The 46,718-nt window shown below is 72.5% G+C and carries 41 protein-coding genes; 22 read left to right on the forward strand and 19 right to left on the reverse strand.

Annotated features, from left to right (window positions below; all coding sequences use genetic code 11):
- Positions 1–329 precede the first annotated feature (329 nt).
- Positions 330–752, reverse strand: a complete 423-nt coding sequence (locus AAW13_RS24965) for an ATP-binding protein (RefSeq protein ID WP_046727480.1) — start codon at positions 750–752, stop codon at positions 330–332.
- A 396-nt stretch (positions 753–1,148) separates the two neighbouring features.
- Between AAW13_RS24965 and AAW13_RS24970 the strand changes: the two genes are divergently transcribed.
- Positions 1,149–1,598 (forward strand): cyclic nucleotide-binding domain-containing protein, encoded by a 450-nt coding sequence (locus tag AAW13_RS24970; protein WP_046727479.1) that lies wholly within the window; start codon positions 1,149–1,151, stop codon positions 1,596–1,598.
- Between the two features lie 4 nt (positions 1,599–1,602).
- On the opposite strand, the gene AAW13_RS24975 is transcribed toward AAW13_RS24970, so the two are convergent.
- Together AAW13_RS24975 and AAW13_RS24980 are read right to left on the reverse strand one after the other, a co-directional pair.
- Positions 1,603–2,910 (reverse strand): MFS transporter, encoded by a 1,308-nt coding sequence (locus tag AAW13_RS24975; protein WP_046727478.1) that lies wholly within the window; start codon positions 2,908–2,910, stop codon positions 1,603–1,605.
- 121 nt (positions 2,911–3,031) lie between these two features.
- Positions 3,032–3,649: a LysE/ArgO family amino acid transporter gene (locus AAW13_RS24980; RefSeq protein WP_046727477.1), complete on the reverse strand. Its 618-nt coding sequence runs from the start codon at positions 3,647–3,649 to the stop codon at positions 3,032–3,034.
- 85 nt (positions 3,650–3,734) lie between these two features.
- Here AAW13_RS24980 and AAW13_RS24985 point away from each other — a divergent pair, with 85 nt between their 5' ends.
- A complete protein-coding gene (locus AAW13_RS24985; protein WP_046727476.1) occupies positions 3,735–4,619 on the forward strand; it encodes a LysR family transcriptional regulator ArgP in 885 nt (294 codons plus the stop codon).
- 119 nt (positions 4,620–4,738) lie between these two features.
- Here AAW13_RS24985 and AAW13_RS24990 read toward each other — a convergent pair whose 3' ends face one another.
- Positions 4,739–5,431, reverse strand: a complete 693-nt coding sequence (locus AAW13_RS24990; protein WP_046727475.1) for a TetR/AcrR family transcriptional regulator — start codon at positions 5,429–5,431, stop codon at positions 4,739–4,741.
- Between the two features lie 122 nt (positions 5,432–5,553).
- On the opposite strand from AAW13_RS24990, the gene AAW13_RS24995 reads away from it, so the two are divergent.
- Positions 5,554–6,768, forward strand: a complete 1,215-nt coding sequence (locus tag AAW13_RS24995) for a saccharopine dehydrogenase family protein (RefSeq protein WP_046727474.1) — start codon at positions 5,554–5,556, stop codon at positions 6,766–6,768.
- Positions 6,769–6,882: 114 nt separating this feature from the next.
- Complete coding sequence (locus AAW13_RS25000; RefSeq protein WP_046727473.1) at positions 6,883–7,137, forward strand: WhiB family transcriptional regulator; 255 nt, start codon at positions 6,883–6,885, stop codon at positions 7,135–7,137.
- Here the strand turns inward: AAW13_RS25000 and AAW13_RS25005 are convergent.
- From AAW13_RS25005 to AAW13_RS25020, 4 genes are all read right to left on the reverse strand, one after another.
- Positions 7,130–8,989 (reverse strand): HAMP domain-containing sensor histidine kinase, encoded by a 1,860-nt coding sequence (locus tag AAW13_RS25005; RefSeq protein WP_046727472.1) that lies wholly within the window; start codon positions 8,987–8,989, stop codon positions 7,130–7,132. The two genes, AAW13_RS25000 and AAW13_RS25005, sit on opposite strands and share 8 nt — an antisense overlap.
- The gene (locus AAW13_RS25010; RefSeq protein ID WP_046727471.1) at positions 8,986–9,684 is read right to left on the reverse strand and encodes a response regulator transcription factor; all 699 of its coding nucleotides are present in this window, start codon (positions 9,682–9,684) and stop codon (positions 8,986–8,988) included. Before AAW13_RS25010 ends, AAW13_RS25005 begins: the two co-directional genes overlap by 4 nt.
- A gap of 19 nt (positions 9,685–9,703) precedes the next feature.
- Positions 9,704–10,441 carry a lipoprotein gene (locus tag AAW13_RS25015; RefSeq protein WP_046727470.1) on the reverse strand — a complete coding sequence of 246 codons (738 nt, stop codon included), beginning with the start codon at positions 10,439–10,441 and terminating at the stop codon, positions 9,704–9,706.
- 104 nt (positions 10,442–10,545) lie between these two features.
- Positions 10,546–11,949, reverse strand: coding sequence for a M1 family metallopeptidase (locus AAW13_RS25020; RefSeq protein ID WP_046727469.1), 1,404 nt, complete (start codon positions 11,947–11,949; stop codon positions 10,546–10,548).
- A gap of 168 nt (positions 11,950–12,117) precedes the next feature.
- On the opposite strand from AAW13_RS25020, the gene AAW13_RS25025 reads away from it, so the two are divergent.
- A complete protein-coding gene (locus tag AAW13_RS25025; RefSeq protein ID WP_046727468.1) occupies positions 12,118–12,465 on the forward strand; it encodes a DUF488 domain-containing protein in 348 nt (115 codons plus the stop codon).
- A gap of 59 nt (positions 12,466–12,524) precedes the next feature.
- Here the strand turns inward: AAW13_RS25025 and AAW13_RS25030 are convergent, their stop codons facing one another.
- Together AAW13_RS25030 and AAW13_RS25035 are read right to left on the reverse strand one after the other, a co-directional pair.
- Complete coding sequence (locus AAW13_RS25030; protein ID WP_046727467.1) at positions 12,525–14,198, reverse strand: FAD-binding dehydrogenase; 1,674 nt, start codon at positions 14,196–14,198, stop codon at positions 12,525–12,527.
- A gap of 17 nt (positions 14,199–14,215) precedes the next feature.
- The gene (locus tag AAW13_RS25035) at positions 14,216–14,920 is read right to left on the reverse strand and encodes a TetR/AcrR family transcriptional regulator (protein ID WP_240528728.1); all 705 of its coding nucleotides are present in this window, start codon (positions 14,918–14,920) and stop codon (positions 14,216–14,218) included.
- Between the two features lie 144 nt (positions 14,921–15,064).
- Between AAW13_RS25035 and AAW13_RS25040 the strand changes: the two genes are divergently transcribed.
- From AAW13_RS25040 to AAW13_RS25050, 3 genes are all read left to right on the forward strand, one after another.
- Complete coding sequence (locus AAW13_RS25040; protein WP_046727466.1) at positions 15,065–15,691, forward strand: alpha-ketoglutarate-dependent dioxygenase AlkB; 627 nt, start codon at positions 15,065–15,067, stop codon at positions 15,689–15,691.
- 87 nt (positions 15,692–15,778) lie between these two features.
- Positions 15,779–16,531 carry an MBL fold metallo-hydrolase gene (locus tag AAW13_RS25045; RefSeq protein ID WP_046727465.1) on the forward strand — a complete coding sequence of 251 codons (753 nt, stop codon included), beginning with the start codon at positions 15,779–15,781 and terminating at the stop codon, positions 16,529–16,531.
- Positions 16,532–16,541: 10 nt separating this feature from the next.
- Positions 16,542–17,777: a DUF4032 domain-containing protein gene (locus tag AAW13_RS25050; RefSeq protein WP_046727464.1), complete on the forward strand. Its 1,236-nt coding sequence runs from the start codon at positions 16,542–16,544 to the stop codon at positions 17,775–17,777.
- A gap of 36 nt (positions 17,778–17,813) precedes the next feature.
- On the opposite strand, the gene AAW13_RS25055 is transcribed toward AAW13_RS25050, so the two are convergent.
- The gene (locus tag AAW13_RS25055; protein WP_046727463.1) at positions 17,814–18,683 is read right to left on the reverse strand and encodes a universal stress protein; all 870 of its coding nucleotides are present in this window, start codon (positions 18,681–18,683) and stop codon (positions 17,814–17,816) included.
- A gap of 190 nt (positions 18,684–18,873) precedes the next feature.
- Between AAW13_RS25055 and AAW13_RS25060 the strand changes: the two genes are divergently transcribed.
- Genes AAW13_RS25060 through AAW13_RS25070 form a run of 3 tightly spaced genes read left to right on the forward strand, consistent with a single transcriptional unit; the run spans position 18,874 to position 22,360 of the window.
- Positions 18,874–20,550 carry an NAD(P)/FAD-dependent oxidoreductase gene (locus AAW13_RS25060; RefSeq protein WP_046727462.1) on the forward strand — a complete coding sequence of 559 codons (1,677 nt, stop codon included), beginning with the start codon at positions 18,874–18,876 and terminating at the stop codon, positions 20,548–20,550.
- On the forward strand, positions 20,547–22,010 hold the full coding sequence (locus AAW13_RS25065; protein WP_046727461.1) for an ATP-binding protein: 1,464 nt from the start codon (positions 20,547–20,549) through the stop codon (positions 22,008–22,010). The genes AAW13_RS25060 and AAW13_RS25065 overlap by 4 nt, the downstream gene beginning before the upstream one ends.
- On the forward strand, positions 22,007–22,360 hold the full coding sequence (locus AAW13_RS25070) for a UBP-type zinc finger domain-containing protein (RefSeq protein WP_046727460.1): 354 nt from the start codon (positions 22,007–22,009) through the stop codon (positions 22,358–22,360). Before AAW13_RS25065 ends, AAW13_RS25070 begins: the two co-directional genes overlap by 4 nt.
- 89 nt (positions 22,361–22,449) lie before the next feature.
- Here AAW13_RS25070 and AAW13_RS25075 read toward each other — a convergent pair whose 3' ends face one another.
- The 5 genes from AAW13_RS25075 to AAW13_RS25095 form a co-directional block, all read right to left on the reverse strand.
- A complete protein-coding gene (locus AAW13_RS25075) occupies positions 22,450–23,679 on the reverse strand; it encodes an SGNH/GDSL hydrolase family protein (protein WP_046727459.1) in 1,230 nt (409 codons plus the stop codon).
- The gene (locus tag AAW13_RS25080) at positions 23,676–26,021 is read right to left on the reverse strand and encodes a glycosyl hydrolase family 95 catalytic domain-containing protein (RefSeq protein WP_046727458.1); all 2,346 of its coding nucleotides are present in this window, start codon (positions 26,019–26,021) and stop codon (positions 23,676–23,678) included. The genes AAW13_RS25075 and AAW13_RS25080 overlap by 4 nt, the downstream gene beginning before the upstream one ends.
- A gap of 135 nt (positions 26,022–26,156) precedes the next feature.
- On the reverse strand, positions 26,157–27,977 hold the full coding sequence (locus AAW13_RS25085) for an alpha-galactosidase D (protein WP_046727457.1): 1,821 nt from the start codon (positions 27,975–27,977) through the stop codon (positions 26,157–26,159).
- A 30-nt stretch (positions 27,978–28,007) separates the two neighbouring features.
- Positions 28,008–29,192, reverse strand: coding sequence for an ROK family transcriptional regulator (locus AAW13_RS25090; protein WP_046727456.1), 1,185 nt, complete (start codon positions 29,190–29,192; stop codon positions 28,008–28,010).
- A 220-nt stretch (positions 29,193–29,412) separates the two neighbouring features.
- Complete coding sequence (locus tag AAW13_RS25095) at positions 29,413–31,164, reverse strand: M4 family metallopeptidase (protein WP_240528729.1); 1,752 nt, start codon at positions 31,162–31,164, stop codon at positions 29,413–29,415.
- A gap of 333 nt (positions 31,165–31,497) precedes the next feature.
- Between AAW13_RS25095 and AAW13_RS25100 the strand changes: the two genes are divergently transcribed.
- From AAW13_RS25100 to AAW13_RS25145, 10 genes are all read left to right on the forward strand, one after another.
- Positions 31,498–32,724, forward strand: coding sequence for a serine hydrolase domain-containing protein (locus AAW13_RS25100; RefSeq protein ID WP_046727454.1), 1,227 nt, complete (start codon positions 31,498–31,500; stop codon positions 32,722–32,724).
- A gap of 102 nt (positions 32,725–32,826) precedes the next feature.
- Complete coding sequence (locus tag AAW13_RS25105; protein WP_046727453.1) at positions 32,827–34,176, forward strand: CAP domain-containing protein; 1,350 nt, start codon at positions 32,827–32,829, stop codon at positions 34,174–34,176.
- Positions 34,177–34,232: 56 nt separating this feature from the next.
- Positions 34,233–34,910, forward strand: coding sequence for an AIM24 family protein (locus tag AAW13_RS25110; RefSeq protein WP_046727452.1), 678 nt, complete (start codon positions 34,233–34,235; stop codon positions 34,908–34,910).
- Positions 34,911–35,100: 190 nt separating this feature from the next.
- Positions 35,101–36,285 carry a tetratricopeptide repeat protein gene (locus tag AAW13_RS25115; protein WP_079178958.1) on the forward strand — a complete coding sequence of 395 codons (1,185 nt, stop codon included), beginning with the start codon at positions 35,101–35,103 and terminating at the stop codon, positions 36,283–36,285.
- Positions 36,282–37,274 (forward strand): polyprenyl synthetase family protein, encoded by a 993-nt coding sequence (locus tag AAW13_RS25120; protein ID WP_071659680.1) that lies wholly within the window; start codon positions 36,282–36,284, stop codon positions 37,272–37,274. The genes AAW13_RS25115 and AAW13_RS25120 overlap by 4 nt, the downstream gene beginning before the upstream one ends.
- A gap of 83 nt (positions 37,275–37,357) precedes the next feature.
- Positions 37,358–38,317, forward strand: coding sequence for a threonine ammonia-lyase (locus tag AAW13_RS25125; RefSeq protein WP_046727450.1), 960 nt, complete (start codon positions 37,358–37,360; stop codon positions 38,315–38,317).
- A 199-nt stretch (positions 38,318–38,516) separates the two neighbouring features.
- On the forward strand, positions 38,517–40,136 hold the full coding sequence (locus AAW13_RS25130; protein ID WP_046727449.1) for a serine/threonine protein kinase: 1,620 nt from the start codon (positions 38,517–38,519) through the stop codon (positions 40,134–40,136).
- Between the two features lie 297 nt (positions 40,137–40,433).
- Entirely contained in the window at positions 40,434–41,474 is a 1,041-nt protein-coding gene (locus AAW13_RS25135; RefSeq protein WP_046727448.1) for a hypothetical protein, read from the forward strand.
- A gap of 63 nt (positions 41,475–41,537) precedes the next feature.
- Positions 41,538–41,963, forward strand: coding sequence for an SsgA family sporulation/cell division regulator (locus AAW13_RS25140; protein ID WP_046727447.1), 426 nt, complete (start codon positions 41,538–41,540; stop codon positions 41,961–41,963).
- A gap of 67 nt (positions 41,964–42,030) precedes the next feature.
- Positions 42,031–42,699, forward strand: a complete 669-nt coding sequence (locus tag AAW13_RS25145) for a DUF2238 domain-containing protein (RefSeq protein ID WP_206306277.1) — start codon at positions 42,031–42,033, stop codon at positions 42,697–42,699.
- Here the strand turns inward: AAW13_RS25145 and AAW13_RS25150 are convergent.
- On the reverse strand, positions 42,684–43,169 hold the full coding sequence (locus tag AAW13_RS25150; protein WP_046727446.1) for a DUF6328 family protein: 486 nt from the start codon (positions 43,167–43,169) through the stop codon (positions 42,684–42,686). The two genes, AAW13_RS25145 and AAW13_RS25150, sit on opposite strands and share 16 nt — an antisense overlap.
- A gap of 82 nt (positions 43,170–43,251) precedes the next feature.
- A complete protein-coding gene (locus AAW13_RS25155) occupies positions 43,252–44,235 on the reverse strand; it encodes an aldo/keto reductase (protein ID WP_046727445.1) in 984 nt (327 codons plus the stop codon).
- Positions 44,236–44,373: 138 nt separating this feature from the next.
- Between AAW13_RS25155 and AAW13_RS25160 the strand changes: the two genes are divergently transcribed.
- On the forward strand, positions 44,374–46,098 hold the full coding sequence (locus tag AAW13_RS25160; RefSeq protein ID WP_107483402.1) for a cholesterol oxidase substrate-binding domain-containing protein: 1,725 nt from the start codon (positions 44,374–44,376) through the stop codon (positions 46,096–46,098).
- Here AAW13_RS25160 and AAW13_RS25165 read toward each other — a convergent pair.
- The gene (locus AAW13_RS25165) at positions 46,095–46,682 is read right to left on the reverse strand and encodes a TetR/AcrR family transcriptional regulator (protein ID WP_046727443.1); all 588 of its coding nucleotides are present in this window, start codon (positions 46,680–46,682) and stop codon (positions 46,095–46,097) included. The genes AAW13_RS25160 and AAW13_RS25165 overlap by 4 nt on opposite strands.
- Positions 46,683–46,718 lie beyond the last annotated feature (36 nt).

The following is a 46,718-nucleotide window of genomic DNA, read 5'->3' on the forward strand; positions in this document are numbered from 1 at the left end:
TCCGGGGCGTCGTCGTGGGTGCGACGGGACGCGCCCGGGGCGGTGCGGGCTGTGGCGGGCGTGCCGGGACGGCTGGTCGACAAGTCGGTGAGCATGCGGAATCGCTCCTGAACTGTTGATTTCAGGCATCCCCGGAACGTGGTTCCGGGATTCGACCCGAACTGAGGTGTCAGGGTCGCCGCGGGAGCACCGTCCGGACCGCTTGTCGGGCCCGGGGGCTGTGAAGCCACTGCTCCCACCGGCGCGCGCCTCCGGTCCGAAGCACGACACTCCGCCTGCCCCGTCGCACCCGGCGCAAACACCGCCGGGAGAAGTTCACGTCCGTCCGGTCACGCGAGCGGCACGACCGCGGTGATCCGCTTGCCCCCGCAGGGCAGTCCGGCGACCTCCACGTCGCGTGCCAGGCGGCACACGATGGGCCAGCCCCGGCCGCCCGCCCGCCAGCGGTGCCGGTCGTCCACGGGCCGCTCGGCCACCGGCACCTCGTCGCTGCGGTCGCTGATCGACACCCGCACCGCGCCTCCCTCGACGTCGACGTCGAAGCCGGTGATGCCGCCGCCGTGCAGGATCGCGTTGGTGGCCAGCTCGGAGGTGACGAGCAACGCGTCGTCGAGGCCCGCGGCGGCGTACACCGCGGCCCGCCTCGCGACCGCGCCCCGTACGGCGCTGCGGGCGTCGGCCGGCTGGAGGGGCGGTGGCCCGTGCGTCTCGGGTGCTGCCACCGCCACATCGGTCCGGTACTGTTCGCGCATCCTTTCGCTCCCTGGGTGGTGGACCGTCAGGTCTGCTGGGCCCGGTCCGTACGGGCCTCTTCCTTTCGGCTCACCGGTCGTGGCGCGGGCAAACCCTTCCGATGCCGCCAGGGGCTCCCCAAAGTGAAACGGGTCACGTAGCCTGTTCCCGAGTACGCGAAACCGCCCCGGATGGTTTACCGTTCACTCATAAGTGGTCGTGGAGTAGACATCGGGTCCTCCCCGCACCACCACTGACGGCCCTGGCTGGCCTCCCCCGTCCAGCCAGGGCTTTTTCATGCCCGGACGCCGTCCCGACGGCGATCGACCCGTCCTTCGAGGTGCCCGGCGCGCCGGCAGCGGCTGAAATGGGCGTAGGGAAAGCCCCCGTACCCTCGCCGGCGAGGAGCCCCGCCCATGACCAAAGCCATCAAGCTGCTGACCGCCCTCCCACAGACGCAGCGCGAGCGCCTCATGGAACTGGCCCACGAGGTCTCCTTCGCGGAGGACAGCAGGATCTTCGAGGCCGGCGGCACCGCGGACCGCTTCTGGGTGATCCGGTCCGGAGCGGTCAACCTGGACCAGGAGGTGACACCCCGCAAGCGGGTCACCGTCGCCAGCCTGGGCGCCGGCGACCTGCTCGGCTGGTCGTGGCTGTTCCCGCCGTACACCTGGGACTTCGGCGCGGTGGCGTTCAGCCGGGTGCGGGCCTACGAGTACGACGCGGCGGCCGTGCTCGCGCTGTGCGTGGAGGACCCGCTGCTGGGTCTGTCGCTGGTGCGGACCGTCGCCGAGATCCTGGCCAGCCGGCTGGAGATCACCCGGGGCAAGCTCCTCGACGCCTATGTCGGGCGGCGGCCGGTGTAGGCGGTCAGACGCGGTAGCGGCGCAGGGCGGGGACGGCGGCGGCCAGGGCCAGCATCACGACCACCACCAGCAGTCCGCCGCCCGCGACGGCCGCGCGCGGCCCGAAGACCGAGCCGGCGGTGCCGTGCAGCACGTCGGCCAGCCGCGGTCCGCCCGCGACCACCACGGTGAACACGCCCTGCATCCGGCCGCGCATCTCGTCGGTCGCGGCGGACAGCAGGATCGCGCCCCGGAAGACCATCGAGACCATGTCGGCGACCCCGGCGGCGGCCAGGAAGGCGACGGCCACCCAGAGGTTCGCGCTCAGCCCGAACCCGGCGACGGCCGCGCCCCAGCCGACGACCGCTCCGATCACCATCAGGCCGTGCCGGCGCGCCCGCGAGAACGTGCCCGAGAAGAGGCCGCCGAGGACCGCGCCGACGGGGATCGCCGCGAACAGCACACCGAGCGCGAGGCCTTCGCCGTACGAGCCGTAGGTCTGGGCCGCCAGCTGCGGGAACAGGGCGCGGGGCATGCCGAGGACCATCGCGATGATGTCCGCCAGGAACGACAGCAGCAGCACCTTGTGCATGGAGATGTAGCGGAACCCCTCAACGATCTCGCGCACCCCGGCCCGCCGGGCCGCCCCGCCGGCGAGCGGCGGCAGCGCGGGCAGCCGGTAGACCGCCCACACCGTCACGCACAGCGCCAGCGCGTCGATCAGGTACAGCTCGGGCAGCCCGATGACGGGGATGAGGGCACCGGCGAGCAGCGGCCCCACCACCTGCCCGGTCTGCATGACCGTGGAGCCCAGGGCGTTCGCGGCGGGCAGCTGGGCCTCGGGCACCAGCCGGGCTATGGAGGCGGTACGGGCGGGCGCGTTCAGCCCCCAGAAGGCCTGCTGCATCGCGAGCAGCACCATCAGCGCGGCCACCGACTCCATGCCGGTGGCCGCCTGGAGCCAGAACAGCAGCGAGGTGACGCCGATCCCGATGTTGGTGATCAGCAGCAGCTTGCGGCGGTCCATGCTGTCGGCCACCGCGCCGCCCCACAGTGCGAACACGATCAGCGGCAGCAGCCCGGCGAGGCTCGCGGCGCCGACCCAGGCCGAGGAGCCGGTGATGTCGAAGATCTGCTTGGGCACGGCCACCGCGGTGAGCTGGCTGCCGACCGAGGTGACGATGGTCGACGACCACAGCCTGCGGTAGGCCGGGATGCGCAGCGGGCGGGTGTCCATCGCCCAGCGGCGCCAGCCGCGCCGGGGCGGGGGTGCCGCCAACTCGGTGGACTCGTCAGAGGGATCGGATCGGGTGCTGCTCTCGCTGGTGTCCACGGACGTCCTGGTCTTCTTGAATGCTCGCTACATCTTTCGATTCGGGGTTCACTATCCCAGCAACTTCCGCAGCCGCCGAACCGGTTGTCTCAGGATGCGGCTCGGCGAGGATCCGCGCGGCTCAGGCTCCGGTCACGAGCATCAGGCCGAGACCGATCATGGTCAGCGCCACCAGTCCGTCCAGCACCCGCCAGGCGGCCGGTCTTCCGAGGTACCGGCCGAGCAGCCGGGCGCCGAATCCCAGGGCGGTGAACCAGCAGAGGCTGGCCAGGGCGGCGCCGAGACCGAAGGTCCAGCGCAGGTCGCCCCGGTCGGCGGCGAGCGAGCCCAGCAGGAACACGGTGTCCAGGTAGACGTGCGGGTTCAGCCAGGTCAGGGCCAGGCAGGTGAGGACCGCCCGGCGCCGGGAACCGGCCGCCTCGCCCTCGGTGCGCAGTCCGGCGGTGCCGGGGCGCAGGACCCGGCGGGCGGCCAGGGCGCCGTAGCAGAGCAGGAAGGCGCCGCCGATCAGTCCGACCGCCCGCACCGCGCCGGGCCACGCCACCACGACCGCGCCCACCCCGCCCACGCCGAGCGAGATGAGGACGGCGTCGGAGAGGGCGCAGATGCCGACGACGGCGAGGACCGCGTCCCGGCGGACGCCCTGGCGCAGGACGAAGGCGTTCTGGGCGCCGATCGCGACGATCAGTGAGAGGCCGCTGCCGAAGCCCGCGGCAGCGGCGGCGAGAGAACTGGACATGGGCTCGACGCTACGGAAGCGATCACCGTACGTACAGCTAAAGATTTTTACGTACCCTTAGCGAATCTGATGACAGGAGCGGGCGATGGAGCTTCCTCTCGACCAGGTCCGGACCCTGCTGGCGGTGGTGGACGAGGGCACGTTCGACGCGGCGGCCGCGGCCCTGCACGTGACGCCGTCCGCGGTCAGCCAGCGGGTGAAGGCGCTGGAGCAGCGCACGGGCCGGGTGCTGCTCCGGCGCACCAAGCCGGTGCGGCCGACGGAGTCGGGCGAGGTGCTGGTCCGGTTCGCCCGGCAGCTGGCGCGGCTGGAACGGGACGCGCGCGGCGAGCTGGGCATGAGCGGCGCCGGGGAGCCGACCCGGGTGACGGTCGCGGTCAACGCGGACTCGCTGGCGACCTGGTTCCTGGGGGCGCTCACCGGTCTGCCGGAGGTCTTCGTGGAACTGCGGCGGGAGGACGAGGACCACACGGCGGCACTGCTGCGGGAGGGGCTGGTGATGGCTGCGGTGACCTCGGCGCCGGATCCGGTGCCGGGATGCTCGGTGCGGGCGCTCGGGCGGATGCGGTACCTGCCGGTGGCGGCGCCGGTGTTCGCGGCGGCGCACGTGACCGGGCCGCTGGTGGAGGCGCTCGCCCGGGCGCCGGTGATGGTGTTCGACCGGGTGGACGACTTCCAGGACGGGTTCGTGCGGCGGCTGGGGGGAGCGGGTGCGAGTGCGCTGCGGCACTACGTGCCGACGTCCGAGGGGTTCGTGGACGCGGTGACGGCCGGGCTGGGGTGGGGGATGGTGCCGGAGGCGCAGGCGGAGCCGCGGTTGCGGGAGGGCAGGCTGGTGCGGCTCGGGGGACGGGAGTCGTGGGTGGACGTGCCCTTGTACTGGCAGCAGTGGAAGCTGGATTCGCCGGCTCTGGGGGCGGTCGCGGAGGCGGTGGCGAGTACGGCGGGGAGCGCGTTGCGCCGGCCGTAGGGGGTCCTGCTGTCATCGGGCGGGTGCGGGTCCGTCCGGGCTGGTCGCGCGGTTCCTCCCCCAGCTTCCGGCCGGGGGTACCCGCAGCGCCCCTGAAGGGGCGCTTCGGCCGGAGGTGTTCACAAGGAGCGTTCCGCGCTGTCCAGGAGCATGTCCAGGGCCGTGGGGTAGGCGCTGGTCACCATGCGTTTCGCCAGGAGCGGGGCCGCTTCCGCGATGCGGGGGTGGGTGGTGGGGGGCAGGGCGGCGTAGGTCTCGCTCCACTTGGCCTCGTCCGCCCGCTGGGAGTCCTTCGGCAGGGCCAGGGACGCCGCGTCCAGGGCCGCGAAGGCCAGGGTCTGGTCGATGAAGGCGTGGTAGACGCGGACGGTCTCGGCCAGGGGGAAGCCCGCCGTGCGCAGGACGTCCAGGATCGCCTCGTCGGCGGCCAGTTCCTGGGATCGGCCGGTCACCCGGTTCGCCGTCAGCAGGGCCGCCTGCGGGTGGGACACGTACTGCGCGTGGATGCGCAGGCCGATCGCGCGCAGGTCCGCGCGCCACTCACCGGTCGGCGCCCAGCCGGCCAGCGCCCGCCCGATGAGGGCGTCGCCGATCGCCAGGGTCAGGTCGTCCATGCCCCGGAAGTAGCGGTACAGGGTGCTGGGGTCGCAGTCGAGGGCGAGCCCCAGCCGGCGGGCGGTGAGACCGGTGCTGCCGTGCTCGCGCAGCAGCCGCAGGGCCGTGTCGACGATCAGCCGCTCCGACAGCACGGTGCCGCCGCGTGTCGGGCGGCGCCGGCGCCTCCGGTCCTCGGGGACGACCTGCTTGGGCATGACGCGCTCCCCTGCCGTTCTTATGCCAACGCCATTGACCTTATGCGACGGCCCGGCGTTTCATTCCGGCCAAGGCGCCCCTGTACTCGACCTCGCACTCTGTCCGAGAAGGAGACTTCGCCATGCGTGTACTGCTCGTGGGAGCCGGTGGTGTGGGCACCGCCGTCACCCGGATCGCGGCCCGCCGTCCGTTCTTCGACGCGATGGTGGTCGCGGACCACGACCCGGCCCGCGCCGAGGCGGCCGTCGCGGCGGTCGGCGACGACCGGTTCCGGGCCGAGCACGTCGACGCGGGCGACGAGTCGGCCGTGGCCGCGCTGCTGGCCCGGCACGGCTGCGACGTGCTGCTCAACGCCACCGATCCGCGCTTCGTCATGCCCTTGTTCCGGGCCGCCCGCGCGGCCGGCGCGAACTATGTCGACATGGCGATGTCACTGTCCCGGCCGCATGCCGAACGGCCCTACGAGGAGTGCGGGGTGAAGCTCGGCGACGAGCAGTTCGCGCTGGCCGAGGAGTGGCGGCGGGCGGGTGCGCTGGCGCTGGTCGGCATGGGCGTGGAACCGGGTCTCTCGGACGTGTTCGCACGGTACGCGGCCGATGAGCTCTTCGACGAGATCGACGAGATCGGCATCCGCGACGGCGCGAACCTGACGGTGGACGGCTACGCCTTCGCGCCCTCCTTCAACATCTGGACCACGATCGAGGAGTGCCTCAACCCGCCCGTGGTGTACGAGAAGGAGCGTGGCTGGTTCACGACCGCCCCCTTCAGCGAACCGGAGGTGTTCGACTTCCCGGACGGCATCGGGCCGGTCGAGTGCGTCAACGTCGAACACGAGGAGGTGCTGCTCGTGCCCCGTTGGGTGGACGCGCGGCGGGTCACCTTCAAGTACGGGCTGGGCGGCGAGTTCATAGAGACGCTGAAGACGCTGCATGTGTTGGGCCTGGACAGCACCGTCCCGGTGACCGTGCCCGGCGCCGGCGGCCCGGTCGCGGTCTCGCCCAGGGACGTGGTCGCCGCGGCGCTGCCCGACCCGGCGACGCTGGGCGAGCGCATGCACGGCAAGACCTGCGCGGGCACCTGGGTGCGCGGCACCAGGGACGGACGGCCGCGCGAGGTGTATCTCCACCACGTCGTCGACAACCAGTGGTCGATGGCGGAGTACGGTTGTCAGGCCGTGGTGTGGCAGACGGCCCTCAACCCGGTCGTCGCCCTCGAACTCCTGGCCACTGGTGCGTGGTCGGGCTCGGGCGTCCTCGGTCCGGAGGCGTTCCCGGCCCGCCCGTTCCTCGACCTGCTGACCGAGTACGGCTCGCCCTGGGGTCTGCGGGAGCAGTGACCGTCCCCGAATCCCAGGCGACTTGCCCGTTTCAGCGGTGCCCGCTCCGGTGACCCGGTGCTGAGCAACCTACACAGGAAACGGCAGAGTCGACTTGGATCGCAGGTGACATCGATGGACGACTGGCGAGATCACGCCGAGTGCCGCGACGAGGATCCCGACCTCTTCTTCCCGATCGGCACCACCGGACCCTCACTGCACCAGACACGGCAGGCCAAGGCCGTCTGCGAGCGCTGTCCCGTTCAGGAACAGTGTCTGCGCTGGGCCATGGACACGGGACAGGCCGTGGGCATCTGGGGCGGTACGACCGAGGCGGAGCGCCGGCTGCTGACCCGGCGCAGGAAGGCCGCCGCGCGCCGGTTCAGCTGACGTCGGCCGGTGCCGCCGCCGCCGGCAGCCGCAGCGTGAACCGGGCTCCCTCGCCCGGTTCGCTCTCCGCCTCGGCGGTGCCGTCGTGGGCGGCGACCAGGTGCCGGACGATCGGCAGGCCGAGGCCGCTGCCCCCGGTACGGCGGCTGCGGGACTTCTCGGCGCGCCAGAACCGTTCGAAGACGTGCGGCAGGTCCTCCGCCGCGATGCCCTGCCCGGTGTCGGTGACGGTGAGGACGATGTCCCCACCGTCGTGACGGGCGGTCAGTGTGACCGTCCCGTCGGCGGGAGTGTGCCGGATCGCGTTGGAGACCAGGTTGCCGAGCGCCTGCCGCATCCGCACCGGGTCGGCGAAGAGCCAGGCGGTGCCGTCGGCGTCGGTCAGCAGGGCGACCCCGGCCGCGTCGGCGGCGACCCGGTGCGCGGCGGCGACCTGGTCGATCAGGTCGGCGGCGCGGACCGGTTCGCGGTGCACCCGCAGGGTGCCGGCGTCGGCGGCGGCCAGGTCCTGGAGGTCGTCGATGATCCGCTGGAGGACCAGGGCCTCCTCGTGCAGGGAACCCAGCAGGGCCGGGTCGGGGTCGACGACACCGTCCCGGGTGACCTCCAGCCAGCCGCGGATGTTGGTGAGCGGGCTGCGCAGTTCGTGGGCGATGTCGCTGACCATCGCCCGGCGCTGCTCCTCCAGGCGTTCCCGGCGCTCGGTCAGGTCGTTGAACGCCTCCGCGAGCAGCCCGGTCTCGTCCCGGGTGCGTACCGGTGCCCGGACGTGCAGTTCGGGCGGCTGCTGGGCGGCGAGGGTCAGCGCGCGCAGCGGCCTTACCAGACGGGTGGCGACCACGGCGGTGACGGCGACCGTGACGGCGAGGACCAGGCCGGCCGCGCCCACGATCCTGGCCTTGTTGGCCGGGGACATGTCGAAGCGGGGCGCGGCCTGGTCGCCGATGCCGAGGAACAGTTCGGCGGCGGGGGCGACATAGGGTTCGAGCTGGGTGCGGCGGGCCGCGGTGACGCAGTTCTTGGCGGTCTGGTCCGACCGCGACCTGACGTCCTTCCTGGTGACGAGGAATCCGCCGGAGACCGGGTTGCGTCCCGTCGTGTCGTAGGTCAGGGAGAGTTCGCTGCCCAGGTCCATGTCCTTGGCCCGCAGGCAGGGGCGGACCAGGTCCGTCAGCCCGGCGAGGGCCTTGTCCTCGGTCCGGGTCGGATGGGCGAGCACGTTGTTCATCTCGGCGGCCGGATCGCCGAAGACCGCGCCGCAGTCGGACTTGCGGTACAGGAAGCTGTCCGTGCCGTCGTCGACGACGAGATAGGGGCGCCCGGCCGGGGTGTGCCGGACGGTGGTCGGGGCGCCGACGCGGTCGAAGCAGCTCTGCACCTTTTTCGCGACCGCGTCCAGTCCGTCGCGCTCGGTCGTGGTCAGCCGGTACGGCCCGACCGCACGCGGGTCGATGCCGCTGAGCTGGGCGCCGAACTCGGTGTAGGTGTCGGTGTGCAGGGGGTCGACGGCGGCGGCCGGCCGGGGCGGCAGCGGGGTGTCGTGCGGGGCGGAGTCGGCGATCAGGGTGCGGTCGGCGGTGGTCAGCGCGATCCGCCGGCCGGTCTTCGCGGCCAGCGTCCGCACGGTGCGCCCGACCCCGGCCCAGTCGGGGTGGTCCGCCGCGTAGCCGCTGAGCTCGGCGAGGATCTTGTTGTCGGCGGCGAGGTCCTGGCCCTGTTCCTCCTCCAGCGCGCTGGTGGTGGTCGTCACGGCGAGCCAGGCGGTGGCGGCCACGGAGCAGACGGCGATCAGCACCGAGGCGAACAGCAGCCGGACCAGCAGCCGTTTGCGCCACGGTATCCGCGGCGTCACGGCCGGCCGCCGCTCAGCTTGTAGCCGACGCCGAACACCGTGACCAGCCGTACCGGCCGGCGCGGGTCGGCCTCGATCTTCCGGCGCAGGTTCATCACGTGGACGTCGACGGCGCGTTCGGTGGAGGACCGGTCGAAGCCGCGGGTGCACTGGAGCAACTGCCGCCGGCTGAAGACCCGGTCGGGTTCCCCGGCCATGGCGAGCAGGATCTGGAACTCGGCGGGGGTCACCTCCACCGGCTCGCCGTCGCAGCGCACCTCGTGCCGCACCGGGTCGACGCTGATCCCGGCGGCGGTCACGGCGGGCTCCTCCCGGACGGCGGCGGTCCGCCCGCTGCGCCGCAGGATCGTCCGGATCCGGGCCATCAGCTCGCGGGGACTGTACGGCTTGGTCATGTAGTCGTCGGCGCCCAGCTCCAGGCCGAGCAGCACGTCGTCCTCGTCGGACCGGGCCGTGAGCATCAGCACCGGGATCTCCGGGTCGCCGCCGCGCAGCACCCGGCACACGCCGAAGCCGTCGATCACCGGGAGCATCAGGTCGAGGACGACCAGGTCGGGGCCGAGCCGCCGGGCCGCGTCCAGCGCCGCGGCCCCGTCGTGGACCACGGTCGCGGTATGGCCCTCGGCGAGCAGGGACCGCCGGATCAGTTCGGCCTGCATCTCGTCGTCCTCGGCGACCAGCACATGTGCGCACACAGGTTCGGATCCTAGGTGCCTACCGCGCCAGCCAGTCGGCGTACCCCATCACGACCACCGGGTGCCGGTGCGGGTCGAGGGTGCGCAGCAGTTCCCTCATGTGTGCCTTGGCGACACTGACGCAGGCGTGCGTGGGCCCGCCGTGGTCGACGTGCAGCCAGACGCCACCGCCGCGCGCGGCACCCAGCGGCCGGGTCCAGTCGAGCGGCGAGGTGCCCGCCTCGCGGTTGTAGTTGATGGCGACGACGTAGTCGAAGGACCCCTCCAGCGGCTCGCCCTCGAAGCCGGTCCCGGGCGAGTAGAAGCCGTTCGAGTGGTGGTACGGCAGCCTGCTCCCGGGATCGGCCAGCAGGCCGCCCGCGTCGGTCAGGCCGTACACCCCGACGGGCGAGCGCAGGTCCCCGGCCATGTGGTGCTCGCTCCAGCCGTCCCTGCCGTTGTGCGCGGGCCAACTGGCGCCTGGCTGCCAGGTGGTGTCGTCGCGTTCGTAGAGGACGACGGAGGACACCGGGGAGTCCTTGCCCCGCCCGCGGGCGACGACGACCTGCTCGGCCCGCTCGGGTACAGCGGCCCGCGTCTTCGGCCCGAGCCCTGGTATGCCCTGGTCCTGCGGACTGTTCTCGGGTGTGGGGGAAGCCGTCGCCGGCGCCGCCCGGCCGTCGTCGGCCCGGCTCTGCGCGGCCTCGGCGCCTCCCCCGCAACCGGACAGCAGAAGGGGGGAGGCGAGCAGGGCGACAGCGGTTCTGCGTTGGATCATGAGATCGACTCTGGCCGAGAAATGTAAGGAACTGGTCAGTTTCAGAACCCCGTTGGGGGAGGCACTGCACGACAAGCCCTCACCGGCCCGTACCCGAACCGTCGCTACGGCTTGCCCTTCTTGTACAACCACGTCCGGAACAAGGAACCGAGGTCGACCCCCGACTGCCCTTCGGCCAGCTTCACAAACTCCGCGGTCGTCCCGTGCCCGTACCGGTGTTCACCCGCCCACGCCCGCAGGATCCGGAAGAACACCGCGTCGCCCACGGCCTTGCGCAGCTCGTGCAGCGTCATCGCACCGCGCGCGTAGACCGGTTCGCCGAAGATGTTCTTCCCGCTTCCCGGGTCCCCCGGCGGGTACTCCCACAACGCGTCGCCCGCCGGCTTGGCGTACAGCGCGTCGAAGGTCTTCTGCGCGCTGTCGCCCCCGTGCTGCTCGCTGTAGAGCCACTCGGCGTACGTGGCGAAGCCCTCGTTGAGCCAGATGTCCTTCCAGGCGGTCAGGGAGACGGAGTCGCCGAACCACTGGTGGGCGTTCTCGTGGACGAGGGTGCCGAGGTCGGGCGCGGAGTCGTAGATCGGCCGGCCCTGCGTCTCCAGCGCGTAGCCGACGCTCGGCGCGTGGTCGACGATCGACCCGGCGGCGCGGAACGGGTACGGCCCGAACAGCTTGCTCTCCCACTCCAGGACCGACGGCAGCTTCTTCAGCACGGCCGCCGAGCCGCTCGCCTCGCGCGGGTCGACCGCGTTGTACACCTTGACGCCGTCCCGGGTGGTGTACTGCTCGACCTTGAACTTGCCGACCGTGGCGGTGGCGAGGTACGCGGCCATCGGCTCGCGCTGCCGCCACCGGAAGGTGGTACGGCCCCCGGACGTGTGCTGTCCGAGCAGGACGCCGTTGGCGACGGCGGTGCGCCCCTCGGGCACGGTGATCGTGAAGTCGTACGACGACTTGTCCTTGGGGTGGCTGTTCGCCGGGAACCAGGTCATCGCGCCCTGCGGCTCGCCCGCGACGAACGCGCCGTCGTCGGTGCGGATCCAGCCGTCGGCCGAACCGTCGGGGTCGGTGACCTGCTTGGGGACGCCGTTGTAGCTGACGGCGACCCGGAACTCCCGGCCCTTGGCCAGCGCCCGCGCCGGTGTGACGACGAGTTCCTGTCCGCTGCGGCCGAAGCGGGCCGTGCGCCCGTCGACCGTCACCCGGGTGACGGTCAGTCCCTTGAGGTCGAGGTCGAAGCGGGTGAGCCGCTGGGTGGCCCGGGCGGTCAGCACGGCCCTGCCGTCGAGGTGGTGGGAGGAGGTGTCGTAGCGGAGTGTCAGGTCGTAGTGACCCACGTGGTAGCCGCCGTTGCCGCTGAGCGGGAAGTAGGGGTCGCCCGCTCCCGAGGCGCCGAGCGTGCTCGCCGAGGCCGGTCCGGCGGCGGCGAGCAGGGCCGCCACGGCGACCGGGACGGTGGCGAGGACGGCCTCGCGGCCAAGGACTGCGGTACGTCTGCGTGCACCCTGCACAGGCGCTCCTCTGTAGGGGGGTGGCCGATGATCAGTGGCCCACCCTAGGCGCGGCGGTGTCCGCGCTTCCCCCTCATTCAGGTCAAGTCGTGCCGCGTCGAAGGCCGGTGGGACCCGGTTCGCCGCGTACGCTCGCGGAACCGTCACCGAGCCGAGAGGTGCCCGATCGTGAGCGTGCGTGTCCGCAGGATCTACGAACCGCCCGAACCGGAGGACGGGGTGCGGGTCCTGGTGGACCGGCTGTGGCCGCGCGGGGTGTCCAAGGAGGACGCGCACGTGGACGAGTGGCCGAAGGGGCTGACGCCGTCCACCGAACTGCGCCACTGGTTCCACGAGGGCGGTTCGTACGAGGAGTTCACCCGCCGTTACGAGGCGGAGCTGGACGCGCCCGAGGCCGCCGGGCTCCTGGACGGCCTGCGGAAGACCGCCCGGAGCCGGAAGGTCACGCTGCTCACCGCGTCGAAGACGCCGGAGGAGAGCCACGCCACCGTGCTGGCGCGGCTCATCTCCGACTGATCGCAGGCCGCCGGCCGCTGATCAGGCCGGCGGCCGCTGATCAGGCCGGCGGCCGTTGCTCAGGCCGTCTGCTGGGCCGCCGCGCGCCCCGCCGCCCGCCCCGAGAACAGGCAGCCGCCGAGGAAGGTGCCCTCCAGCGCGTTGTAGCCGTGCACACCGCCGCCGCCGAACCCCGCCACCTCGCCGGCCGCGTACAGACCGCCGATCGGCTCGCCGTCCGCGCCGAGGGCACGGGAGTCCAGGTCGGTCTGGATGCCTCCGAGCGTCTTGCGGGTGAGCACGTGCAGCTTGACGCCGATCAGCGGGCCCGCGGCCGGGTCGAGGATGCGGTGCGGGGTGGCGACCCGGCCCAGCCGGTCGCCGATGTAGCGGCGGGCGTTGTGGATGCCCTGGACCTGGGAGTCCTTGCTGTAGGAGTTGTGGATCTGGAGGTCGCGGGCGACGATCTGGCGGCGCACCGCGGCCGCGTCGAGCAGCGCCTTGTCGGTGAGCGCGTTCATCTTCTCGACCAGCTGGTCGAGGGAGTTCGCGGTCACGAAGTCCGCGCCGTGGTCGAGGAAGGCCTGGACCGGACCGGGCGCGCCCTTGCCGAGCAGCCGGTCGCGGAGCACGGCCTTGCGGTCCTTGGCGGTGATGTCGGGGTTCTGCTCTGAGCCGGAGAGCGCGAACTCCTTCTCCACGATCTTCCGGGTGAGGACGAACCAGGAGTGGTCGTACCCGGCGATGTCCTCGGTGGTGCGCAGGTACTTGAGGGTGCTGAGGGTGTCGTAGCCGGGCAGGCAGGGGTCGGGCAGCCGGCGGCCGAGGGCGTCGAGCCAGATCGAGGACGGGCCGGGCAGGATGCGGATGCCGTGGCCGGGCCAGACGGAGTTCCAGTTCTGGATGCCCTCGGTGTAGTGCCACATGCGGTCGCGGTTGACCAGGCGGACCCCGGCCCCGGCGCTGATGTCGAGCATCCTGCCGTCCACGTAGGCGGGGACGCCGGTGACCATCTCGGCCGGGGGTGTCCCGAGCCGTTCGGGCCAGTAGCGGCGCACGATGTCGTGGTCGGCGCCGATGCCCCCGGTGGTGACGACGACGGCCTGGGCGGTGAGTTCGAAGTCACCGGCGCGGTCGCGGTTGGAGGCGGCTCCGCGCGGTGCGTCGTCGGCGGCGAGGACCGTGCCGCGCACGCCGCGTGCCTCGCCGTCCTCGATGACGAGCTGGTCCACCTGGTGGCGGTGGTAGAAGGTGAGCAGTCCGTCGCGGGCGGCCTGCTTGGCGTACCGGACGAAGGGTTCGACCACGCCGGTGCCGGTGCCCCAGGCGACATGGAAGCGGGGTACGGAGTTGCCGTGCCCGTCGGCGCGCAGGTCGCCGCGTTCGGCCCAGCCGACGGTCGGCAGCAGGCTGATGCCGTGGCTCAGCAGCCAGGGCCGCTTCTCCCCGGCCGCGAACTCGACGTAGGCGCGGGCCCAGCGCACCGCCCAGGAGTCCTCGTCGTCCTCGCGGTCGAACTGCGCGCTGCCCCGCCAGTCGCTCCAGGCCAGGTCGAGGCTGTCCTTGATGCCGAGGCGGCGTTGCTCCGGCGAGTCGACGAGGAAGAGCCCGCCGAAGGACCAGAACGCCTGGCCGCCCAGGTTGGCGGCGTTCTCCTGGTCGACGAGGGCGACGCGCCTGCCCCTGCTGGTGAGTTCGTGCGCCGCGACCAGGCCGGCGAGGCCCGCTCCGACGACGATGACGTCCGCGTCCATGGCGTCCGTTGCCTTTCTCATTGGGAGGCCGATCCGAGGGTCGATCCGGTGGACCACCGGGTCGATCCGGTGGACCCGGTCGATCCGGTCGATCCGGTCGATCCGGTCGATCCGGTCGGGGCGCCGCCGTCGGTCAGCAGCGCGGTGAGCAGTTGCTTGAGCCAGGCGCGGGCCCCGGCCACGTCCCTGTCGAGCAGCAGCTGGGTGGTGACGCCGTCGTAGGCGGCGACCACGGCGTGGGCGGCGGAGTCCGCGTCGCCCAGCACGGCGGGGAGCGGGGCCCGGGAGAGCCGGTCGGCGATGGCGCGGCGCAGCCGGGCGCGGTGGTCGAGAAGGGCCTCTGCGACGGCCGCGTCCCGGGCCGCGTGCACCAGGAAGTCGGTCTTCACCAGCAGCCAGTCGACGTCGAGGAGCAGGACCTCGGTCACCCGGTCGACGGAGGCGGGCACGTCCAGGCCGGGTCCGTCGAGGGCGAGGGCGTCCGCGACCTGCTGGGCGATGAGGTCGGCGCGGTCCCGGTAGAGGGCGAAGAACAGTTCGTCGAGGGTGGCGAAGTTGGAGTAGAAGGCGCCCCGGCTGAACCCGGCGGCCTCGCAGACCTCCTCGATGGAGACCCGTCCGAATCCCTTGGCGGCGAACACGGTGAAGGCGGCGTCGAGCAGCCGGGCCCGGGTCCGCACCCGTCGCCTGGTCACCCGCTGGGGCGTGCCGTCCACAGCCATGTCCGGACCTCCGTTCGATACGCGAATGTATCGGATACACGAATGTATCGAAAGGGCCTCGCGCCCGGCCTCCTCGCGCGCCGGCCTCGCGGTCCCGGCCCGAGGAATCAGAACATATTTTCGATTAAGGAGTACGCTGGCTCTATGGCCACGCACCTCCAGGGCTCCCTGTTCGACCAGACCGACGAGCTACGGCTCGGCCCCCTCGACGGCGTCCGCCGGACCGAGCTGGGTTCCGGCGCCTGGATCGACGTGCTGCCCGGCTGGCTGAGCGGCGCCGACGAGCTGTTCGAACGGCTCGCGGCGGAGGTCCCCTGGCACGCCGAGCGCCGGAAGATGTACGACAGCGTGGTGGACGTACCGCGGCTGCTCGCCTTCTACGGCGAGGGCGACCCGCTCCCCCACCCGGTCCTCGCCGAGGCCCGCGACGCGCTCAGCCGGCACTACGCCGACGAGCTGGGCGAACCGTTCACCACGGCCGGGCTCTGCCACTACCGCGACGGCCGGGACAGCGTCGCCTGGCACGGCGACCGGATCGGGCGGGGCGCGCGGGCGGACACCATGGTCGCGATCCTCTCCGTCGGCGCCCCCAGGGACCTGCTGCTGCGGCCGCTGCGCGGCGGCCCCTCGGTGCGGCGCCCGCTGGGCCACGGCGACCTGATCGTGATGGGCGGCTCCTGCCAGCGGACCTGGGAGCACTGCGTACCGAAGACGGCACGGGCCGCCGGACCGCGGATCAGCGTGCAGTTCCGGCCGCACGGGGTGCGCTGAGACCGCTCCCCGTCAACCGCTGGACACCGGCATGTGGTTGGCTGTCCTCCGTTTCGATCTGCACGTACGGGCAAGGCCGGGGAGATCATGCGGGCTGAGGTACACGAAGTCGCCGGAGGCACTTACCTGGTGCACGGCAGCCACACCAACTGGGTGATCCTCAAGGACGGGGACGCCGTCACACTGGTGGACACCGGCTACCCCGGGGACCGGGAGGGGCTGCTCGGTTCCCTCGCCGAGGTGGGCGGTTCACCGGAGGCGGTGACGGCCGTACTGATCACCCACGCGCACAACGACCACCTCGGCTCGGCCGAGTACCTGCGCGACACCCACGGCGTGCCGGTCTACCTGCACGAGGCCGAAGTGCCGCACGCGCGGCGGGACTACCTCCAGCAGGTCGCCGTCGGTGACGTGCTGAGGAACGCCTGGCGCCCGGGTGTGGTGCCCTGGCTGGTACACGTGCTGCGGGTCGGCGGCACCGAGCAGCACCCGGTCACCGCGCCCGAGGCGTTCCCGGCCGCCGTGGGCGCCCCGCTCGACCTGCCGGGCCGGCCGGTCCCGGTGCACACACCGGGCCACACCGACGGGCACACCGTCTACCACCTGCCCGAGGCCGGGATCGTGATCTCCGGGGACGCCCTGGTCAGCGGCCACCGCACCTCGCGCGTCCAGGGCCCGCAACTGCTGCCCGACATGTTCCACCACGAGCGCGCCCGCGCGGTGGCCTCCCTCGACCTCATCGCCGCGCTCGACGCCGACGCGCTGCTGCCCGGCCACGGCCCGCTGCACCGGGGGTCCGTGAAGGCGGCCGCCCAGCAGGCCCGCGACCGCGCCGTCTAAGGTTTCGGCCATGGCATTGCAGATCAGCGCCACCAACCCGGAGCACCCCGCACTCCTGCTGGAACTCCCCTGGGACGTCCCGTTGGAGGAGTGGCCCGAGGAGTACCTCGTGCCGCTCCCCCGAGGCATCTCCCGGCACGTGGTGCGCTACGCCCGCGCGGGCGACGAGGTCATCGCGGTGAAGGAGCTGGCGGAGCGCCCGGCGCTGCGCGAGTACGAGCTGCTGCGTGACCTGGACCGGCTCACGATCCCCGCGGTCGACCCGCTGGCGGTGATCACGGGCCGCACCGACCCGGCGGGCGAACCGCTGGAGTCGGTGCTGGTCACCCGGCACCTCGGCGGATCGATGCCGTACCGCTCGATGTTCGAGACGACCATGCGGCCGGCCACCATGCACCGTCTCATGGACGCCCTCGCCGTGCTGCTGGTCCGCCTGCACCTGGCCGGGTTCGCCTGGGGCGACTGCTCACTGTCCAACACCCTGTTCCGGCGGGACGCGGGGGCTTACGCGGCGTACCTGGTGGACGCCGAGACCGGCGACCTGCACCCGCAGCTCAGCAACGGGCAGCGCGAGTACGACCTCGACCTGGCCCGGGTCAACATCAGCGGGGAACTGCTCGATCTGGAGGCGTCGGGGGCGCTGCACCCGTCGCTGGACCCGATCGAGTTCGGCTTCGAGATCTGCACCCGGTACGGCGAGCTGTGGGAGGAGCTGACCCGGACCTCGGTGTACCCGGCGGGCAAGTACCAGTACATCGAGCGCCGGATCAGGCGGCTCAACGATCTCGGGTTCGACGTCGCCGAGATGCAGATCGAGCACTCCTCCAACGGCGACAGCGTCACCTTCGTGCCGAAGGTCGTCGACGCCGGGCACCACCAGCGCCAGCTGCTGCGGCTGACCGGCCTGGACGCCGAGGAGAACCAGGCGCGGCGGCTGCTCAACGACCTGGAGAGCTGGATGGCCACCCAGGACGACTACGCCCCGGGCGACCCCCTGGCCGCCCGTCCCGAGGTACTGGCCCACCGGTGGGTGCGGGACGTCTTCCGCCCCACCGTGCGGGCGGTGCCGCTGGAGCTGCGCGGCTCCATGGACCCGGCGGAGATCTACCACGAACTGCTGGAGCACCGCTGGTACCTGTCCGAGCGGGCACAGCACGACATCGGCCTGGACAACGCGGTCGAGGACTACATCGAGAACGTGCTGCCCAAGGCACGGGAGACCCTGGAGCCGGTCACCCCGGAGTGAACCCCGGAGTGAACCCCGGATGAGCCGCCACGGAGGTCAGTCGTGCGGCACCACGGCCACCGGGCAGTCGGCGTGGTGCAGCACGCCGTGCGCGACCGAGCCGATGCGCGCGCCGACCGCCGTCCGGTGGGCGCGCCGGCCCACGACCATCAGCTGGGCACGGGCGGCCACCGAGAGCAGTACCTGTCCGGCGCTGCCCATCTCCACGTGCTCGGCCACCGGCACCGCCGGGAACCGCTCCCGCACCGGCCGCACCGCGTCGGCCAGCGCCTTCTTCTCGTACGGTTCCAGGCCGCCGGCCTCGTCCAGCAGCTTCATCGAACCCGGGCTGTAGGCGAAGACGGGCGGCAGGGTCCAGGCCCGGACGACGCGGACCGAGGCTCCCCGGGCCGCCGCCGTCCCGAAGGCGAACTCCAGCACCGCCGCGCTGTCCTCGGGCCCGCCCTGCTGACCCACGACGACCTCCCGGCCGGCGGCCTCCGCGGTCGGCCGGTCCCCGGCGCGCACCAAGACGACCGGGCCGGCGGCCCCGGCGATCACCTGCTGGCCGACGGAGCCCAGCAGGAACCCGACGACCGGCCCGTGCCCGCGCGAGCCCAGCGCCAGCAGCTCGGCCCCGGCGACCGCGTCCACGAGCACCTCGACCGGGCCGCCCTCCACCACGTCGACGCTCACCGAGAGGTCCGGATACCGGCCGGTGACGGCCCGCACCGACTCGGCCACGCCGTCCGACACCCACCCGCGCTGGGCCTCCCGGTCACCGCCCAGCGCCTCGTGCTCCTCGTACCGCCAGGCGTGCACCACGCGCAGCGGCAGCTCCCGGCGGACCGCCTCCCGGGCGGCCCAGTCCAGAGCCGCGAGGCTCTCCTCCGTACCGTCGACCCCTGCCGTGATCGGGCGTGTCATGCACCGGCCTCCTCGTCGGTTCCGCGTGTGCGTGATCAGTCTTCCGCACGGACGGATGCCCGCTGTGCACCGGTGTACAAGAGCGGTTCCCGTCGATCGAACATACGATGGGCGGGAACCGGTGCGGTGGCCGCGCTCCTGCTGGAGGGGCCGCCGTCCCGTGGAAGCAACGGCTCGGGGTGGGAGACGTATGGCACAGGCTGCCGACGCGGCACGGACCGTCATCATGACCGTGGACGACGACCCGGGGGTCTCCCGTGCCGTCGCCCGGGACCTGCGGCGCCGCTACGGCGCGTCGTACCGGATCGTGCGCGCGGAGTCCGGCGACTCGGCGCTGGAGGCGCTGCGGGAGCTGAAACTCCGCGGTGACCTGGTGGCGGTGATCCTGGCCGACTACCGGATGCCGCAGATGAACGGCATCGAGTTCCTCGAACAGGCGCTGGACGTGTATCCGGGCGCCCGGCGGGTGCTGCTGACCGCGTACGCCGACACCAACGCGGCCATCGACGCGATCAACGTGGTCGATCTCGACCACTACCTGCTCAAGCCCTGGGACCCGCCCGAGGAGAAGCTCTACCCGGTCCTGGACGATCTGCTGGACGCCTGGCGGGCCAGCGACTACAAGCCGGTGCCGGCCACCAAGGTCGTCGGGCACCGCTGGTCGGCGCGTTCGTCGGACGTGCGGGAGTTCCTGGCCCGCAACCAGGTGCCGTACCGCTGGTACTCGGTCGAGGAACCGGAGGGACAGCGCCTGCTGGCGGCCGCCGAGGCCGACGGGCAGCGGCTGCCGCTGGTGATCACGCCGGACGGGACCCCCCTGATCGAACCCGAGGCGCCCGAACTGGCCGCCAAGGTGGGACTGGCGACCACGCCCACCGCGGACTTCTACGACCTGGTGGTCATCGGCGGTGGCCCGGCCGGTCTGGGCGCGGCGGTCTACGGGGCGTCGGAGGGGCTGCGGACGGTGCTCGTGGAGCGCGCGGCGACCGGCGGGCAGGCCGGGCAGAGCTCCCGGATCGAGAACTACCTCGGCTTCCCGGACGGGGTGTCGGGGGCCCAGCTCACCGACCGGGCCAGGCGGCAGGCCGCCAAGTTCGGCGCGGAGGTGCTGACCGCCCGCGAGGTGACCGCGCTGGAGGTCAACGGGGCCGCGCGGGTGGTGCGGTTCGCGGACGGCTCGGCGATCGCGGCGCACAGTGTGATCCTGGCGACCGGAGTGCAGTACCGGCAGCTGGAGGCGGAGGGCTGCGTCGGCCTGACCGGCTGCGGGGTGTTCTACGGCTCCGCGCTCACCGAGGCCACCTCCTGCCAGGGGCAGGACGTGTACGTCGTGGGCGGTGCCAACTCGGCCGGCCAGGCGGCGATGTACCTGTCCAGGTTCGCCAAGTCGGTGACGCTGCTGGTGCGCGGTGCGGACCTGTCGGCCTCGATGTCGTACTACCTGATCCAGCAGATCAACGAGGCCCCGAACATCTCGGTCCGCAGTGACACGGTGGTCGAGGCCGCGCACGGCGCGGAGCGGCTGGAGCAGCTCACCCTGCGCCATGTGCACAGCGGCGACCGGGAACAGGTGGACGCCCAGTGGATGTTCGTGTTCATCGGGGCGGCTCCGCTGACCGACTGGCTCGGTGACACGGTGCTGCGCGACGGGCGCGGGTTCATCCTGGCCGGACCGGACCTGACCGTCGACGGGACGCCGCCGGCCGGCTGGGAGCTGAACCGGCCGCCGTACCACCTGGAGACCAGCATTCCCGGCGTGTTCGTGGCGGGCGACGCACGGGCCGAGTCCGCCAAGCGTGTCGCGTCCGCCGTCGGAGAGGGAGCCATGGCAGTGATGCTCGTCCACCGGTATCTGGAGCAGTCATGAGCGGGCAGTTGATGCCGTGCAGCGCGACGGAGATCGGGTCGCTGTTCCTGTTCGAGAAGCTGGAGCCGGAGCAGCTCGGGCGGCTGTGCGCGGCCGGCCGGGTGGAGCTGTTCCAGCCGGGTCCCGTCTACACCGAGGGTGATCCCGCGACCTGCTTCTACGTGATGGTCCAGGGCACGGTGGTGCTCTCCCGGCGGGTCGCCGGGGACGACATCGAGGTCACCAGGACCTCGCAGCCCGGGGTGTACGCGGGCGCCATGCAGGCGTACCTCGGGGACCGGGTGCGGCAGGCGTACAACAACTCGATGCGGGTGACCGAGCCGACGCGGTTCTTCGTGCTGCCGGCGGACACCTTCGCGGAGATCATGCAGGACTGGTTCCCGATGGCCGTGCACCTGCTGGAGGGCCTGTTCTTCGGTTCGAAGAACACCCAGGCTGCGATCGGCCAGCGGGAACGGCTGCTGGCGCTGGGCTCGTTGTCGGCCGGGCTCACCCATGAGCTCAACAACCCGGCCGCGGCGGCCGTACGGGCGACGTCCACGCTGCGCGAGCGGGTGGCGAAGATGCGGCACAAGCTCGCGGTGATCGCCGAAGGGCCTTTCTCCCGGGAGCAGTTGGCCGGTCTGATCGAGATCCAGGAGCGCACCGCCGAGCGGGTCGCCAAGGCTCCCTCGCTCAGCCCGCTGGAGGCCTCCGACCGCGAGGACGTCCTCTCCGACTGGCTCGACGACCACGGCATGGACAACGGCTGGCAGCTCGCGCCGATCTTCGTGCAGGCGGGTCTCGACGTCGACTGGCTGGAGCAGGTGGCCGCGGCCGTGGACGACGAGATCTTCCCCAACGCGGTCGGCTGGCTCAACTACACCATCGAGACCGAGCTGTTGATGAACGAGATCGACGACTCCACGACCCGGATCTCGCATCTCGTCGACGCCGCCAAGCAGTACAGCCAGCTGGACCGGGCGCCGTACCGGGAGGTGGACGTGCACGAACTCCTCGACAGCACCCTGCTGATGCTGTCCGGGAAGATCGGGCAGGACATCCGGGTGGTCAAGGAGTACGACCGGACGCTCCCGTCCGTCCCCGCCTATCCCGCCGAGCTCAACCAGGTGTGGACCAACCTCATCGACAACGCGGTCTGCGCGATGCGGGACGGCGACGGCGGGCCGGGCGGCACGCTGACCGTGCGGACCGCGCTCGACCACGAGCAGCTGCTGGTGGAGTTCGGGGACACCGGGAGCGGGATCGCCCCGGACATCAAGGACCGGATCTTCGATCCGTTCTTCACGACGAAACCGGTGGGCCAGGGCACGGGCCTCGGCCTGGACATCTCCTGGCGGATCGTCGTGAACAAGCATCACGGCAGCATGCGGGTGGAGTCGGTGCCCGGGGACACCCGCTTCCAGGTGCTGCTTCCCCTGACCGCCGAAGCACCCGAGTCATCTGAGGAGACGGTATGAGCGGCGACACCGCGATCGACCCGGAGGTTCCGCCGAGCGGTGCCGGGTGCGTGGAGTGCGACAAGGCGGGCGGCTGGTGGTTCCACCTGCGGCGGTGCACGCAGTGCGGGCACATCGGCTGCTGCGACGACTCGCCCTCGAAACACGCGACCGCGCACTTCCGGGAGACCGGACACCCGTTGATCCGCAGCTACGAGCCGGGCGAGGGCTGGTTCTGGAACTTCGAGTCGGGCGAACTGTACGAGTCCGGACCGGACCTGGCGCCGCCGACGAGCCACCCGGCGGACCAGTCCGTGCCGGGTCCGGCGGACCGGGTACCGGAGGACTGGGCCCGGACGCTGCGGGGCTGAGCGCCCGGGGCTGAACACCGGGCCCGGGGCAGCCGCTTGACCGCGCACCCCGGAACCGACGGTTCCGGGGTGCGCGGGTGCGAGGGGGATCACCCGTCGCAGTCGAGGCTCGCCAGGTCGACGGCGTCGGCCATGGCCTGCATTCCCTTGTCGTTGGGGTGGATGTGGTCGCCGCTGTCGAGGAACGGCAGCATCCGCGCCTGGTCGTAGGGGCTGCGCAGGATCCGGTCGAAGTCGGTGACCGCGTCGACCTCCCCGCTGGTGCGGATGTACTGGTTGACCTCCTGGCGGACGGCCTCCCCGGCCTGGTCCCACTCCGGCCAGCCCTCGAAGGGCCCGACGGTCGAGGCGACCACGCACTTGCCGGCCGCGTGCGCCCGCCGGACGATCTCGCGGTACCCGGCGATCAGGTCGGCCGCGGTGACCCCGGTGTGCGCCTTGATGTCGTTGACCCCCTCGAAGAGGAAGACGGTACGCACCCCGGGCTGGCTCAGCACGTCGCGGTCCAGCCGGTGCAGGGCGGCCTGCCCGGCGCCGTCCGCGAGGACCTGGTTCCCGGAGATGCCCTCGTCGGCGACGCCCTTGACCTCGGTGTGCGCCTTCTGGAGCCGGCGGGCGAGGTAGTCGGGCCAGCGGCGGTTGAGGTCGGTGGTGGACGCCCAGCCGTCGGTGATGGAGTCACCGAGCGCCACCACGGCCCCGGTGGCCGGGTCCGACGGCCGTACCGAGACCGAGTCCAGGTACCACCAGGAACCGGTGGTCTCGGTCCAGTCGGCGGCGCTCTCCTCGGCCGTGTGGTCGCCCTGGGTGACGTAGGAGGTCTGCATGGCCATCCCGTGGCCGGTGGCCGGACCGGCCGCGTCCGGGCTGTGCAGGCTGACGACCAGGTCGCTGCCGGCCGGCAGGCTGCCGGGCAGCGGGTCGCTCCAGGCGGTGGCGCCCGCCGGCACGGTGACCGTGCGGGCGCCGTCGAAGGTGAGCCGCCTGTTGCTGCCCGGCTCCAGGGCGGCGCCCTGGCGCTCCAGACCGGCGTAGACGCTGTCCAGGGTCAGCGGCCGGTCGCCGAAGGCGTTCGAGAGCCGTACCCGCAGGCCGCTGCCGGCGGCGCTGGTGTGCACGACCAGCCGGTAGCCGCGGTCGGCGGTGCCCTGGCCCATCCGGTCTGCGGCGGCCCCCCAGGTGACGACGTCGTGCCGGGCCGCAGCGCCCTGAGCCGGAGGTTTCGACGCGGGGGTCGCCCGGGCGGGCCCGGTCTGACAGGCGACGGACGTGAGCAGGACGGCGGTGAGGGCGACGGCCCGCGCGAACCGGCCGGTCACCGCGCGAAGTCCCGCAACGTGACGGACTGGCCGGGACGCAGCGTGACCGTCCGTGCGGTGTTTCCGTGGACGACCGTGGTGGTACGGCCGCCGACGCTGCGGATCCGGGCCTCGGTGGGCCTGCCGTCGCGCCAGCTCAGGTCGACGACGAAGCCGCCGCGGGCGCCCGCGCCGGTGACCTGGCCGGAGGCGGCCCAGGCGGCGGGGAGGGCCGGCAGGAGCTCCAGGTGGCCGGGCCGGGAGTACAGCAGCATCTCCAGGACGGCGGCCGGGGTGCCGAAGTTCGCGTCGATCTGGAAGATGCCCCGGCCCCCTCCCATGTCCATGATGTCGAAGAGGTTCGACGCGCTGCCGTTGCTGCCGTTCGCCGACGGCTTCAGGTTGTTGACGACGAGCTGGTAGGCCTTCTCCCCGTTCTTCAGCCGGGCCCAGCACAGGCTGCGCCAGGCGTTGGACCAGCCGTAGCTGTCCATGCCGCGGGCGGTCAGGAGGGCCGTCGCGCCGTCGAGGATGTCCTTGGGCGTGGAGCCGTCCGGGCGGATCCGGTCGCCGGGGAAGAGGTTGATCAGCGGCGAGAGGTGGCGGTGGGTGGTCTCGCCGAGGTTGTCCGGGGACATCCACTCCTCCAGCCAGCCGGTCTTGGGGCTCACCACCGGCAGGTAGAGGCGGTCCCGGAGCTTGCCGACGGCGCCCGCGTATCCAGCATCCCTCTTCAGCTCGGCGGCCGCAGCGCGGAAGTTCCCGAACAGGATCCACACGAGTTCCTGGGCGTAGGTGATGCCCTTGGCGTCCAGCGGCCCCTGTTCCGGCGACCAGTCGCTGTCCGCGATCAGCACCTCCCTGCCGTCGTCCAGGGTGGTGGTGAGCAGCCGCGCCTCCCAGAACTCGCAGGCGCCCTTGAGGAGGGGGTAGATCTTCTCCAGGTGGGCGCGGGATCCGGTGAACTCGTAGTGCTCCCACAGGCTCTGGCACAGCCAGGCGTTGCCCGCCGGGTGCCACCACCAGCCACCGCCGCCGAACGGGTTGGTGGAGATGGCGATGGTCCAGCCGGCCACCTTGCCCCGGGAGTTGCGGTAGCGGTTGCGGGAGTCCTGGAAGAGCCGCCGGGTGGTGTCCGTCCAGGACGGCAGCTGGTCGACGCAGTAGTCGGTGAAGGCGTCGAAGCACTGCGACAGGCCCAGCCGGTCGGCCATCCAGTAGTTCATCTGGAGGTTGATGTCGGTGTGGTAGTCGCCCATCCAGTCCGGGTCGTTGCCGTCCAGCCAGAGTCCCTGGAGGCCCGTCGGCAGACTGTCGCGCGATCCCGCGATCATCAGGTACCGGCCGAACTGGGCGTAGGTGGCCTCGAGTTCGGGGTCGGGGTCGCCGGTGGCGGCGCGGGCCTGGACGCGCGCCCAGGTGTCCAGCTCCCGCTGCTCGGCGGTGGACCTGCCGAGGGACAGGTCGAACTGGCCGAACAGGGCGCGGTGGTCGGCGGCGTGGGTGCGCAGCAGCGAGTCGGCCGAGTGCCGGGCGGCGGCCCTGGCCTTGCCGCGGGCCAGCGCCAGCGGGTCGAGGGACGGGTCGCGGTAGCCGGCGGCCGCGTCCGGCGCGTAGTCGGTGCCGCCGCTGAGGACGACGGTCAGCTCCCGGCAGTCGGTGAAGCTGATGTGCGAACCGCTCACCCGGACGCTGCCGCCGGTGCCGTACGCCTTGACCGCGGCACCGTACCTGAGCCCGTTGGCGAAGGACCCGGCGAACGACTCGGCGGTGCCGCCGGTCTCCCCATGGGTGCCCTCCAGGGTGACGGTGCCGGTGTAGCGCCCGCCGCCGTCCTGGCCGAGGTGCAGCACGATCACGTCGTCCGGGCGGCTGGCGAACACCTGCCGCCGGTACGTCACCCCGGAGCGGACGTACGACGCCTCGACCACGCCGTTGTCGAGGTCGAGGGTACGGCGGTAGTCGGAGACGGCGCCCAGGTCGTGGTCCGGGATCTCCACGGTGAGCCGGGCGAGCAGGGTCAGCGAGCCGAAGTCGGCCCTGCCGTAGGGGAACTGGCCGTCGGAGTCGAGGGTGTCGTTGAGCCCGCCGGTCCACAGGGTGGCGTCGGTGACGAGGAGGAGCTCACGCCCGGAGTCGTTGCCCGCTAGGGCGCCGAGCCGGCCGTTGCCGACCGGCAGACCCTGCGTGATCATCGACCCGTCGTCGGCGGGCGCCTGCCACCAGAGCCGGTGCCGGGGCGCGGCGAGTGGTTCGGTGGAGCGCTGCGGGGCGGCGGAGGCACTGAAGGAGGGAAGCCCGGCGAGAGCGCCGGTGGCCGCGGCGAGAGCGAGGAAGTGCCGTCTGCTGGGATGGTTTTCCATGGGTTCCAATCCAACGTCCGAGGAGAAGCGCCCGTCAGGGGCGCTGGGGGTGCCCCCGGCCGGAGGCTGGGGGAGGAACTGCGCGACCAGCCCCCACCGGCCCGCAGTTCCCGGACTACGCACTCACCCAGGTCACTACCGGGGCGACTTCGGCACGTCGATCCGGTCGACGTCCGGCGCGTACCCCGACCCGCTGTCGAAGCTGATCGTGTTGGCACCGGCCTTCAGGGTCACCGGGACACTCACGGTCGAAACCGTCCCCCAGTCCCCGGTCGAGGGGAACTTGTGACCGGTCCCGTTCCCGGAGTTGGCCGAGACGGTGGCCGACCGGGAGTCACCGCTGATGTACGCGATCTTGACCAGGTACGTGCCGGCCTTGTCGACGACGACGTCGTTGAAGGTGAGCTTGCCGCCCTGGTAGAGGTTGCCGACCTTCTTCTGCCCGGAGCAGGCGTCGCACCCGGCGACGGAGGCGTTGCCGCCGAGGGTGTTGCCGCTCGCCTCGGCCTCGTACCCGGTCGACGCCAGCGCGCTGCCCTTCGGCGTCACGGTGAACAGCCGCGAGCCGTGGGCCGGCAGCGCCTCGGTGATCTTGTTCTGGAAGCTGCCCAGGTTCTCGTGGTTCCACAGGTCGCGCACCGAGGCCTTGCCGGTGAAGCCCAGCGCCGTCCAGTCGGCCGTGACCGCCGAGGGCGAGCCGGCGAGATTGAACAGGGCGACCGTGTACGTGCCGTCGGCGTTCTTCGCGGCCCAGACCTGCTGCGGGTCGGACGGGGTGACCGGCCGGGCCGGCGGGTTGTCGCTCTGGTCGATGCCGATGACCTCGCGGTTGGTGAGCAGCGAGAGACCGTAGTCGTCGAGCTTGGTCATGTCGTCGCCGGTGAACAGCGGGGACTTGGCGATGGCCCACAGGGTGGCGTAGCTCTGCCGTTCGGCCTTGGTGAGGCCGTCCATCGCGCCGTTGCCGACGTCGAGGGAGTCGAGGTCGTTCCAGCCGCCGGGGCCCGCCTTGCCGGTCCAGGCCGGGGTGTCGTCCCAGCGGTCGTCGACCGAGTTCTCCCAGCTGACCAGGGTGTTGCAGTAGCACTCGACGTCGGTGTCGATGCGCCAGCCGTTGGTGTACTTCTGCCAGTCGGCGGCGTGCCCGTAGTCCAGGGACCAGGAGGCCTCCAGGTGGATCGGGCGGCCGGTGCCGGCGATCGCCTTGTGCCAGGCGGCGACGTCGGCGACGTTGTCGTACTGGTCGCCGCTCTTGCCCGAGCCGGGGCCGACGCCGTCGAGCTTGAGGAAGTCATAGCCCCAGCCGGCTATCAACTGTGCCTGGGAGTCTATGTACTTCTGCGCGCACGGCCGGTCGAAGTCGATCTTGTAGGAGCTGTCCCAGCCGTTGGTGGTGCGCAGGTCCGGGTAGACGATGTCGGCGGTGGTGCAGCCCTCGGCGTTCCAGACGGGGGTCTTCCCGTCGCCGTAGGCGCCCTTCTCCAGGCCGGCCGGCAGGTAGATGCCGGCCTTCAGGCCCTTGGCGTGGATGCGGTCGGCGACGGCCTTCATGCCGCTGGGGAAGCGGGCCGGGTCGGCCTTCTGACGGCCGTACTCGTCGTAGCCCTGCTTCCAGTTCCAGTCCATCCACCAGCCGGCGTCGATGTTGACGTGGTCGTAGCCGTACTGCTTCAGCTTGCTCGCCAGGGCGTCGGTCTGCTTGAGGACGTTGGCCTCGGTGAGGTAGCTGTAGTCGCCCTTGTCGTTGAGACCGGGGTACTTGGAGGACTGCATGCTCCAACTGGACCAGCCCATGTAGGGCTTGGCTGCGATCGGGGCGGAGGCCTGGGCGGGGGCCTGGGCCGGGCTCTGGGCCTCGGCGGCGGGCACCGCGGACGCGAAGGCCGCGGTCAGCGCCAGTACGAGGACGGTTCTCAGCCCGCGTGCGGGCAGGACGGAGTGTGCAGGTGACCGCATGGGCCCTCCTGGTTCGGGGTCTTGGGCGGCTCAGCCCTGAGGGGTGGGAGAGGACGTGATGAAGGACTGGATCGCGGCGGCCGCGGCCCCGCGGGCCCACTCCTCGAAGGCGAGTGGGCGGGTCTGTACGTCGCACCGCGCGGCGGAGCCGAAGGCCGCCGCGGTGAACGAGTCGAGGATGTGCTCGGCGAAGAGGTCGTAGGCGGCGAGTCCCTCGCCCGAGATGATCACGCGTTCCGGGCCGAAGAGGTTGGCCACGGTCGCGATGCCCCGGCCGATGGCGTCGCCGGCCGCGGCGTACACCTCGCGGGCTCCGGCGACGCCTTCGTGGGCGAGGGCGGCCGCCTCGGCGGCGACGGCGACCGGGCGGCCCGTCACCTCCCGCATGCGGGAGACGATCGCGGCGTCCCCGGCGATCGCCTCCACGCAGCCGCGGTTGCCGCAGTGGCAGAGCGGTCCGGCCGGGTCGACGGCCACGTGCCCGATCTCCCCCGCCACCCCGTGCGCGCCCGCGACCACCCGGCCGTGGACGACCAGCCCGCAGCCGATGCCCGCGCCGACGGTCACCACGGCGAAGTCGGAGAGCCCGACCCCGGCGCCGAACCACTGCTCGGCGACGGTCAGGGCGCGCACGTCGTTGTCGACGACGACCGGCAGTCCGGTGGTCGTCGCGACGAGTTCGGCGAGGGCCACGTCGCGCCAGTCAAGGAAGGGCGAGTAGCGGACGACCCCTTCGGCGCGGTCCACGTCGCCGGAGACGGCGATGCCGAGGCCGAGCACGGGGGCGCCGAAGTCCTCGGCCTCGGCACGCAGTTCGTGGGTGAGTTCGGCGACGGAGGTCAGGACGGCCTTGGCGGCACGGTCGGTGACGGGGAGCCGGCGGGCCAGCCTGATCCGGCAGCAGAGGTCGGTGAGGACCGCTATGACCTCGTCGCCGGTGACCTTGACACCGATGAACAGCGCGCGTCCACCGTCGACCCGCACCAGGTTGGCGGGGCGCCCGAGGGTGGGCCGGGCCTCGCCGTCGGCGTCCTCGGCCAGGTATCCGGCCGCCAGCAGCGGACGGACGGCCTTGGTCACGGCGGCCGGCGACAGGCCGGCCCGGCGGGCCGCCTCCAGCCGGGTGAGGGGGCCGTGGGACAGCACCGTGGTGAAGATCTGCGAGACGGCCGGCGTATGGGCCGGAAACGTTTCGGCACTGGTGGTGAAGCGCATGGCCGGGAACTTAGGTGGCTTATTTTCCGCTGTCAATAAAAGAAACAGGAATCACCTGAAGGTTGACTGTGAGGTTCCAGTGGCCTTCAAATGGCGGGTGTGGTGGGGGCGTTGACCCGTGTTCCACCTGCCGGTCCGTCACACCTGTCCGCCCGTTCCGCCCGATCCGGGTACCCGCCCCCCCGGCAGGGCACCCGGACCAGCGGTTTCGGCGCGTCCGTCAGTGCCGGGCGGCCGGGGCGTCGGCAGCGGTCACGTTGACCGCGGCCCAGGCCTGGTCGACCGTGCGGTACTCGACGCTGCTCGCGCCGTAGAGGTCCTTGGCCGCCTTCAGCGTCGCCGTCCGGGCGTCGTGGAAGTCGGTCGAGGAGACCATGTACCGGGTCAGGGCGCGGTAGAAGACCGCCGTGGCCTTGGCGCGGCCGATGCCCTTGACCGTGGAGCCGTCGAAGGTGGGCGAGTCGTAGGTGGTGGCGCCGATGGTCTTGCGGCCGCTGCCCTCGGCGAGCAGGTAGAAGGCGTGCGAGGAGACGCCGGAGCCGGCGTGCACCTCGGCGTTCGCCACCTGGGGCGACCAGTAGTCGACGGTGCCTTCGAGGCGGTCGAGCGAGGGGTGGTCGAGACGGCGCAGGAACTTCTGCGCCAGGCCCAGCTTCTCGCCGACGAGGTAGTTCGGCGGGTTCTTCGGGTTGGCGGCGAAGAACTCCACGCCCGAGCCGAAGATGTCGGCGAGCGACTCGTTGAGCGAGCCCGCCTCGCCGTACTGGTTGCCGTCCGAGTCGATCCGGGTCGGCTCCAGCTTCGCGGTGGCGTCCACCACGCCGTGGGTGAGTTCGTGGCCGGTGACGTCCAGGACGACCAGCGGCTTCTTTATCTGGTCGCCGTCCCCGTCGCCGTAGAGCATGCAGCCGCAGGGCGAGTCCCAGAAGGCGTTGCCGACCTTGTCGCCCCAGTGGACCATGGCGCGGGCGGGCTTGGAGTTGTTCGCTATGCCCTTGCGGCCGAAGGTCTTCTTGTAGAAGTCCAGGGTCTCGGTGATGCCGTACTGGGCGTCGGCGGCGGCGCTGCCCCGGCTGGTGGTGGTGCCGTTGCCCCAGCTGTCGGTGGTGCTGGTGAACTTGGCGCCCTTTCCGAAGCTCTCGGTGTCCCTGCCCTTGGCGTCCCGGGTCTCGGTGCCGTACCGGGTCGGGTCCTTGAGCAGGAAGCTCCGGCGGGCGGTCTGCGTGGTGGTGAGCGCGACCTTGCCGACGAAGAGGGACTTCCCGGTGCCGTGCGCGGTCGCCGGGTAGTGGGGCGCCGCGGCGGCGGACGCGCCGGCGAGGGCCTGCGGGCGGGCGCCGGCGCCGGTGGCCGGGTCGAGGGTCTCGCCGCGCCGGCGGAGGGTCTCCAGCACCTTGGGCGAGAGGAACTCGTCACTGTCGGGGGTGTTGCTGCGCACCTTGCCGGTGAGGGCGTCGACGACGACCGTGCTGGAGCCGCCCGCGCCGTCGACCGGCACCTGGTAGGCGAGGGCCGCGGCACCGTCGCGCGCGTCCACCACGAGTGCGGCGGTACCGGCCTCGCCGCCGGCGGCGGAGGCGGCCTTCTCCTCGGCCTGGCGGGCGGTCAGTCGCGCCGCGGTGGTGGCGGGTGCCACGGCGTGGTCGGCCGCGCGGGTGACACCCGTGTAGGCCAATTGACGGGAAAGATGAACGACCAGGTCGCCGCCGAGCACCGGCATCCCCCGGTGGGTCCGTTCGAAGCGGACGTGACGCGCGCCCTCGGGGTCGATCATCACGTCCTGGGCCCGGAGTTCGTCGCCGGCGCCGACACCGGTCGCCGTCGAGTGGGCGAGGGCCGCGGCCCGGGCGGCCGCCGCCACCTGCGCGGTCGTCGTGACGGCGGTCGCCGGGTGCACCCCCGTGCCGGGACCGGCGAAGGCCGTACCGGCCAGGCCCGTGGCGGCCGTCGTCACGGCAACGGCGACCGCCACGCTGCGTATGTGCGCACTACGCACTGGTCAGGGTTCCTTTGTTCGGACGGCGACCGGCGTCACCGGCCGCCGTGCGGCATGGCGCCCTGGGACGCCAAAGGGGCTGGTCGGGCCCCGGACCGCAACCCTTCCGGACGAGTCATGTCCATGTAAAGCGCGGTTCGTCGCTTTTCTTGCGTTTCATGGCAATACTTTGCGAATCCGCCTCGCACAGTGATCGCTGGGCGACCAACTGTGCGTCGGCTGTGGAGATGTGACGGGATGCGAGAAGGTTCCCCGAACCGGATGTGACCCATCTCGCATCGGAGACAGCACTGAGAGGAGCAGGGTCGGATGGTCTCGGCAATGGTCAGCAGAAGCGCGGTGCTCGGAGCGGTGGCCCTGTCACTGCTCGCGGTCCCGGCCCAGGCGGCGCCCATGAGAGCGGGAGCACAGCCGCGGACGGCGGCCGCCCCGCCGGCGCCGGACACCGCGGCGATGGCCGCGGTGCTCCGCTCGGTCGTGGCGAAGGGGGCACCCGGCGCGATGGCCCGTATCGACGACGGCACGAAGGTCTACCGGACGACGCAGGGCGTCGCCGACCGCATGAGCCGACGGGCCATCACCACCAGCGACCGCTTCCGCGTCGGCAGCGTCACCAAGACCTTCTCGGCGGTCGTCCTGCTCCAGTTGGCGGACGAGCACAAGCTCGCCCTGGACGCGCCGGTCAACCGCTACCTGCCGGGGCTGCTCCCGGACGACCGCATCACCGTGCGGCACGTGCTGAGCCACCGCAGCGGACTGTACGACTACACGAACGACATGTTCGCGAGCAGCGTGTCGGGCTTCGAAGCGGTCCGCAACAAGGTCTTCACCTACCGCCAGCTGGTCGACCTCTCCCTTCAGAAGCCGCGCACCAACGCGCCGGGCGCCGCCTACTCGTACTCCAACACCAACTTCGTGGTCGCCGGCCTGCTCATCGAGAAGATCACCGGGCACAGCGTGAAGACCGAGTACGAGAACCGCGTCTTCAAGCCACTGGGGCTGACCGACACCTTCTACGTCCACCCCGGTACGACGATCCCCGGACAGCACGCCAACGGCTACCTCACCGCGGACCGGGCGGGCGCGAAGCCGATCGACGCGACGGAGCAGACCGTGTCCTGGGCGCAGAGCGCGGGCGCCATCATCTCCTCCACCCGCGACCTGAACACCTTCTACTCCGCGCTGGCCGGCGGCAGGCTCACCTCGGCCGCCGGGCTCGCGGAGATGGAGCGCTTCACCCGCGTCAACTCCACCACGTCCTACGGCCTGGGACTGCGCCGCCGCGACCTGTCCTGCGGGATCTCGGTGTACGGCCACACGGGCGCGGTCCAGGGGTACTACACGTACGCCTTCACCACGAAGGACGGCAGGCGCAGCCTCACCGCGGTCGCCAACGCCTCCAACAGTTCCGCCGTGCTCAACCGGCTCGCCGACACGCTGGAGCCGGCGTTCTGCGGCAAGCAGCGGTCCGTGCGGCGCGTCGCCACGCCGCCGGAGCGGGAGGACGTGGCACCGGCCGTGCCGCGGGAGCAGTAGCGCCGGCGCCCGGAGGGAACCTCGCGCCCGGGCCGGACGTTCAACCGGCGACTCCCCCACCGGGCGCGATGTTCGGCCCCTGACCTCAGCAGAGGCGGCGAGATGAGCGAGCTGGTCCCCGGGGGCAACCTGCCCCTCCCGGGCGGCGCGCTGACCCTCCGGGTGCCCGGCCCCTTCGATGTCTCCGCCCTGATCACCGACGAGAGCGGGAAGGTCGGCGGCGACGCCGACTTCGTCTTCTACAACCAGCCGGACGCACCCGGTGTCCGGCTGCGCGGCGACACCCTGACGGTCGAGACGGCCCAGCTGCGCTCCGGCGCCGCGCGGGTCACCCTCACGGTCACCGCCGCCGAGCCCGGCACGGCGCTCGGCGCCCTGCCCGTCTCCACCCTGCACGTCACCGACCGGCTCGGCCGCACGGTGGCCCGGTTCGCCCCGCCGCGCCCGCGCACGGAGACCCTGCTGCTGCTCGCCGAGATATACCGCAGGGGCACCGACTGGAAGCTGCGCGCGGTGGGGCAGGGATACGCCGACGGACTGGCGGGTCTGGCCCGGGACTTCGGGGTGGACGTCGTCGAGGACCGGCAGCCGCGGCGCCCGGCCGGCTTCCGCGCCGCCATCCCCGCGCAGCGCACGGCGGCCGCGCCGGCCCGCCCCTCGGCCGCCGCCCTGCCCGATCCGGACGGTCTGCTGGGCCTGGTCAACTCCGCCCGGGCCCGGGCCGGCAGGCCGCCGGTGGCGCCCGACGCCCGGCTGGTCTCGGCGGCCCGCGCGCACGCCGGCGCGATGGCCGAGGCCGGCGAACTGGCCACGGAGAGCCGCGACGGCGTCTCCGTGCACCAGCGGATCAGCCGCACCGGCTTCGCCTACGTCACGGTGGGCGAGCACCTGGTGTCCGGTCCCCGCACCCCGGCCGAGTTCGTCGACCACTGCCTGGCCGCCGGGGACGCCCGGCGCACCCTGCTCGACCCGGCCTTCACCCACGCCGGCCTGGCGTACGCCCGCGACCCGCGCGGCGGGGACACCTACTGGACCGCGCTGTGGGCCAGACCCCTGACCGGGGCCGAACTGGCCCGCACCCGCGCCGAGGTCGTGGAGCTCACCAACCGGGAGCGCGCCCGGGCCGGGCTCCGGCCGCTCGCGGAGGATCCGCTGCTGGCGGCCGCCGCGCAGGCGTACAGCACCGACATGGCGACCCGCGACTTCTACTCGCACACCTCCCCGGAGGGCACCCGGCCCTGGGACCGGGCGGCCGCCGCGGGCTCCCGGCGGCGCACCATCGGCGAGAACATCGCGTGCGGCCAGCGTTCCGCGGCCGAGGTGGTGGAGGGCTGGATGAACAGCCCCGGCCACCGGGCCAACATCCTGAAAGCGGACTTCACCCACCTGGGCACCGGCTTCGCCGGCGGCGGCCGGGCGGCCACCTACTGGACCCAGCTGTTCGGTGCCTGAACCGGTACGTTCCGTGATCTTGGCGGAACGCATCCCTCCGGGACACCATGCCCCGCATGAAGGGTGATCTCTTTTCCAGTGAGCACATGGTCGCTCCGGCTGTCGAGGCCGGTATGTCGATCGAGAACGCCAAGTGTGTCAAGTACGCGGTGAACGGCGAGATGTACGCCCGTCAGGGGGCGATGATCGCGCACCGCGGCAATCTGAGATTCGAGCGCAAGGGCCAGGGCGTGGGCGGCATGCTCAAGCGTGCCGTCACGGGCGAGGGGCTGCCGCTGATGTCCGTGCAGGGGCAGGGTGAGGCCTGGTTCGCGCACGAGGCGCAGAACTGTTTCATCGTCGAGGTCGAGCCCGGTGACCAGTTCACGGTCAACGGCCGCAACGTCCTGTGTTTCGACGCGTCCCTGTCGTACGAGATCAAGACCGTGAAGGGGTCCGGCATCGCCGGCGGCGGCCTGTTCAACAGCGTGTTCTCGGGATACGGCAAGCTCGGGCTGATCTGCGACGGCAACCCGCTGGTGATCCCCGTCTCCCCGCAGGCCCCGGTCTACGTCGACACCGACGCGGTGGTGGGCTGGACCGCGCACCTGGCGACCTCGCTGCACCGCTCGCAGTCCATAGGTTCGATGCTGCGCGGCGGTTCGGGCGAGGCGGTCCAGCTGATGCTCCAGGGCGAGGGACATGTCGTGGTACGGCCGAGCGAGGTGACCCCGCAGAAGGCGCAGCAGCACTGACGCCCCGTCCGGTGATCCCCGCCACACGGGCAACCCCGGCGGTTCCACCGGCGTCCTGATGCACGAGAGCGAAGCCCTGGTCCCCGCGGCCAGGGCAAAATTCGGGCGCACTATACACATCATGTATACATGCCGTGTAGAGACGGCAGGCATACACGGCGTGCATACGCGTCGGCGTAGAGAGGCACGCATGTACGGCAAGGCATTCGCCCCTGAGTACCAGGGCGCGTTGACCTCCCTGTCCGTGAACTCGTCGCTGGTGGACGTGCTGGCGGCGGGCATCGAGCAACTGCGGGCGGCGGAGCGGTCCGGACGGCGCGACGAGCAGGCGCGCTGCCAGCTGGCCGTGGCGGAGGCGCACCGGCGGCTCGGCCGGGTGGCGGACGCCGACCGGGCCTGGAAGGCGAGCTACCGCACCGCCCGGGCGGCCGGGGAGACGGCGGCGATGGCGTGGGCGCTGTGGAGCGGCGGCACCCTGGCCCGGCAGCGCGGGGCGTTCCCGCTGGCCCGGCGGCTGCTGGCACTGGCGGCCGAACTCGCCGAGCGGGGCGGGGACGTCGTGGCACGCGGCTACTCCCTCGCCGGGCTCGCCGAGACCGGCCGGATCCAGGGCGACTACGAGGCCGTCGGACGGCTGCACGAGCAGTTGCTGGCCGAGGCCCGGCGGCGCGGCGAGGCACGGCACACGGTGTGGGCGCTGGAGGGCATCGCGCAGATGCACCGCAACACCGGTTCGTACGACACGGCGTACGCGTTGTTCGAGGAGGCGGCGGAAACCGCCGGGCGGGCCGAGGACCGGCGCGGGCACGCCTGGGCGCTGCGCGGACTCGCGGACATCGTGTCGGTGCGCGACGGCGACACCGAGCGGGCGCTGGCACTGCTGTCCGAGGCCGAGGTGTCCTGCCGGGCGATGGACCTGTCGAGCGCGCTGGCCTACAACCACAAGATGCGCGGCAACGTCCTGTACCGGGCCGGGCGTCACACCGAGGCCAGGGCGATGTACGAACTGGCGCTGTCCGAGTTCCGGGCGATGGGCGAGCCGCGCGGCGAGGCGCTGTCCCGGCTCGGGCTCGCCAAGGCGCTGGCCCGGCTGGGCCGCGACCGGGCCGAGACGGCGGCCGAACTCGCCGACCTCGCGGAGATGCTGGAGCGTGCCGGGCTGCGGCACACCCGGGAGATGGTGGCCCGGGCCCAGGCGGAGTTCGGTGTCGGCGCGGAGACGGAGTTCGGCGTCGGCGCGGAGACGGAGTTCGGCGTCGGCGCGGAGGCGGAGTTCGGTGTCGGCGCGGAGACGGAGTTCGGCGTCGGCGCGGAGACAGAGTTCGGTGTCGGCGCGGAGACAGAGTTCGGCATCGGCGCGGAGGCGGTGCGATGACCGCGCCCGCGCCCGTCAGCACTCCCCCGCAGGTCCTCGCCCGCTGCCGGGACCTGGTGCGGCCCGCGCTCCGGGCCGCGGTGGGACGGCTGCACCCCTGGGTCGGCGAGATGGCCGCGTACTCCTTCGGCTGGTGCGAGGTCGGCGGGGCCCCCGTCGACGCCCCGGGCGGCAAGGGGGTCCGGCAGGCACTCGCGGTGCTCGGCGCCGAGGCGGCCGGCGCACCCGCGCGGCGCGGGGTCCCGGCGGCGGTGGCGGTGGAGCTGGTGCACGCCTTCTCGCTGCTGCACGACGACATCATGGACGGCGACCCCACCCGCCGGTCCCGGCCCGCGGTGTGGCGGGCCTACGGCACCGGGCCCGCGGTGCTGGCGGGTGACGCCCTGTTCGCGCTGGCCGTACGGACCGTGGCCGACTCCCCCGGTGCGGTCCGGCTGCTGTCGGAGGCGCTGGCGGACCTGGTGCGGGGGCAGGCCGACGACCTGCTGTTCGCGACGCGGCCGTGGACCGGGGTGTCGGCGCGGGAGTACCGGGTGATGGCCGGGCACAAGACCGGCGCGCTGCTGGGGTGCGCCGTCGCGCTGGGCGCCGGTCTCGGCGGGGCGCCCGAGCCGATGGTGGGGGCGCTGGACCGGGCCGGCCGGCATCTGGGCGTGGCGTTCCAGCTGGCCGACGACGTCCTGGGGATCTGGGGCGACCCGGCCGTCACCGGCAAGCCCGTGCACGGCGATCTGCGGGAGCGCAAGAAGACGTATCCCGTCCTGGCCGCGCTCGCCACCCCGGCCGGGCCCCGGCTGGCCGGCCTCCTCGACACGCCCGGGTGCGCCGAGCAGGCGGCGGCGCTGATCGAGGAGGCGGGCGGGCGCACGGCCGCGCTCACCGAGGCGCGCCGGCACACCGCGCGGGCCGAGGCCCTGCTCGCCGGGCTGCCGCTCGCCTCCGCGGACCTGCGTGACCTGCTGGACTTCCTGGTGCGCCGGGACCTGTGAATCCGGGTTGACCCGGCATGCCCGGCCGGGTCAGGGTGCGGACGGCGCGGACTTCCGCCCCCGCGCCGGAAGGGTGAACCGCCTTGATCGGCATCTCGGACATCGAAGCCGCCGCACAGCAGATCGCCGGGCACGTCGTCCGCACGCCCACCGTGCCCAGTCCCGGTCTGTCGGAGCTGCTCGGCGCCCCCGTCACCGCCAAACTCGAACTCCTCCAGCGCACCGGCTCGTTCAAGGCGCGCGGCGCCACCGCGAAACTGCTGTCGCTGAGCGGGGCCGAGCGGGCGGCCGGCGTGGTCGCCGTCAGCGGCGGCAACCACGGCATCGCCCTCGCGGTGATGGCGGCGGCCCTCCATGTGAAGGCGACGGTGGTCATGCCCCGTACCGCGCCCGCCCGCTCGATCGCGCTGGTCGAGGCGGCCGGGGCGTCGGTGCGGCTGACGGACGGGATGACCTCTGCGTTCGAGCTGGTGAACGTGTTGCGGGACGAAGGGCTCACCCTGGTGCACCCGTTCGACGACCCGGTGGTGATCGCCGGGCAGGGCACGCTGGGCCTCGAGTTCGACGAGGACGCGGACGACCTCACCGACGTGGTGGTCAGCATCGGCGGCGGGGGGCTGATCGCGGGAGTCGCGGCGGCACTGCGCGCCCGGCGTCCGGACGTGCGGGTGTGGGGCGTGGAGACGGAGGGCGCGCAGGCGATGTCCGAGGCGCTGGCGGCGGGCGGACCGGTGCCGGTGACGGGGTCGTCGATCGTGACGACGCTGAGCGCGCCGGCCGTGTCCCGGCTGACGTACGACCACACGGCGGCGCTGGTGCGGGAGGTCCTGGTGGTGCCGGACCGGGAGGCGGTACGCGGCAGTCTGGAGTTCGCCGAGCACGCCAAGGTGTGGACGGAACCGGCCGCCGGGTGCCTGCTGCCGGCCGCCCGGCAGGTGCTGGAGCGGGTCGGGGACGGCGCGCGGATCGGCCTCGTGGTGTGCGGGGGCAACGTGACGCACCGGGAGATCGCCGAGTGGACGGACCGTTTCGGACTGGGCTGAGAAGCGGATCGCAGCCGGGCTTTTACCGTCGGTTACCCGCAGGTCGAGGCCCGGCCATTCACTGTTTTCCCCAAGTTCCCCGCCCGTGCCGCCGTTTGAATAAAAGGCAAGAACGGGGCCGGAGTTGCAGATCCTTTGAACAAACCGGGGCGCGTCCCCCGTACCTCTGGGCAAGACGAGGCAGGGGTTCCAGCGAGGGATGACGATGGTCAAGGCGCATGTCTCCGCACAAGAGTTGGTCGCGGGTAGGTACCGGCTCCTCGAGGTCGCCGACCGCGAGCCGAACCGCATCAGCTGGTACGCGGAGGACATACAGGCCGAGCGGCCGCGGCTGGTGACCCAGGTCGTGCTGCCCGAGCCGCCGACCGCGGACACCGTGCGCCGGACCACCGCCCGCATCCTGCGCTCGTCCGAGGTGATGAGCGCGCTGCGGCCCGGCCGGGTCGCCATGGTGATCGACGCCTTCGAGGAGGCCGGCACGCTGTGGACGGTGACGGAGCTGATCGACGGCACGCCGCTCAGCGCCCTCCTCGTCCGGCAGTCCGCGTTCGACCACGTCCAGGCCGCCCGGATCGCCCTGGAGGTGCTCGACGTGCTGGAGGCCGCGCACAGCGACGGCTACACCCACGGCGAGCTCAGCCCCGGCCAGATCTTCGTCCGTGACAAGGGCCCGGTGGTGATCACCGGGTTCGGCCTGGCGGGCGCGACGCTGGCCCCGCGGGTCACCGCCCCGGCGTACGCCTCCCCGGAGCAGGCCCGGGACGAACGCATCGGACCGGCCGCCGACCTGTGGGCGCTCGGCGCGATCCTCTACACGATGGTCGAGGGGCGGCCGCCGTTCCGGGACCGCGGCCGCGCCGACGCCACCCTGAAGGGTGTGGACCGGCTGCCGTTGCGCACCCCGCTGCGGGCCGGGCCGCTCACCCAGGTCGTCCAGGGGCTGCTGCGGAAGAACTCCCGGGAGCGGCTGAGCCGTCCGTTGGTCCGCGACGCGCTGACGCGCGTCCTCGACGAGGATCCCGACGCGGTCGGGCAGCCCGCCCCGGTCCCGCGGCTGCGCGGCGCCTACGTGGCCGCCCGGGCCTCGGGATGGAGCAGGACCACCATGATCGGCGGGACCGCGCTGGCCGTGGTGACCGTGTCGGTGGCGGTGCTGGCCGCGACCCAGGGCCTGCCGGGCACCTCCTCGTCGGGATCGGCGCCCAGTGCCTCGGCCACCGCCACCGCCACCGGCCCCGGCCCGGGCCCCGGCAACCGCACGGACGGCAACGCGCCGAGCGCGTCCCCCTCTCCGCCGAGGACGTCGGCACCGGCCCGCCCCAGCCCGTCGTCCTCCGCCTCGGCGACCGCCGGCGCGCTCCCGGCGGGCTTCCACCGGTACACCGCCCCGGAGGGCTTCTCCGTGGCGCTGCCGACCGGCTGGAAGCGGCTGGAGACCGCGCGGGCACAGGACCAGGCCTACCGGGTCACCTTCGGACCGGGCGGCGACGACCCGCGGACCCTGGCGGTCACCTACAGCACGCAGGCGGGCCCCGACCCGGTCGCCGTCTGGCGGCAGGACGTGGAGCCGCAGCTGGAGCGGCTGGACGGCTACCAGCGGATCGGCGAGATCACCGCGACCACCTACCAGGGGTACAAGGCGGCGGACATGGAGTGGCTGTCCGGCACCGGCGCCGACCGGCTGCACACCCTCGGCCGCGGCTTCCTGCTGGGCGGCGGCCGCAGCTACTCCCTGCGCATCACGACACCCGCCGCCGACTGGAACGACGCCGCGGACGAACTGGCGACGAAGACGTTCCTGACCACGTTCCGCACGTAGCAGAGCGGCCGCCGAGCCCCTCCCCGCACGCCGGGCGGCACCCGGCACCCGGCACCCGGCACCCGGCACCCGGCACCCGCCGGCGGTGTCCGGCGCCGGCCCGCGGTTCCCACCCGCGGTGTCCGGCGCGGGCCCGTGGTTCCTGGCATTCCGGCCGCCGGGCCCTTCCCGACGCGACCCGCCCGCGCCGCCCGACGCGACCCGCCCGCGCCGCCCGGCGCGCCCGGCCACGGTCGGCGGGTCGATAGGCTGGCGGACCGTGTCCGTGCAGTCCGGCAGCCCTCAGGAGTGTTCCCCGTGACCCTGGCGATCGACCCGTCCGAGACGTCCAGCGCGTCCCCGGCCCCCCTCTCCGACCTCGTCGCGCGGGACGCGCGGGAGTTCGGCGCCTACGTGCGCACCGGTGGATGGACGTTCGGGCTGATGGTGGCCCGCAGCGTGCGGCCGGGCGGGCAGGGCGCGGAGGAGACGCCGAAGGTGTCGGCGAAGGAGTTCGCCGAGCTGGCCGGCTGCTCCCCGGAGCGGGTCATGCGTTACTACAAGGCCTGGGACCGGGCCGCCGACGACGGCCTGGTCCCGCACTTCGACGCGCTCGCGCCCGGCCAGCAGGTCGAGCTTCCCGACTCCGACGTGTGGTTGAACTACTACGTCGCCCGCAGCAGCGCCGGCTCCGAGCGCGGCGCCGCCATCGCCGAGGCCGCCGCGGCCGAGGGCATCCGGCCCACCAAGGCCCTGGAGGTCGCCGAGAACCCCACCGCGCTGCGCGCCGCGATCCTCGCCGACCCCTCCACCGCGCATGCCGCCCGCTCGGCGCTGCTGGACCGCATCAAGGAGGACCCGGACCTGGGGACCGTGCTGGCCCGGGACGTGGTCCGCACCGCCGACCTGAAGAAGGCCGTGGCCACCGAGAGCCGTTCCGCCGACCGCATCGGCTACGTCCGGCAGATCGCCGAGTCCGGCCAGATCAAGACCCCGGCCGGACAGACCGTCGACGCCCCGGCCGAGCTGCGCCAGGAGGCCGAGCGCCATCTGTCCCTCCTCGACGAACTGGACGACGACGAGGACACCGGCGAGTGGGCGACCGAGGCCTACGACACCCTGAAGAACCTCGTCGTGGAGGCGGTGGAGGCCGATCCCGACCTGCGCGTCCAGGAGAAGCGCACCAAGTTCTACAGCAGCCTGCAAAAGGCGACCAGGGCGTTCGAGGAGCTGACCTTCGACGACGCCCAGGACTACTACGAGGACGACATGCTCCAGCGGCTGGAGGAACTCCAGCAGGCCATCGGGTCCTGCCTGGCCGCGCTGCGCGGCGCGAAGGGCAATTCCGCTCGGGATTGAGCGTTTTTCCCGTGAGAGGGGTACTAGAGGGCACCAAGCCGATCGTTCTCGGAGGCCACTCGCGTGAACCCCATCGTGCACAGGACCCTGGTGGTACAGCTGCGGACGGACGGGACGGGCCGCTGTCCCGTCCTCGCCCACCTCTCCTACGACGCGGACGACCCGTTCGCCGTCACCGCGGTGTTCACCCTGGACGGCCGGGTGCTCGCCCGGTGGCGGCTGGACCGCGAGATGCTGAACGACGGCCTGAGAGAACCGGTCGGCATCGGGGACATCCGGCTGCGCCCCGAACGGCAGGGGCGCTGGAGGGAAGTGCGGATGGACTTCCTCGGCGACCCGCTGCCCGGCGGTGAGCGCCACCACGCGGTGGTGTTCGTGTGGGCGCCCGCCCTGGCCGCGTTCCTGAGCGACACGTACATGGCGGTGCCGCCCGGCCGGGAAGTGGTCCGGGTGGACGACGTACTCGCGGAGATCCTCGCCACCGGCTGAGTAGCCGTACTCATGTGGCGTCAGGGCGCCACGGACACGATGGGGCTCCCACGACAAGGAGCCCGTCATGACCGCAGTGCACCCCGACCCGCGCCCCGTTCCGCACCGCGTGCCACGCCGTGTGCCGCCCGCCCTGCTCGCCGGGGTCGTGGTGGCGGGCATGGCCGTCTCGGCGTGGGGCGCACGGGACCGTACGACCTGGTTCCTGGAGACCGTGTGGGTGCTCGTCGGCCTTCCGCTGGTGGTGCTGACCTGGCGGCGCTTCCCGCTGACGGGCCTGCTGGCCGGGCTGCTCGCGGCGCACGCGCTGGTGCTCGCCGTCGGCGGTCACTACACCTACGCCGAGGTCCCGGCGGGCGACTGGGTGCGCGACACCTTCGGCCTGGACCGCAATCCGTACGACCGCTTCGGCCACCTCATGCAGGGTTTCGTGCCCGCGGTCCTGGTCAGGGAGCTGCTCAGCCGTACCTCCCCGCTGCGCGACAGCCGCTGGCTGGCCCCGCTCACGGTGTGCGCGTGCCTCGCTTTCAGCGCCATCTTCGAGCTGCTGGAGTGGCTGGCGGCCGAGATCGGCGGACACGGCGCGGACGCCTTCCTGGCCACCCAGGGCGACGTCTGGGACACCCAGTGGGACATGTTCTGCGCGCTGGTCGGGGCGACCCTGTCGGTGCTGCTGCTCAGCAGGGTGCACGACCGGCAGCTGCGGGCCCTGGAGGCGGCTCAGCGGGTCGTGTGACGGCGCCGGGACCACAGCGGCAGGGCGTACCAGCACAGCAGGTACCAGGCCACGACGATCCCGACCACCCAGGTGATACCGCCGCCGCCGGTGGCCACCCGCAGGATCAGCACCAGGGAGGCGGTCATGGTGGCCAGCAGCAGGAAGAGGCCGATCGAGGTCAGCCGGGACGCCAGCCGCACGGCCTGCGGCTTGACCTTGCGGCCGGCCACCAGTCGGTGCAGGGAGACCGGGCCGATGAGGGCGCCGGTGGCCGAGGCGCCCAGGATCACCGTGACGACGTAGATGGTCTTGTCGACGTCGGCCAGCTGGGCGTACTTCTGCTGGAAGACCACGGTGAGCAGGAAACCGAAGAGGATCTGCACACCGGTCTGGGCGACGCGCACCTCCTGGATGAGCTCGCCCCACATCCGGTCGGCGCGCTCCTCCTCGGTCTCGTCGCGGCCGGTGCGGGTCTCCTGCGTGGTCATGGCTTGCGGGTAACCGTGCGAGTGAATCCTCAAACAGCCCGGACCAGGAGCGGCACGGCGCCGCTCCCGGTGCCGGCGGCCGCTACCAGCGGCTCTCCACCTGGTCCTTGATCCGGCGGTCGTACAGCTCGCGGATGGCGGTGACGGTGCCGGCGGGCAGCTGCGGGAGCTTGGCGGCGGCCGCGTTGGCGCGGGCCTGCTCGGGGTTGCGGGCGCCGGGGATCACCGTGGTGACGCCGGGCTGCTCGATGATCCAGCGCAGGGCGAGCTGGGCCGGGGTGTACCCCTCGGGGGCGAGGGCGGCGAACTCGGCGGCGGCCTCCACGCCCGTGGCGTAGTCGACGCCGGAGAAGGTCTCGCCCTGGTCGAACGCCTCGCCGTGCCGGTTGTAGGTGCGGTGGTCGTCGGCCGCGAAGACGGTGTCCTTGGTGTACTTGCCGGACAGCAGACCGGAGGCGAGCGGCACCCGCGCGATGATGCCGACGCCGGCCTCCCGGGCGGCCGGCAGCACCTCGCGCAGGGGCTTCATGCGGAACGGGTTGAGGATGATCTGCACGCTGGCCACGCCCGGGCGGGCGATCGCGGTCAGGGCCTCGGCGCAGGTCTCGACGCTGACGCCGTAGGCCGCGATGCGCTCCTCCTCGACCAGGGTGTCGAGGGCGTCGAACACCTCGTCGGTGGAGTAGACCGGGGTGGGCGGGCAGTGCAGCTGGACGAGGTCGAGCCGGTCGACGCCCAGGTTGCGGCGGGACCGGTCGTTCCACGCGCGGAAGTTGTCCAGGACGTAGTTCTCCGGGATCTGGTCGACCCGGCGGCCCATCTTGGTGGCCACCAGGACGTGCAGGTCCTGCCTGGTGCGCAGGAAGGTCGCGATGGTCTGCTCGCTGCGCCCGTCGCCGTACACGTCCGCGGTGTCGAAGAAGGTCACCCCCGACTCGGCCGCCGCCTCCAGGACGGCCAGTGCCTCCTTGTCGTCCACCTCACCCCAGTCGGCGCCCAGCTGCCATGTGCCGAGGCCGACGACCGATGCCCACTGCCCCGACCTGTCGATTGCGCGTTCGTCCATGGCGTCAGTCTGTCACCCGCCGCCGACAACGGTGTCAGCGGCCGGTCCGGGCCCGCCCACCTGTGAACCCTTCACTCACACGGGTGATTGTGTTCGACAGGAATCGAGAAGCCGTCAACCCGGCCCTAGCTTGTCGGCGTGACCGATCGTTCAGTGAACAACTTCCCTGTCCCGGACGGCTGGAGCCGTCGCGACGTCCTGAGGTCCGCCGCCGCGCTGGCCGCCCTGTCGCCGGCGCCGGTCCTGGCGGCCGCCGATCCCGCCGTGGCCGCCGCCGAACCGCCCGGCTTCCCCGCGGAGGTGGCGCTGTACCGCTCGGCGTACCGCAACTGGGCGGGTGAGATCACCGTGGACGGGCTGTGGGCGTGCGCCCCGGCCGACGCCGGCCAGGTGCTCGCGGTCGTCGACTGGGCCTGGCGCAACGGCCGACGGGTCCGCGCCCGCGGTTCCTCGCACGGCTGGTCGCCGCTGACCGTCACGGAGGGCACGGCGGCAGCCGACGAAGTGCTGCTCGTCGACACCTCGACCCACCTCACCGGGCTCTCCCTGGAATCGGGGTCGCGGGTGCGGGCCGGGACCGGTGTCACCCTGGAGGCGCTGCTCACCTTCCTGGAGGGCCACGGCCTCGGGCTCACCGCGACCCCCGCGCCCGGCGACCTCACGCTCGGCGGCGCGCTGGCCGTCGACGCGCACGGCACCGCCGTACCGGCCGCCGGCGAGGAGCCGCCGGCCGGGCACACCTACGGCTCGCTGAGCAACCTGGTGCTGTCGCTGACGGCGGTGGTGTGGGACGGGAGCGCCGGAGCGTACGTCCTGCGGACGTTCCGGCGCGACGAGGCGGACTGCGCCGCGCTCCTCGCCCACCTGGGGCGTGCCCTGGTGACCGAGGTGGTGCTCCGGGTCGGGGCGAACAGCAGTCTGCGGTGCCTGAGCCGGACCGACATCCCGGCCGCCGAACTGTTCGCGGCGCCCGGTTCGAGCGGCCGGACCCTGGACGGCTTCCTGACGCGGTCCGGGCGGGTGGAGGCGATCTGGTTCGCCTTCACCGAGTACCCGTGGCTGAAGGAGTGGAGCGTCGCCCCCACGAAGCCGCTCACGTCACGGCACGTCACCTCACCGTACAACTACCCCTTCTCCGACAACGTGCCGACCGTGGTCGCCGACCTGGTGGGGCGGATGGTGTCCGACGCGGCCTGGTATCTGGCGCCGGTGCTGGGCAACGCGCAACTGGACGTGGCGACGGCCGGGTTGACGACGACCCTGTCCGCGGACCTGTGGGGACCGGCGAAGAACACCCAGCTGTACATCAGGCCGACCACCCTGCGGGTCGACGCGAACGGGTACGCGGTGCCGGTCCGGCGGTCCGAGGTGCAGCGCGTGGTGCACGAGTTCACGGCGTTCTACCGGGAACGGCTCGACGCGTACGCCGCGTCCGGACGGTTCCCGGTCAACGGGTCGGTGGAGATCCGTGTGACCGGGCTGGACGAGCCGTCCGACGCCGGGGTGGACGGCGCCCGGACGGTGTCGCTGTCCGCGCTGCGGCCGGTGGCGGGGGCGGACACGGCGGTGTGGCTGGACGTGCTGACGCTGCCGGGGACGCCGTACGCGCACGCGTTCCTGCGGGAGCTGGAGAGGTTCCTGTTCGACAGGTTCGAGGGGACCCGGGTGGAGTGGTCGAAGGGGTGGGCCTACACCGGGTCCGCCGCGTGGAGCGACCCGGAGGTGCTGGACGGGAGGATTCCGGCGTCGTTCGGGGACGAGGCGTGGGACGCGGCGGTGACGACCCTGGACCGGCTGGACCCGCACCGGGTGTACGGCAACGGGTTCCTGGACCGCCTCCTCGTGACGCGGACCCCGGGCTAGGGCGTCAGCTGGGTCTGGACGGCCGGTCCGTAGCGGTCGGCGATGTCGGTGATCGTGGCGTCGCGCAGGCGGGGGCCGCGGGCGATGCCGTACATGACGCCCAGGCCGATGAGCTGGGCGACCGCGAGTTCGGCGCGCAAGTCGGGGTCGGGGCCGGTCAGCCGGGCGGCGAGGGAGTCGACCACGTGCGCGCGGAAGTTGGCGCGCAGCACGTCGCCGTGGTCGCCGTGCAGCGGCGCGAACACGATCCGCAGCAGCGGGTCGGCACCGCGGTCGCGCTGGCTCTCCAGGACGTGCCGGACCATGTGCCGGCCGAGGTCGTCCAGGGGTGCGGCGAGGAGGGCGGCCGCGTCCGTGTCGAAGGACATCACGCGGGCGAAGAGGCTCTCCTTGTTGCCGAAGTACTTGAGGACCAGCGGTGCGCTGACTCCGGCGCGGTCGGCGACGTCCTTGAGGGTGATGTCGGCGTGCGCGTGCCGGGCGAGGAGGTGGCGGGCGGCCTTCAGGATGGCCGCCTTGGTGGCCTCGGCGTCCCGGCGGGCGGGCGCGGAGGGGGGGCCGGGTGGGGTGCTCACGGCACTCATGCTCCCTCCGTAAGTTGTTGGGTGGCCCGGGAGGGC

It is taken from the genome of Streptomyces humi, from assembly GCF_001005085.2.
GTDB classification, from domain to species: domain Bacteria; phylum Actinomycetota; class Actinomycetes; order Streptomycetales; family Streptomycetaceae; genus Streptomyces; species Streptomyces humi.

Excerpts from the sequence above, each read along its gene's own strand:
- AAW13_RS24965 (WP_046727480.1), bottom strand. The coding sequence starts at position 752 with ATGCGCGAACAGTACCGGACCGATGTGGCGGTGGCAGCACCCGAGACG.
- AAW13_RS24970 (WP_046727479.1), top strand. The coding sequence starts at position 1,149 with ATGACCAAAGCCATCAAGCTGCTGACCGCCCTCCCACAGACGCAGCGC.
- AAW13_RS24980 (WP_046727477.1), bottom strand. The coding sequence starts at position 3,649 with ATGTCCAGTTCTCTCGCCGCCGCTGCCGCGGGCTTCGGCAGCGGCCTC.
- AAW13_RS24985 (WP_046727476.1), top strand. The coding sequence starts at position 3,735 with ATGGAGCTTCCTCTCGACCAGGTCCGGACCCTGCTGGCGGTGGTGGAC.
- AAW13_RS24990 (WP_046727475.1), bottom strand. The coding sequence starts at position 5,431 with ATGCCCAAGCAGGTCGTCCCCGAGGACCGGAGGCGCCGGCGCCGCCCG.
- AAW13_RS24995 (WP_046727474.1), top strand. The coding sequence starts at position 5,554 with ATGCGTGTACTGCTCGTGGGAGCCGGTGGTGTGGGCACCGCCGTCACC.
- AAW13_RS25000 (WP_046727473.1), top strand. The coding sequence starts at position 6,883 with ATGGACGACTGGCGAGATCACGCCGAGTGCCGCGACGAGGATCCCGAC.
- AAW13_RS25015 (WP_046727470.1), bottom strand. The coding sequence starts at position 10,441 with ATGATCCAACGCAGAACCGCTGTCGCCCTGCTCGCCTCCCCCCTTCTG.
- AAW13_RS25030 (WP_046727467.1), bottom strand. The coding sequence starts at position 14,198 with ATGGACGCGGACGTCATCGTCGTCGGAGCGGGCCTCGCCGGCCTGGTC.
- AAW13_RS25035 (WP_240528728.1), bottom strand. The coding sequence starts at position 14,920 with ATGGCTGTGGACGGCACGCCCCAGCGGGTGACCAGGCGACGGGTGCGG.
- AAW13_RS25040 (WP_046727466.1), top strand. The coding sequence starts at position 15,065 with ATGGCCACGCACCTCCAGGGCTCCCTGTTCGACCAGACCGACGAGCTA.
- AAW13_RS25045 (WP_046727465.1), top strand. The coding sequence starts at position 15,779 with ATGCGGGCTGAGGTACACGAAGTCGCCGGAGGCACTTACCTGGTGCAC.
- AAW13_RS25050 (WP_046727464.1), top strand. The coding sequence starts at position 16,542 with ATGGCATTGCAGATCAGCGCCACCAACCCGGAGCACCCCGCACTCCTG.
- AAW13_RS25055 (WP_046727463.1), bottom strand. The coding sequence starts at position 18,683 with ATGACACGCCCGATCACGGCAGGGGTCGACGGTACGGAGGAGAGCCTC.
- AAW13_RS25060 (WP_046727462.1), top strand. The coding sequence starts at position 18,874 with ATGGCACAGGCTGCCGACGCGGCACGGACCGTCATCATGACCGTGGAC.
- AAW13_RS25065 (WP_046727461.1), top strand. The coding sequence starts at position 20,547 with ATGAGCGGGCAGTTGATGCCGTGCAGCGCGACGGAGATCGGGTCGCTG.
- AAW13_RS25070 (WP_046727460.1), top strand. The coding sequence starts at position 22,007 with ATGAGCGGCGACACCGCGATCGACCCGGAGGTTCCGCCGAGCGGTGCC.
- AAW13_RS25080 (WP_046727458.1), bottom strand. The coding sequence starts at position 26,021 with ATGGAAAACCATCCCAGCAGACGGCACTTCCTCGCTCTCGCCGCGGCC.
- AAW13_RS25085 (WP_046727457.1), bottom strand. The coding sequence starts at position 27,977 with ATGCGGTCACCTGCACACTCCGTCCTGCCCGCACGCGGGCTGAGAACC.
- AAW13_RS25090 (WP_046727456.1), bottom strand. The coding sequence starts at position 29,192 with ATGCGCTTCACCACCAGTGCCGAAACGTTTCCGGCCCATACGCCGGCC.
- AAW13_RS25100 (WP_046727454.1), top strand. The coding sequence starts at position 31,498 with ATGGTCTCGGCAATGGTCAGCAGAAGCGCGGTGCTCGGAGCGGTGGCC.
- AAW13_RS25105 (WP_046727453.1), top strand. The coding sequence starts at position 32,827 with ATGAGCGAGCTGGTCCCCGGGGGCAACCTGCCCCTCCCGGGCGGCGCG.
- AAW13_RS25110 (WP_046727452.1), top strand. The coding sequence starts at position 34,233 with ATGAAGGGTGATCTCTTTTCCAGTGAGCACATGGTCGCTCCGGCTGTC.
- AAW13_RS25115 (WP_079178958.1), top strand. The coding sequence starts at position 35,101 with ATGTACGGCAAGGCATTCGCCCCTGAGTACCAGGGCGCGTTGACCTCC.
- AAW13_RS25120 (WP_071659680.1), top strand. The coding sequence starts at position 36,282 with ATGACCGCGCCCGCGCCCGTCAGCACTCCCCCGCAGGTCCTCGCCCGC.
- AAW13_RS25130 (WP_046727449.1), top strand. The coding sequence starts at position 38,517 with ATGACGATGGTCAAGGCGCATGTCTCCGCACAAGAGTTGGTCGCGGGT.
- AAW13_RS25145 (WP_206306277.1), top strand. The coding sequence starts at position 42,031 with ATGACCGCAGTGCACCCCGACCCGCGCCCCGTTCCGCACCGCGTGCCA.
- AAW13_RS25150 (WP_046727446.1), bottom strand. The coding sequence starts at position 43,169 with ATGACCACGCAGGAGACCCGCACCGGCCGCGACGAGACCGAGGAGGAG.
- AAW13_RS25155 (WP_046727445.1), bottom strand. The coding sequence starts at position 44,235 with ATGGACGAACGCGCAATCGACAGGTCGGGGCAGTGGGCATCGGTCGTC.
- AAW13_RS25165 (WP_046727443.1), bottom strand. The coding sequence starts at position 46,682 with ATGAGTGCCGTGAGCACCCCACCCGGCCCCCCCTCCGCGCCCGCCCGC.